General features: G+C 46.3%; 42 protein-coding genes and 2 pseudogenes. 24 read left to right on the top strand and 20 right to left on the bottom strand.

The window, feature by feature from the left end:
* Positions 1 to 456: 456 nt before the first annotated feature.
* From ACTQ53_RS00220 to miaA, 12 genes are all read left to right on the top strand, one after another.
* Positions 457 to 1,443 (top strand): PhoH family protein, encoded by a 987-nt coding sequence (locus ACTQ53_RS00220; protein ID WP_294968583.1) that lies wholly within the window; start codon positions 457 to 459, stop codon positions 1,441 to 1,443.
* Between the two features lie 78 nt (positions 1,444 to 1,521).
* A complete protein-coding gene (locus ACTQ53_RS00215) occupies positions 1,522 to 2,472 on the top strand; it encodes a phosphoribosylaminoimidazolesuccinocarboxamide synthase (RefSeq protein WP_153122031.1) in 951 nt (316 codons plus the stop codon).
* 6 nt (positions 2,473 to 2,478) lie between these two features.
* On the top strand, positions 2,479 to 3,213 hold the full coding sequence (gene ubiE, locus ACTQ53_RS00210) for a bifunctional demethylmenaquinone methyltransferase/2-methoxy-6-polyprenyl-1,4-benzoquinol methylase UbiE (RefSeq protein ID WP_441931607.1): 735 nt from the start codon (positions 2,479 to 2,481) through the stop codon (positions 3,211 to 3,213).
* Positions 3,214 to 3,241: 28 nt separating this feature from the next.
* Positions 3,242 to 3,988, top strand: a complete 747-nt coding sequence (locus tag ACTQ53_RS00205; protein WP_441931606.1) for a shikimate dehydrogenase family protein — start codon at positions 3,242 to 3,244, stop codon at positions 3,986 to 3,988.
* A gap of 134 nt (positions 3,989 to 4,122) precedes the next feature.
* Positions 4,123 to 5,271: an AIR synthase-related protein gene (locus tag ACTQ53_RS00200; RefSeq protein ID WP_089543523.1), complete on the top strand. Its 1,149-nt coding sequence runs from the start codon at positions 4,123 to 4,125 to the stop codon at positions 5,269 to 5,271.
* Between the two features lie 61 nt (positions 5,272 to 5,332).
* Entirely contained in the window at positions 5,333 to 5,734 is a 402-nt protein-coding gene (locus ACTQ53_RS00195) for a GxxExxY protein (RefSeq protein ID WP_295346117.1), read from the top strand.
* Positions 5,735 to 5,764: 30 nt separating this feature from the next.
* Entirely contained in the window at positions 5,765 to 6,874 is a 1,110-nt protein-coding gene (prfA, locus tag ACTQ53_RS00190) for a peptide chain release factor 1 (RefSeq protein WP_153122034.1), read from the top strand.
* A 54-nt stretch (positions 6,875 to 6,928) separates the two neighbouring features.
* On the top strand, positions 6,929 to 7,774 hold the full coding sequence (gene pyrF / locus ACTQ53_RS00185; RefSeq protein WP_441931605.1) for an orotidine-5'-phosphate decarboxylase: 846 nt from the start codon (positions 6,929 to 6,931) through the stop codon (positions 7,772 to 7,774).
* A 291-nt stretch (positions 7,775 to 8,065) separates the two neighbouring features.
* A complete protein-coding gene (gene lpxD, locus ACTQ53_RS00180) occupies positions 8,066 to 9,100 on the top strand; it encodes a UDP-3-O-(3-hydroxymyristoyl)glucosamine N-acyltransferase (RefSeq protein ID WP_441931604.1) in 1,035 nt (344 codons plus the stop codon).
* A gap of 104 nt (positions 9,101 to 9,204) precedes the next feature.
* Positions 9,205 to 10,587 (top strand): bifunctional UDP-3-O-[3-hydroxymyristoyl] N-acetylglucosamine deacetylase/3-hydroxyacyl-ACP dehydratase, encoded by a 1,383-nt coding sequence (locus ACTQ53_RS00175; RefSeq protein WP_153097943.1) that lies wholly within the window; start codon positions 9,205 to 9,207, stop codon positions 10,585 to 10,587.
* 15 nt (positions 10,588 to 10,602) lie between these two features.
* On the top strand, positions 10,603 to 11,373 hold the full coding sequence (lpxA, locus tag ACTQ53_RS00170; RefSeq protein ID WP_295346113.1) for an acyl-ACP--UDP-N-acetylglucosamine O-acyltransferase: 771 nt from the start codon (positions 10,603 to 10,605) through the stop codon (positions 11,371 to 11,373).
* A gap of 99 nt (positions 11,374 to 11,472) precedes the next feature.
* A complete protein-coding gene (miaA, locus tag ACTQ53_RS00165; protein ID WP_295346112.1) occupies positions 11,473 to 12,372 on the top strand; it encodes a tRNA (adenosine(37)-N6)-dimethylallyltransferase MiaA in 900 nt (299 codons plus the stop codon).
* Here the strand turns inward: miaA and ACTQ53_RS00160 are convergent.
* The 14 genes and pseudogenes from ACTQ53_RS00160 to ACTQ53_RS00095 all read right to left on the bottom strand — a co-directional run.
* Positions 12,321 to 12,506 (bottom strand): annotated as a pseudogene (locus ACTQ53_RS00160) (hypothetical protein); the annotation flags it as partial. The gene miaA and the pseudogene ACTQ53_RS00160 sit on opposite strands and share 52 nt — an antisense overlap.
* Positions 12,507 to 12,564: 58 nt before the next feature.
* Positions 12,565 to 13,524 (bottom strand): Rpn family recombination-promoting nuclease/putative transposase, encoded by a 960-nt coding sequence (locus ACTQ53_RS00155; RefSeq protein WP_441931602.1) that lies wholly within the window; start codon positions 13,522 to 13,524, stop codon positions 12,565 to 12,567.
* Between the two features lie 166 nt (positions 13,525 to 13,690).
* Positions 13,691 to 14,353 (bottom strand): DUF4391 domain-containing protein, encoded by a 663-nt coding sequence (locus tag ACTQ53_RS00150; protein ID WP_441931601.1) that lies wholly within the window; start codon positions 14,351 to 14,353, stop codon positions 13,691 to 13,693.
* Positions 14,354 to 14,408: 55 nt separating this feature from the next.
* On the bottom strand, positions 14,409 to 17,645 hold the full coding sequence (locus tag ACTQ53_RS00145) for a helicase-related protein (protein ID WP_441931600.1): 3,237 nt from the start codon (positions 17,643 to 17,645) through the stop codon (positions 14,409 to 14,411).
* Positions 17,646 to 17,696: 51 nt separating this feature from the next.
* Positions 17,697 to 20,831, bottom strand: a complete 3,135-nt coding sequence (locus ACTQ53_RS00140) for a type III restriction-modification system endonuclease (protein WP_441931599.1) — start codon at positions 20,829 to 20,831, stop codon at positions 17,697 to 17,699.
* A gap of 110 nt (positions 20,832 to 20,941) precedes the next feature.
* Positions 20,942 to 22,825: a site-specific DNA-methyltransferase gene (locus ACTQ53_RS00135; RefSeq protein WP_441931598.1), complete on the bottom strand. Its 1,884-nt coding sequence runs from the start codon at positions 22,823 to 22,825 to the stop codon at positions 20,942 to 20,944.
* Positions 22,826 to 23,295: 470 nt separating this feature from the next.
* A complete protein-coding gene (locus ACTQ53_RS00130) occupies positions 23,296 to 23,586 on the bottom strand; it encodes a Txe/YoeB family addiction module toxin (RefSeq protein WP_233544528.1) in 291 nt (96 codons plus the stop codon).
* Entirely contained in the window at positions 23,568 to 23,846 is a 279-nt protein-coding gene (locus ACTQ53_RS00125; protein ID WP_256621104.1) for an Arc family DNA-binding protein, read from the bottom strand. The genes ACTQ53_RS00130 and ACTQ53_RS00125 overlap by 19 nt, the downstream gene beginning before the upstream one ends.
* A gap of 900 nt (positions 23,847 to 24,746) precedes the next feature.
* Entirely contained in the window at positions 24,747 to 25,574 is an 828-nt protein-coding gene (locus ACTQ53_RS00120) for a helix-turn-helix domain-containing protein (protein ID WP_441931597.1), read from the bottom strand.
* 122 nt (positions 25,575 to 25,696) lie between these two features.
* A complete protein-coding gene (locus ACTQ53_RS00115) occupies positions 25,697 to 27,391 on the bottom strand; it encodes an MFS transporter (protein ID WP_441931596.1) in 1,695 nt (564 codons plus the stop codon).
* Between the two features lie 6 nt (positions 27,392 to 27,397).
* Positions 27,398 to 28,468: an HlyD family secretion protein gene (locus tag ACTQ53_RS00110; protein ID WP_441200155.1), complete on the bottom strand. Its 1,071-nt coding sequence runs from the start codon at positions 28,466 to 28,468 to the stop codon at positions 27,398 to 27,400.
* A gap of 135 nt (positions 28,469 to 28,603) precedes the next feature.
* Entirely contained in the window at positions 28,604 to 29,923 is a 1,320-nt protein-coding gene (locus ACTQ53_RS00105) for a TolC family protein (RefSeq protein ID WP_441931595.1), read from the bottom strand.
* A 282-nt stretch (positions 29,924 to 30,205) separates the two neighbouring features.
* Positions 30,206 to 30,640: a GNAT family N-acetyltransferase gene (locus tag ACTQ53_RS00100; protein ID WP_441931594.1), complete on the bottom strand. Its 435-nt coding sequence runs from the start codon at positions 30,638 to 30,640 to the stop codon at positions 30,206 to 30,208.
* A gap of 146 nt (positions 30,641 to 30,786) precedes the next feature.
* Complete coding sequence (locus tag ACTQ53_RS00095) at positions 30,787 to 32,265, bottom strand: L-fucose/L-arabinose isomerase family protein (RefSeq protein ID WP_294968637.1); 1,479 nt, start codon at positions 32,263 to 32,265, stop codon at positions 30,787 to 30,789.
* 275 nt (positions 32,266 to 32,540) lie between these two features.
* Here ACTQ53_RS00095 and ACTQ53_RS00090 point away from each other — a divergent pair, with 275 nt between their 5' ends.
* Together ACTQ53_RS00090 and ACTQ53_RS00085 are read left to right on the top strand one after the other, a co-directional pair.
* Entirely contained in the window at positions 32,541 to 35,105 is a 2,565-nt protein-coding gene (locus tag ACTQ53_RS00090) for a transglycosylase domain-containing protein (RefSeq protein ID WP_441931593.1), read from the top strand.
* Positions 35,106 to 35,114: 9 nt separating this feature from the next.
* On the top strand, positions 35,115 to 36,851 hold the full coding sequence (locus ACTQ53_RS00085) for an AAA family ATPase (protein ID WP_441931592.1): 1,737 nt from the start codon (positions 35,115 to 35,117) through the stop codon (positions 36,849 to 36,851).
* A gap of 62 nt (positions 36,852 to 36,913) precedes the next feature.
* Here ACTQ53_RS00085 and ACTQ53_RS00080 read toward each other — a convergent pair whose 3' ends face one another.
* The 4 genes from ACTQ53_RS00080 to ACTQ53_RS00065 form a co-directional block, all read right to left on the bottom strand.
* Positions 36,914 to 39,334 carry a glycoside hydrolase family 95 protein gene (locus ACTQ53_RS00080; protein ID WP_441931686.1) on the bottom strand — a complete coding sequence of 807 codons (2,421 nt, stop codon included), beginning with the start codon at positions 39,332 to 39,334 and terminating at the stop codon, positions 36,914 to 36,916.
* Between the two features lie 238 nt (positions 39,335 to 39,572).
* Positions 39,573 to 42,425, bottom strand: a complete 2,853-nt coding sequence (locus ACTQ53_RS00075) for a putative LPS assembly protein LptD (protein ID WP_441931591.1) — start codon at positions 42,423 to 42,425, stop codon at positions 39,573 to 39,575.
* Between the two features lie 37 nt (positions 42,426 to 42,462).
* A complete protein-coding gene (locus ACTQ53_RS00070) occupies positions 42,463 to 43,005 on the bottom strand; it encodes an HDIG domain-containing metalloprotein (protein WP_441931590.1) in 543 nt (180 codons plus the stop codon).
* Between the two features lie 66 nt (positions 43,006 to 43,071).
* Positions 43,072 to 44,847, bottom strand: coding sequence for an oxaloacetate decarboxylase (locus ACTQ53_RS00065; RefSeq protein WP_294968650.1), 1,776 nt, complete (start codon positions 44,845 to 44,847; stop codon positions 43,072 to 43,074).
* A 351-nt stretch (positions 44,848 to 45,198) separates the two neighbouring features.
* Between ACTQ53_RS00065 and ACTQ53_RS00060 the strand changes: the two genes are divergently transcribed.
* The gene (locus ACTQ53_RS00060; RefSeq protein WP_441931589.1) at positions 45,199 to 46,488 is read left to right on the top strand and encodes a hypothetical protein; all 1,290 of its coding nucleotides are present in this window, start codon (positions 45,199 to 45,201) and stop codon (positions 46,486 to 46,488) included.
* A 19-nt stretch (positions 46,489 to 46,507) separates the two neighbouring features.
* On the opposite strand, the gene ACTQ53_RS00055 is transcribed toward ACTQ53_RS00060, so the two are convergent.
* A complete protein-coding gene (locus ACTQ53_RS00055) occupies positions 46,508 to 47,206 on the bottom strand; it encodes an HAD family hydrolase (protein WP_217760956.1) in 699 nt (232 codons plus the stop codon).
* A 126-nt stretch (positions 47,207 to 47,332) separates the two neighbouring features.
* On the opposite strand from ACTQ53_RS00055, the gene ACTQ53_RS00050 reads away from it, so the two are divergent.
* From ACTQ53_RS00050 to ACTQ53_RS00010, 9 genes and pseudogenes are all read left to right on the top strand, one after another.
* Positions 47,333 to 47,464: a hypothetical protein gene (locus tag ACTQ53_RS00050; protein ID WP_441931588.1), complete on the top strand. Its 132-nt coding sequence runs from the start codon at positions 47,333 to 47,335 to the stop codon at positions 47,462 to 47,464.
* Positions 47,465 to 48,474: 1,010 nt separating this feature from the next.
* A complete protein-coding gene (locus ACTQ53_RS00045; protein ID WP_441931587.1) occupies positions 48,475 to 50,718 on the top strand; it encodes an anion permease in 2,244 nt (747 codons plus the stop codon).
* A gap of 277 nt (positions 50,719 to 50,995) precedes the next feature.
* Positions 50,996 to 51,403: an Hsp20/alpha crystallin family protein gene (locus ACTQ53_RS00040; protein WP_295346038.1), complete on the top strand. Its 408-nt coding sequence runs from the start codon at positions 50,996 to 50,998 to the stop codon at positions 51,401 to 51,403.
* A 404-nt stretch (positions 51,404 to 51,807) separates the two neighbouring features.
* Positions 51,808 to 52,500, top strand: coding sequence for a queuosine precursor transporter (locus ACTQ53_RS00035; protein WP_153125355.1), 693 nt, complete (start codon positions 51,808 to 51,810; stop codon positions 52,498 to 52,500).
* A gap of 54 nt (positions 52,501 to 52,554) precedes the next feature.
* Positions 52,555 to 53,013 (top strand): preQ(1) synthase, encoded by a 459-nt coding sequence (gene queF, locus ACTQ53_RS00030; protein ID WP_441931586.1) that lies wholly within the window; start codon positions 52,555 to 52,557, stop codon positions 53,011 to 53,013.
* Between the two features lie 350 nt (positions 53,014 to 53,363).
* Complete coding sequence (locus tag ACTQ53_RS00025) at positions 53,364 to 53,879, top strand: TlpA family protein disulfide reductase (RefSeq protein ID WP_153090304.1); 516 nt, start codon at positions 53,364 to 53,366, stop codon at positions 53,877 to 53,879.
* 890 nt (positions 53,880 to 54,769) lie between these two features.
* Entirely contained in the window at positions 54,770 to 55,303 is a 534-nt protein-coding gene (locus ACTQ53_RS00020; protein WP_441931584.1) for a methylated-DNA--[protein]-cysteine S-methyltransferase, read from the top strand.
* 30 nt (positions 55,304 to 55,333) lie between these two features.
* Positions 55,334 to 56,581 (top strand): annotated as a pseudogene (locus ACTQ53_RS00015) (MFS transporter).
* A gap of 2 nt (positions 56,582 to 56,583) precedes the next feature.
* Positions 56,584 to 57,063: a DUF4186 domain-containing protein gene (locus ACTQ53_RS00010; RefSeq protein ID WP_441931583.1), complete on the top strand. Its 480-nt coding sequence runs from the start codon at positions 56,584 to 56,586 to the stop codon at positions 57,061 to 57,063.
* Positions 57,064 to 57,345: 282 nt separating this feature from the next.
* On the opposite strand, the gene ACTQ53_RS00005 is transcribed toward ACTQ53_RS00010, so the two are convergent.
* Positions 57,346 to 57,671 (bottom strand): IS66 family transposase (locus ACTQ53_RS00005; protein WP_441931582.1); only part of this gene is annotated, 326 nt, incomplete at its 5' end.

Below are 57,671 nucleotides of genomic sequence, written 5' to 3'. Positions count from 1 at the left end.
GCCTCTATGTACCTACGAAAAAGCATATTTATGCTAAATTTCGTTAACTGTATTCGTTTTTTTATTATAGTTCATAGTTTTTTATGAAGAAACAAATAGACTTCTTCTTGAATCACAGCCTTTATCATCGACAAACAGCAGAAACAGGCATGTTTTAAACTAAAAAAACACGGACAAATTGAATTTGTCCGGGCAAATTACCAGAAGGCTTATAAAGAACTATCTATCAAGATGTTACAAGCGACCAGACGAAAGAGACGGACAAATTCAATTTGTCCGTGTTATTTTTTTAACAGCAATATAAACAAGTTCCCTCTGTCTCACAGACGGTTTACCAGAACAGTTTGCCCGATAATCTCAAAAAAAGCATAAGAAATTTGCTTATTTCGAGGAAAAGTTGTAATTTTGCAGCGTTATATAACATATAAAGGTTTAAACGATTTAAGATTAGAAATTTTGATAGAGAAACATATAGTACTCGAAGATGTAGATCCAGTGATGTTCTACGGAGTGAATAATGCTCATCTACAGATGATAAAATCACTGTATCCTAAGTTGCGTATCGTGGCACGTGACAACGTGCTTCGTGTGCTTGGCGACGAGGAAGAAATGGCGAAAGCAGAAGAAGACATTGAGCTGATGCGCAAGCACTTAGCTAAATATAACATGCTCAATGAAGAAGATATCCTTGATATTGTGAAAGGCAAACAGACCAAAGCTGACTCCGTAAAAGGCGTGCTGGTTTACAGCATCAGCGGAAGACCTATCAAGAGCCGCAGCGAGAATCAGCAGCAACTCATTGAAGCTTACGAAAAGAACGACATGGTATTTGCCGTGGGGCCTGCCGGAACCGGTAAGACCTACCTCAGCATCGCCCTTGCCGTAAAAGCACTCAAGGAGAAAGCCATTAAAAAGATCATCCTCTCACGACCTGCCGTAGAAGCGGGCGAAAAGCTCGGTTTCCTGCCAGGCGACATGAAAGATAAAATTGACCCTTACCTGCAGCCACTGTATGATGCACTGGAAGACATGATTCCTGCCGTCAAGCTGCAAGACATGATGGAAAAGCACATTATCCAGATTGCGCCACTTGCCTTCATGCGTGGACGCACACTCAGCGACGCCGTCGTCATCCTCGACGAGGCGCAGAACACAACCTCCCAGCAGATCAGAATGTTCCTTACCCGTATGGGCATGAACACCAAGATGATCATCACCGGCGACCTGACCCAGATAGACCTGCCTAGAGAGCAGCGAAGCGGACTGAAGGAAGCACTCAAGATTCTTGACGGGGTGGAAGGCATCGGAGTGGTGAAGCTGGGGCAGAAGGATATTGTGCGACACAAGCTCGTAACCCGCATCGTCAATGCATATGACAAGTATGACAAGGAGAGAGCGGAAGCACGAGAAGCGCTGAAAGCAGAAAAAGATAATTCAAAATAATCAGAATTAAGAATGAACAGAAGATTATTCAAAGCATATCATCAAGTTCAAAGTTCAAAATTCAAAGTTCAAAGTAAAATGAAAGCATTAACAAAGACAGATTTCCATTTCGATGGACAGAAGAGTGTTTACCACGGTAAAGTACGTGATGTGTATGACATTAACGACGACATCCTCGTGATGGTCGCTACCGACAGAATCTCAGCGTTCGACGTTGTTCTGCCTAAGGGTATCCCATTCAAGGGACAGGTGCTCAACCAGATTGCAGCTAAGTTCTTGGACACAACTACAGACATCTGTCCAAACTGGAAGTTGGCTACTCCAGACCCTATGGTAACTATTGGTTTGAAGTGCGAGGGTTTCCGCGTAGAAATGATCATCCGCTCAATCCTCACCGGTAGCGCATGGCGCGACTATCAGAAGGGATGCCGTGAGATCTGCGGTGTGAAGTTGCCTGACGGAATGCGCGAGAACGAGCGTTTCCCAGAGCCAATCATTACTCCTACTACCAAGGCTGACGAGGGTCACGACATGAACATCTCTAAGGAAGAGATCATTGCCCAGGGTATTGTTAGTGCAGAGGACTACGCTGTAATGGAAGACTATACACGCAAGATCTTCGCTCGTGGTCAGGAAATCGCTGCTAAGCAGGGCTTGATTCTCGTTGATACCAAGTATGAGTTTGGCAAGCGCGACGGTAAGGTTTACCTCATCGACGAGATCCACACTCCAGACTCTAGCCGCTACTTCTATGCTGACGGCTACGAGGAGAAGTTTGAGAAGGGTGAGCCTCAGCGCCAGCTTTCCAAGGAGTTCGTTCGCCAGTGGCTCATCGAGCACAACTTCATGAACGAGCCAGGTCAGACCATGCCAGAGATTACCGACGAGTATGCAGAGAGCGTATCTGATCGCTATATCGAGCTTTACGAGCACATCACAGGCGAGAAGTTCGACAAGGCTGCTGAGGAAGGTGACATCGCTGCACGTATCGAGAAGAACGTAAGTGAATGGCTTGCTACACGTAAATAATTAATAATGTATAAGCAAGAACAGATTAAGCCCTATGAGGGCACAGGAGATAAGGGCAAGCTGGTAGAGGAGATGTTTGACAACATCGCCCCTACCTACGACACCCTGAACCACCGACTCTCGTGGGATATCGACAAGGGATGGCGCAAGAAGGCTATCAAGCGACTTGCGCCCTTCTCTCCAAAGAAAATACTCGACATCGCCACCGGCACCGGCGACTTCGCCATCCTTGCCGCCCGGATGCTGCATCCCGACAAACTCATCGGAGCAGACATCTCGCAGGGAATGATGGAGATAGGAAGACAGAAGGTAAAGCAGCTGGGACTTGACGGAGTGATCCGCTTCGACAAGGAAGATTGTCTCCACCTCTCATACGAAGACAATACATTTGATGCAGTAACTGCCGCCTTCGGCATCCGCAACTTCCAGAACCTGGACCAGGGCCTGCGCGAAATGTGCCGAGTACTGAAGAAGGGAGGACATCTCTGCATCGTAGAGCTCACCTCTCCGGTCAGTTTCCCGATGAAGCAGCTGTTCCACATCTATTCGCATACAGTATTGCCTATCTACGGCAAACTGATTTCGAAAGACCAGAGTGCCTACAGCTACCTCACCAAGACTATTGAGGCATTCCCTCAGGGAGAGACGATGATGGAGGTATTCAAGAAGGCAGGTTTCGAGAAAGCAGAGTTCACCCGACTCACCTTCGGCATCTGCACACTCTATTTTGCAACCAAATAAATTATGAATTTTAAATAAGAATATCAGTATGGACAAGTATGGACTCATAGGTTTCCCTTTGGGCCACTCCTTCTCAAAAAGCTATTTCAACGAGAAGTTTGAGAACGAAGGAATCAATGCCAAGTACATCAACTTCGAGCTGCCTAGCATCGAAGGTTTAGCTGAGGTACTCGACACCAATCCCGAACTGAAGGGTTTCAACGTAACCATTCCTTACAAGGAGAAAGTAATCAGCTATCTCGACAGCGTAAGCCCTGAGGCCAACGCCATCGGAGCCGTCAATGTGGTGAAGGTTGACCACAAGGGCAATGAAACTGTGCTCACCGGCTATAATAGCGACGTCATTGGTTTTACAAAGAGCATCGAGCCATTCCTGGAGAAGTGTCATAAGAAAGCACTTATCCTGGGTACCGGAGGTGCGTCTAAAGCCATCAACTACGGTTTGAAATCACTAGGTTTGGAAACCTTGTTTGTGAGTCGATACCAACGTCCAGGTACTATTCAATACGATAAGATTACTCCTGAGGTAATCAAGGAATACAATGTCATCGTCAACTGTACTCCAGTGGGCATGTATCCTCATGTAGATGAGTGCCCTCCGCTGCCTTACGAGGCGATGGACACCCACACGCTGCTCTACGATCTCATCTACAATCCTGACGAAACCCTTTTCATGAAGAAGGGAAAAGAACATGGAGCCACTGTAAAGAATGGTTTGGAGATGCTGCTCCTCCAGGCATTCGCCAGCTGGGATTTCTGGCATGAAGAAAAATAAATACTTCATAAACGTAGATGTTTACAAGTACAGATTCAGCATAGTAAACTTGAACATCTACATTTATAAGAACGACAAGGAAATTATAAGAATCATAATTGGAGATCAATTTAGATATGAGTAACAATAGATATATGATGCGCGGTGTAAGCGCAGCAAAGGAAGATGTTCACAACGCTATCAAGAACATCGACAAGGGTATCTTCCCACAGGCTTTCTGCAAGATTATACCTGATATCCTGGGCGGTGACCCAGAGTATTGCAACATTATGCACGCCGACGGTGCAGGTACCAAGTCTAGCTTGGCTTACATGTACTGGAAGGAGACTGGCGACCTCTCTGTATGGAAGGGTATCGCTCAGGATGCTATCGTGATGAATACCGACGACCTGCTCTGCGTGGGCGCCGTAGACAACATCCTCGTTAGCTCTACCATCGGCCGCAACAAGATGCTCATCCCTGGCGAGGTCATCTCGGCTATCATCAACGGTACCGACGACCTGCTCCACGAGATGCGCGAGATGGGTATCGGAATCTATCCTACCGGCGGTGAGACTGCCGACGTAGGCGATCTGGTTCGTACCATCATCGTTGACTCTACCGTAACCTGCCGCATGAAGCGCAGCGACGTCATCGACAATGCCAACATCCGTCCAGGCGATGTTATCGTAGGTCTCTCTTCTACAGGTCAGGCTACATACGAGAAGAAGTACAACGGCGGCATGGGTAGCAACGGTTTGACTTCTGCCCGCCACGATGTATTCGCCAAGTATCTCGCAGAGAACTATCCTGAGAGCTACGACCACGCCGTGCCAGATGAGTTGGTTTACAGCGGCAAGTATAAGTTGACCGATGAGGTTGAGGGTTCTCCTATCAACGCCGGTGAGCTGGTACTCTCTCCTACCCGTACCTATGCTCCGGTTATCAAGAAGATCCTGGATGAGCTTCGCCCAGAGGTTCACGGTATGGTTCACTGTACAGGTGGTGCCCAGACCAAGGTTCTGCACTTCGTAGGCGAGAACTGCAAGGTAGTGAAGGACAACATGTTCCCAGTACCTCCACTCTTCAAGGCAATCCACGACTGCTCAGAGACAGACTGGAAGGAGATGTACCAGGTATTCAACATGGGTCACCGCATGGAGATCTACGTACGTCCTGAGGTTGCCGAGAAGGTTATCGCCATCAGCAAGAGCTTCAACATCGATGCCCAGATTGTGGGTCACATCGAGGAAGGCAAGCGCAGCCTGACCATCAAGAGCGAATTCGGAACATTCGAATACTAAATGTTTTAGGCACGGATTACACGGATTTTTATTCTTTTATTTCTTAATTTATAGTATTGTTATGCTAGAAGAAGATTTAACTAAACAGATAATTGGTGCAGCTCAAGAAGTACACAAAGTCTTAGGAGTTGGTTTTCTAGAGGCTGTATATGGAAATGCTCTGTATAAAGAATTGAAATCACGTGGTTTGAAGTGTGAGTGCCAAAAACACTTAGATGTTTTTTACAAAGGTGAATGCGTTGGTCACTACATTCCCGACATGGTCGTAGAAGATAAGGTGATCATTGAATTGAAAGCCGTTAAAGATTTGCATCCCGAACATGAATGGCAGTTAGTAAACTATCTCTCAGCCTGCCAGGCAGAAGTAGGATTGCTCATCAATTTCGGTCTATCCTTACAAGTAAAAAGAAAGATATTTACAAACGAGCGCAAGGGAACACAGCACAGGGAAAAATCCGTGTAATCCGTGTAATCCGTGCAAAAAAATAATTCGATGGATAATAACAACATATTACAGAAGCTTGAAGGCTTAGAGAGCCGATACGAGGAAGTAAGCACCCTCATTACCGACCCTGATGTCATCGCCGACCAGCCACGCTACGTGAAGCTGACCAAGGAGTGGAAAGACCTTGGCGACATCATGGACGCACGCAAGCGATACATCAACTGTCTGAACAGCATCAAGGAAGCTAAGGATATTCTCGCCAACGAAAGCGACCCTGAAATGAAGGAGATGGCGCGCGAGGAACTCAACGAGAATGAGGCGCTGCAGCCTAAGCTCGAAGAGGAAATCAAGATCGCCCTGGTTCCTAAGGATCCAGAGGATGCCAAGAATGTACAGATGGAGATTCGTGGCGGTGCCGGTGGCGACGAGGCTGCCCTCTTCGCCGGTGACCTCTTCTCTATGTATAAGAAATATTGTGAGTCTAAGGGATGGACAGTCAGCGTGACTTCTGTCTCTGAGGGCGCTGTGGGTGGATACAAGGAAATCGACTTCGCTGTAAGCGGAACAGATGTGTACGGTACATTGAAGTATGAGTCTGGTGTTCACCGTGTTCAGCGTGTACCTGCCACTGAGACTCAGGGCCGTATGCACACCTCAGCTGCTACCGTGGCTGTATTGCCAGAAGCAGATAAGTTTGAGGTGAACATCAACGAAGGTGACATCAAGTGGGATACCTTCCGAAGCTCTGGTGCCGGTGGTCAGAACGTGAACAAGGTAGAGTCTGGAGTTCGCCTCCGCTATCCTTGGAAGAACCCTAACACTGGCGAGGTAGAGGAAATCCTTATCGAGTGTACCGAGACCCGTGACCAGCCAAAGAACAAGGAGCGTGCCTTGAGCCGCCTCTATACCTTCATCCACGACCGTGAGCATCAGAAGTATGTTGACGATATCGCCAGCCGCCGCAAGAGCCTCGTCTCTACCGGTGACCGCAGTGCGAAGATTCGTACCTACAACTTCCCACAGGGCCGTGTTACCGACCACCGTATCGGTTACACCACCCACGACCTCAATGGTTTCCTGGCTGGTAACATCCAGGATATGATTGATGCCCTGACCGTGGCTGAGAATGCAGAGAAACTGAAAGAAACAGAATTGTAGAACCCTTACATCGTTCCGAGAACCGGAGCGATGAATCATCATAAATACCATATTATGAACAGAAAAGAACTTGTAGAGCAGATTTTCGCCAAGAAGAGCTTCTTGTGCGTAGGTCTTGACACAGATATCAATAAGTTGCCTAAGTGCATCACAGAGGATGAAGAAATCCAGGGCGCTGAAGCCGAGATGATGTTTAAGTTCAACCAGGCTATCATCGACGCTACCGCTCCTTACTGCGTGGCTTACAAGCCAAACCTGGCTTTCTATGAGAGCCATGGCATTGACGGAATGATTGCCTTCGAGAACACCATCAAGTATCTCAAGAGCCACTATCCAAACCACTTCATCATCGCTGATGCAAAGCGTGGCGACATCGGCAACACCTCAAAGATGTACGCCCAGACTTTCTTTGAGGAGTACAACCTCGATTCAGTAACCGTAGCTCCTTACATGGGCGAGGATTCTGTCAAGCCATTCCTCGAGTATGAGGGCAAGTGGGTCATCCTTCTGGCTTTGACCAGCAACAAGGGTAGCCACGACTTCCAGCTCACAGAGGACAAGGAAGGCGAGCGCCTCTTCGAGAAGGTTCTGAAGAAGAGCCAGGAATGGGGCAACGACGAGAACATGATGTACGTAGTAGGTGCTACCCAGGGGCAGATGTTCGAGGACATCCGCAAGGTGGCTCCTAACCACTTCCTCCTCGTACCAGGTGTAGGTGCCCAGGGTGGTAGCCTCCAGGAGGTTTGCAAGTATGGTATCATCAAGGATTGCGGTCTGCTCGTCAACTCATCTCGCGGCATCATCTATGCTAGCAACGGTGAGGACTTCGCAGAGGTAGCAGGCCAGAAAGCAAAGGAATTGCAGGAAGAAATGGCAGCAGAGCTTGCCAAGCTGGGCTAAGCCTCCCGCTAGGCGTCCCGGCGGATTTGAAATCCGCCGTAAAAAAAGGTTCGACCTATTAAACCGGGGGATTTGCAATCCCTACCAAAAATAAGATTTTAGGCGCAAAGTATCTTGAAAAAGACGCTTTGCGCCTTAAAAATACCTATTTGTTGGCGAAAAAAGCAAAATATTACGAAAGAATGACGAGAATCTAAATTTATTTTGTTATTTTTGCAAACAAAATGTGTTTACCTAAAGGTATTTATACCTTGGGTGACCAATTAAAACAAACTAGAAGACAGATAAATTATGGAATTTACCGCTCAACAAATAGCCCAGTTCGTTCAGGGCCGTGTGGAAGGTGATGAGAATGCAACAGTCAACACCTTCGCAAAAATCGAAGAAGGCAAGGAAGGTGCAATCTCGTTCCTTTCTAACCCTAAATACACTCACTTCGTGTACGACACGAAGTCTAGCATCGTGCTCATTGATGAGACCGTAGAACTGGAACATCCAGTCAGCGCTACCCTCATCCGTGTGAAGAACGCCTACGAATGTGTGGCTAAGCTGCTTCAGATGTACGAGTCTATGAAACCAAAGAAGACAGGCATCGACCCATTGGCATTTGTTTCTCCAAAGGCTAAGGTGGCAGAGAACGTCTATATTGGCGCTTTCGCTTATATCAGCGATGGTGCCGAGGTGGGCGAAGGTAGCCAGATTTATCCTCACGCCTACATCGGCGAGGGTGTGAAGATTGGCAAGAATGCCCTCATCTACCCTAACGTAACCGTTTATCACGGCTGTAAGCTCGGCGATAACGTAACTCTCCATGCAGGTTGTGTCATCGGTGCTGATGGCTTCGGCTTCGCTCCAGGACCTGATGGATACGACAAGATTCCTCAGATTGGTATCGTAACCATCGAGGATGATGTGGAGATTGGTGCCAACACTTGCGTTGACCGCTCTACCATGGGCTCTACCTACGTTCGCAAGGGCGTGAAGCTCGACAACCTGGTTCAGATTGCCCACAACACCGACATCGGTGCCAACACCGTGATGTCTTCTCAGGTGGGTGTAGCCGGCAGTACCAAGGTTGGCGAATGGTGTATGTTTGGCGGACAGGTGGGTCTCGCAGGTCACATCACCATCGGCGACAAGGTGTTCCTCGGAGCACAGAGCGGTGTGCCAGGCAGCCTCAAGAGCGGCCAGCAGCTCATCGGTACTCCTCCTATGGAGCAGCGTGCTTACTTCAAGTCACAGGCCATCTTCCGTCGCCTGCCTGACATGTACAAGGAGCTCAACGACCTGAAGAAGCAGATTGAAGAATTAAAGAAAAACAATTAAAAATAATAAGGTACGGATGACGCGGAGGCTAATGCCACTAAGGATTCCGAAGAAAACGCAGAGAAAAAATCCGTGTAATCCGTGCCTAAAAAATGAATATAATTATGTCAAAACAGAAAACACTGAAAGGTAGTTTCTCTCTTTGTGGAAAAGGATTGCACACAGGCTTGAGCCTCACCGTGACTTTCAATCCTGCACCAGAGAACACCGGTTATAAGATACAGCGCATCGACCTCGAAGGCGAGCCTATCATCCAGGCTGTAGCTGAGAACGTCGTTGAAACCCAGCGTGGCACCGTACTCGGTAAGGGCGATATCCGCATCTCTACCATCGAGCACGGTATGTCAGCACTCTATGCCCTCGGCATCGACAACTGTTTCATCCAGGTTAACGGTCCTGAATTCCCTATCCTCGACGGCTCTGCATCCATGTATGTAGAGAAGATTCAGAGCGTGGGCATCCAGGAGCAGAATGCAGAGAAGGACTATTACATCATCCGTCATAAGATTGAGGTGAAGGACGACAACGGTTCTGTCATCACCATTCTTCCAGATGAGGAGTTCAGCATCACGGCGATGTGTTCTTTCGAGAGCAAGTTCATCAACAGCCAGTTTGCTACCCTCGACAAGATGGAGACCTACGTTGACGAGATTGCTTCGGCACGTACCTTCGTTTTCGTTCGCGATATCATGCCATTGCTCCAGGCTAACCTCATCAAGGGTGGCGACTTGGACAATGCCATCGTTATCTACGAGCGCCAGGTAGAGCAGGCGCAGCTCGATCAGCTCGCCGACCATCTCAAGGTGCCTCACATGGATGCCAGCAAGTTGGGTTACATCCAGCACCGTCCTTTGCAGTGGGAGAACGAGTGTACTCGCCATAAGCTGCTCGACATCATCGGCGATATGGCGCTCATCGGTAAGCCTATCAAGGGTCGCATCATCGCTACCCGACCAGGCCACACCGTGAACAACAAGTTCGCCCGTCTCATGCGCAAGGAGATTCGCAAGCACGAAATTCAGGCTCCTATCTACGATCCAAACGAGGAGCCAATCATGGATAACATCCGCATCCGCCAGCTCCTGCCTCATCGCTATCCAATGCAGTTGGTAGATAAGGTCATCGCCATGGGTCCTACCAGCATCGTGGGCGTTAAGAACGTAACCAGCAACGAGCCATTCTTCACCGGTCACTTCCCAGAGGAGCCAGTAATGCCAGGCGTTCTCCAGGTAGAGGCGATGGCACAGTGTGGCGGTCTGCTCGTATTGAACCAGCTGGAAGAGCCTGAGCGCTGGAGCACTTACTTCATGAAGCTCGACGACGTGAAGTTCCGCAAGAAGGTGGTTCCAGGCGATACCCTCCTCTTCCGTGTGGAGTTGCTCGCACCCGTACGTCATGGCATCAGCTCTATGAAGGGCTATATGTTCGTAGGCGACCAGGTGGTGGCTGAGGCTACTTTCACAGCACAGATTGTTAAGAACAAGTAATAATAAGATAGAAATATGAATCAGATTAGTCCATTAGCGTTTGTTCATCCAGAGGCAAAACTCGGTGACAACAACATTATCGGTCCTTTCTGCTATATCGACAAGGACACCGTTTTGGGCGATAACAACGTATTGCAGAACAGCGTTACCATCCACTTGGGCGCTCGTATCGGCAATAATAATGAATTCTTCCCAGGCGCCAGCATCTCTACCAAGCCTCAGGACTTGAAGTTCAAGGGTGAGCAGACAACCTGCGAGGTGGGCGACAACAACAGCATCCGTGAGAACGTTACTATCTCTCGTGGTACAGCCTCTAAGGGCAAGACAGTGGTAGGCAGCAACAACCTCCTGATGGAGACTGTTCACGTGGCTCACGACTGTGAACTGGGCAGCGGCTTGATTATCGGTAACTCTACCAAGTTTGCCGGCGAGGTGGTTGTAGATGACAACGCCATCGTAAGCGCCAACGTTCTCGTTCATCAGTTCTGCCACATCGCAGGCTACGTGATGATCCAGGGCGGTTGCCGTTTCTCTCAGGATATTCCTCCTTATATCATTGCCGGCAAGGAGCCAACCCGCTATTGCAGCATCAACCTCATCGGTTTGCGTCGCCGTGGTTTCAGCAACGAGACCATCCAGAACATCCACGAGGCTTATCGCCTGCTCTACAGCAAGGGTATCCTGAAGGAAGGTATCGAGGAAATCAAGAAGAATCTTGAGGTGACTAAGGAAATCCAGTACATCATCGACTTCGTAGAGAGTTCTCAGCGCGGCATTATCCGATAAAAGTAAAAGGGTAAAAAAGTAAAAAGGTAAAAAGAGCATTCTTGCATAGGTTTATGAAACGAGCAAGGATGCTTTTTTCTTGAATATAAAGAATGATATATGAAAACATTGATTGTGGTTTTAGGTCCTACCGGTGTAGGTAAAACGGAGCTTTGCCTTTCACTGGCAGAACATCTCTCTATACCTATTATCAATGCCGACTCCCGCCAGATCTTCGCAGAACTCCCTATCGGAACCGCAGCGCCTACTGCCGAACAGCAGCAGCGGGTGAAGCATTATTTCGTAGGCAACCATCACATCAAAGATTATTACAGCGCAGCCCAATACGAGACCGATGTGATGAATCTCCTGAAAGAAGAAATCTTCAAGAATCATGATGTGGCGCTGCTTACAGGCGGCAGCATGATGTATATCGATGCCGTATGCAAGGGTATCGACGATATTCCTACCGTGCGGGACGACATCCGTACCTGGATGAAACAGCGCCTGGAAGAAGAAGGCTTGGAAGCGCTGGTAGAAGAACTCCATAAGATGGATCCGGAGCATTGGGCGATAGTAGATAAGAAGAATCCACGCCGCGTGGTGCATGCCTTGGAAATCTGCCACCAAACTGGCAAGACCTATACTTCTTTCCGTGTAGCCGAGAAGAAGCAGCGTCCTTTCCGCATCATCAAGATAGGTCTGAACCGCGACCGTGCCGAATTGTACGACCGAATCAACCAGCGTGTGTTGCTGATGATGGAGGAAGGCCTGGAGGCAGAAGCCCGCAGCGTATATCCGCACAAGGGTCTCACCGCCTTGAGAACCGTGGGGTACAAAGAGATGTTTGCCTATTTCGATGGCGAGATAGATAAGGATGAAGCCATCCGCCAGATACAGTCGCATAGCCGTGAATACATGCGCAAGCAGCTCACCTGGTTTAAGCGAGATACCGAAATCCACTGGTATCATCCCGACCAGCAGGATGAAATCATCCGATTCATTGATGAAGAGATATAGACATAATTGGCATCATGCAACGAGTGGGGTGCCATTACGATGGTGGTGCCCTCCTTGTGCAGCTCAGAAAGCAGTTCCATCACCTCCTTGCCATTTTTGGAATCCAGATTTCCAGTAGGCTCATCGGCAAGAAAAAAGGGTGTATCAGAAATCATAAAGTTTTTCTGATACACCTTTTTTATTCACTTGTATTTATTTGATATTGCTGATTTGCTCGAGTGAAAGACCTGTATATTTCATGACAAGCTCTTTCGACATACCATCAGCAAGCATACGCTGTGCAGCATTTATATTTGCCTCATTAGAGCCTTCAGCTCTTCCTTCAGCTCTTCCTTCAGCTCTTCCTTCAGCTCTTCCTTCAGCTCTTCCTTCAGCTCTTCCTTCAGCCATACCTTTTGCCATGCCTTTTGCCATGCCTTCAGCTCTGGCTTCTGATTCTGCGGCCGCCATACATGCCAAATTATCGCGAGCAATCCAAAGACTGTTCTCGTAGGCTTCCCATTCTTTCTTCGAGAGTCTATGACTGTCGGCATATTCCTCAAGCTTCTCGAAAATCTTCTTTTGTGCCGTCCAAGGCATTCTTGTTAATGCTTCCATATGAGTCAATACATAAATCCATTTATCAAAATCACTCTCACATTCCGCTGGCTCTTTTTTGAAAAGAGGCAGGGCCAAGTAGATGAAGCGAAGCTTGTTGGAAGCTTGCTCCTTGCTCTCCTTATCTGCCAATATGATGTCTGTTCTGAACTTGTTTACTTCGCCTGCCTTTGGCATATAGTTCATGAAACAAACTGTGTATATCGGCAGAAACTTATAGGCATCCTGATTCTCTGCTTTGCCCTTATCTACCTGTTCCAGAATACTTCTGCAGGCATAGCAGATGGAGCGATCCAGAAAATTGGGTTGCCACTTGTTCTGCATTTCCAGGATGAATCGCTCGCCTGTGTCGGTTTCGCAGAAAACATCGTAGATAATGCCTCGTTGATCTTTGGTCTGTGGCAATTGCTCTTTGTCTTTGAACACTACATCCTTGACGTGGAGCTCGCCCTCCAACAGATCGTTGAGAAAGCTTATCAGCAAATCCTTACTGAATTCTTGACCGAAAAGACGTTTGAAGCCCCAATCGGTAAAGGGGTTGATGTACTTTGCCATCTTGTTAGATTTTAATTATTTTTAAATCTGATGACAAAGATACGTTGTTTTTTTGTAAACTCCAAATATTTAATCGATTTTTGCATAAATAACTGGAAAAATAAGTAATATGCAGTTGTAGACTTAGGAACCCTTCGCGACCATCATAGCTACATTTTGCATATCACTAAATATGTTCCTCCAGCTTCTTTTTTAGCTGCATGTATTTTTGATGCAAGGCAAATTTCTTTTGCGGTTGCTGCTCTTTCAGTTCTTTCTTTCTGATAGCAGCCATTTCCTTTTTTATTGCTTCTATTTGAATGGTCTGGAAAACAGCTTGATGCAGATTCTGCTGAGAAGAAGTAATCTGGGTTGATGCAATCTGCCGAACCAAGGATTCATAGAGTGTATCCATATTAGAAGAACTATCCAGACGGAGAGATAGCATTTCTTCTGATAACCAGTCTGTAGAAAATGACTTGATGATCTCGAATGTGCCAGCAGAAGCATCCTTCCATTGCTTGTAGTTTACCAATAACTGATATCGGTTATCCTGTTGAATGATGAAAATCGTATGTCGGGGTAACTTGCTATCAATATAGCGGAAGATGTCTGAACAGTCTGAAATTCCTTTCTTAAGCTTAATAAGAAAGATGGTGAGTTCGTGAACATCCTTTCCATCTGTCACATGCAGATTACTGGGTGCCAACTTATAGAGCCAAACTACCTGCTCTACATTCTCAATAAATGCAGATTTCATGCGAGCCGTTACCTCAAGATGGCTGTAAAAAGCCACCTTGGGTACTACTCGGTTTACCAACGTAAAGTCGGGGAAATTTAATATATTCATAAGTTCTTTTTTACTTTGCACATTGAACTTGGAACTTTATGATTAAAGAGATTGCTTATCTGATAACCAGGAAGGTGATGAGTTCGAAATCATCCAATCCCTTGATCTCATTGGTCAAAGCCGTGGTTTCACCCAGCGAGAAAAGACTGTCTATGTCGCTCTCTTCCTTGATGCGTACCATACTGTCGATGGCCTTCTGCAACAGGTCGCTATAATGTTCCATGTGTCTGCCGTCGCTGGTTTCCTTACTTAGCAGGGCACAAAGGTTTCTGTCGTATTCCTTCTTGTCCTTGCAGAGCAATCGCAGGGTATCCAGCAGCTTCTTGGGATGAAGATGGTCACAGATTACCTCGCCGTCATCCGACAGATACACCATATAGAAAGGATGAAGTAGGTTTTTCTTGTCGATGTTCACGGCATTATTGCGATTCTTCAACACATAGATAACGCCAGGCTTAATGTCGCCCTTTGCACCTGCCACGGCATTCATTCCGAAAGGAGCATGCTCTATGTCGGGATGTTCCTTGATATATGATAGGAGGTCGAGACGAAACTCGTTCAGTCCCAGGTCCATGATATTGATACCGGTGTCCATATCCTCAATGTCAACCACTTCTTCCTGAAGATTCTTCAACTGCTTTCTGCGATATTCCAGGTCTCCCTTTTCGTTGTCACTCAGCAGGTTATCATCTCCTGTAGAAGTCAGAACAGTGGCTTTCATACGGCTCTCCACTCTGCCTTTCAACTGGATATATTCGTCCAGTTCCATATCAGGCCAGTAGTTTACCAACTGTATTTCCTTGTTCCGGCTGCCAATACGGTCAATACGTCCAAAACGCTGGATGATGCGTACGGGGTTCCAATGGATATCGTAGTTAATCAGATAGTCGCAGTCTTGCAGGTTCTGACCTTCCGATATACAGTCTGTAGCGATGAGTACATCGATGTTTTCATGAATCCACGGTTTCTTGGCTGCGTCCTTTTCATCAAAGATGTCACCTTTGTCTTTGGAGATGGGCGAGAAGAAGGTGAGAACATTATTAAATGTACACTCAAACTTTGGAATGGTGCATTTGCCCTCAGTACTACCCGTGATGAGGGCAGCGTTCAGTCCGCAATCTGCCTTGATTCTTTCGGCAAGTTCCTGATAGAGATAGTCTGCCGTATCGGCAAAGGCTGTGAAGATGAGCACCTTCCGGTTATCCTTGTTGATAGGATGGGCAAACTTCTCCTTCAAGTCTTCTATCAGCATTTGCAACTTGCTGTCATGAGCTGGCGTAATATCTTCCAGCATCAGGAGCAGCATCCTGAGTACTTCCTGATCTGCTGCCAGATCTCTTCGCCAACTGATATAATCCATATCCCTGAGTCTGAAACCTCTTATCTCTTCAGCTTCCTGGTCGATGAGCGAGATGGTTTCATTGATGTAAGCCGTGATGCGCTCCAAGGTGAGGCGGAAGGAGTTGACCGAACTTTCCAGTCGTTTCAGTAGATTGGTTGCCATCAGATTTCGCAATCCCTTCTCTCGTCCGTCAATAGACAAGCCGCTTCCCTCATAGTCGATGGTATAGCTGTTTCTGGCGCTATCGTGCAGATAGAGCGATGGGGTGTAGATAGACAGGTTCAGATTGTCCAGTTCTGTGGCAATGTCCCTGAAGTTGATGGCATTGCTGATGTCGGTGAGTTTCGGACGACGGGAGATAGGAGGCAGACGATGTGGAAATTCACCGATGGCACTTGTATCATAATACTTCATGATGTGGCTGCGCGAACGGGCGATGGTCACGGCATCCAGCAACTGGAAGAAATCGTAGCTCAGGTCGTTGAGCAGCCTTTCCGTTGTGCGTTCTTCCGCCTTCAGTTTTGCCCAGTGGTTATATACCTTCTGGGCATTCGTAAAGATGTCATCTACGTTCTTGCCTAGTCCCAATGCTTCGTCAAACGAGCAGCTTCTGCCTTCGTAAGCCAGCTGCAACTGGTTCTTCAAATCGCCAAATCTATTGTTCACAGGGGTAGCACTCAGCATCAGTACCTTCGTCTTCACACCGGTACGAATCACCCGGTTCATCAGTTTCTGATATCTGTTTTCCTTTCTATCCTCCTGCTGCTCATCATCATCTTCCTCTTCATCCACGTTTCCTCCATTGCGGAAGTTATGACTTTCGTCGATGACCACGAGGTCGTAGTTGCCCCAGTTGATGTGGTCCAGATCCAAGCCGTTGGAACTTCCATGTTCTCGTGAAAGGTCGGTGTGGAAGAGGATGTCGTAGCGCAGACGGTCGCCAGCTATCGGATTGTTCTTGTAATTGGAACGGAAGGTAATCCAGTTCTCATTCAGCTTTTTCGGACAAAGCACCAGTACACTCTTGTTGCGGTTTTCGTAATACTTGATGACGGCAAGCGCCGTAAAGGTCTTTCCCAATCCCACACTGTCGGCAAGAATACAACCGTTGTATTTCTCCAGCTTGTTGATGATGGCGAGTGCCGCATCCTTCTGGAAGTTGTATAGCTTGTTCCAGATGAGGCTGTTCTTAAAACCGGTACGCTCATTGGGAAGAACATCTTCAGAAATATCTTCCAGAAATTCATGGAAGATGTTGTAGAGAGCGATGAAGTAGATGTATTCGGGCGCATTCTCCTGATAAACCGTCTCGATGTATTCCAAAACCCTGGCAGTTACGTCCTTGAATTTCTCATCGTTCTCCCATTGCTGGTTGAATATCTGCAGATAAGCCTCGGCAGAAGGAGAAGGCAGCACATTGACCATCGTATAGACATTGTTGCCCTTTTCGCATCCCAGTTGGGTGGTGCTGAAATCATCAAAAGGAAGATAAACATGCTGCTTGCTGGGCGCATTCATATCAAAGACAGGTAAGGCAGAAGGTTCACCATCACAGAGATGCAGAAATCCGCCCATTCCTTCCTGTGAAGAATTGGACTTGAATTTCACTTTCTTCCGGATCCATGCTGCACACTCCTTGGCGATGGCTTTCTGCGACAGCTGGTTGCGGAGCTTGATTTCAAACTCCGTACCATAGAGGTTGCGTTCACGGTTCAACTTCGGTATGTAGAACTCCCGTTTCTCTTTCTTCGTCTTGTCTGCCACAAAGGTTGGCGAGGTGAAGATAAAGCGCACTTCCTCCACCTTCTCCAGTTCCGCCTTCATGGCTTCGAAGGCGTAGATGGAGAAAGAGGCAGCGGCGATGGATATGCGACTTTGGGTGGACAACCTCGATTTCAGGTCGTCCACCAATCGTTCGCTGGTATTGTTTATCTGTTTCGGCTGTTCCATGTCCTATTGCTTAACATTCAACATTCAACACTTAACATTTAACATTAAGAATTATTTCACCCATTCCATCAAGTCGTCGTAGTTGGTTACCTTATGATAGTAGATGCCCGAACCTGAGAGTTGTTCGAATAGCCTGTCGGCACAGGCTATCTTGCCATCTTCTATACCTCGCAAGTCGAGGGTTGACATGCTGCCCTTGGTTTCGGCTACGAAATAGACATGCTTCACGGCACCTTCCTTGAAGGCTATCGCCCAGTCGGGAGAATAATTGCCCACAGGGGTAGGAATGTGGAAACCCTTTGGCAACTTGGCATATACGGCAACATCGGTGCTCGTATCGAGGTCTTCCACGAACTTGCGCTCCACACTCTGCTTTGCCGTTCCATCGGTAAACACATAATCCACAATGCTCTTCCTTCCCTGGTAAGCCTTGTCGAGCGAGGTATGTTTCTCCTCCGTAAAGATGGCGGAATCGTAGCTCCCCTCTATCTCGTTGTAACTGATATGATCTACGATGATGGTGGCTTTCTGCTCCAGTATCAGGCGGCTTACCCTACGGATAAACTCTTCAGGATTCATCTTGTACATATCAAACTTTTCTGGCTTAATCTGACTCAGAATCCCGGCGATGGTCTTACGGGTCAATCGGGTGTTGGTGGCTATCTTGCCTAGCAGGTCGTACTTCACGGTGCTTACTACATCCGTTCTCAGGTCATCATGCTGCATTTCTTCCTGCACCATCATGCTGCCCGCCTTCATGTCGTCATGTTTCAGTTCCGTCTTCTGCACTCCTCGGGTTACCACGTAGCTCAGTTTTGAAACCACCAGTTCCTTGTTGATGGCAGCAATGGCTTTCTCTATCAGTTCCTTGCTTTCGAAGTTCACCGTATAGGCGTATTTGTGGTTGATGCGATTCCAGAGTTCCTGGAACTCCTTCTTCGTGAAGTTCTCGTTCAGTCTGTTCTCCGGAGTCTGCGGCGTACTTCCGTTTTCTATCATACCGTCAAGGGCTGAAGGATTCCATACGCCTTCTATCAGTTTGTGAATCCATTTGCCGTATGGCTTTACTTCGTCTGGCAATGTTGCGAGTGTTCCCGATGTTGCGGCAGAGCGGTAAGCATCGGTTACATGACTTTCATCATCCACATAACTGTTCTTCACCAGATAGAAATAAATCTTCTTGGCTTCCGATGTCGTGATACTATGCTTGCTGCCATCCTCAATCGTGAAGGTCTTTCCATCGAAGTAATCGATGTCGGCAACCTTCGGACGGTCGTAGAGATCTTCCGAAATATTCTTCTGCAGGTCGTTTACGAAATCAGCATAGCCCTCAGAGGCAATCACGGTAAGGCGGTTAATCTGCTGCACCTGCCCCTGCAGGGTATCGGCATCCTGTCGCACTCCCTTGTTGTCAACGCAGAGTCGCAATCCTCGTCCCACTTCCTGACGCTTCTGCGAGATGCTGTTTGCCTGTCGGAGCGAACAGATCTGGAAGATGTTCGGATTGTCCCAACCTTCTCTCAAGGCAGAGTGGGAGAAGATGAAGCGAACTGGCGAGTAAGTTGGGTCGAGACTCAGCAGTCGTTCTTTATCTTTCATAATCAGGTCGTAAGCCGATACGTCGTCGCTTCCAGCTCCCTTCTTCTCATCGCTGTCCTTAAAACGCTTGGTCTTGGGGTCGATGGAGAAATAACCCTCATGGGTCTTGTTGACAGGGATGCAGCTGAGATACTGCATATACTCCGGGTCGTACATATTCTGATTTTCGTTCAGCTCTGCCCGGTATTCCTGTTCGAATATCTCTCCATAGCGGCCCAGTATTTTCTTGCCGGCTTCATCATACTGGCGATACTTGGCAACCTCGTCGATGAAGAAAAGGGAGAGGCACTTGATGCCACGATGGAAGAGCGCACTCTCTTTGCGGAAGTGCGCCTTGATGGTTTCCCTTATCTGGATGCGAGCCTTGTGGTCGGCAGTTACGTTGCCGATTACCTCCTTCAGCATCAGACTCTCGCCGTTGCTGAACTTCACCTGGCTGCGACTTGGCTGGTGGGCATCCACCACGATGTCGGTAATCATGAACCCCTTGTATTGCAGCATATTTCCGGAGGCACTATAGAGATCGTCGCCTTCGCCCAACTTCTTGTAGATTCGCTTGATGGCTCCCGTAGTGCTCTGCTGTTCTATCTCCAGCCTTACCTGTGGTGCCTTGTCTTTCGAGAGCAGCAGCTCTGCAAAATAGATATAGCTGTCGGTACCTTTCAGGTTCTTCAGTTCGAAGCCTACTACCTCTATCTTCTTCACCAGTTTGTGGTTGTAGGCATCGAGAGCATCGAGTACATACACCGTGTTGTGGTGCTCCTTGTGGGTAGCTGAGTAGTTCAGGGTGAAGAGCGGATTGAAGGCTTTGAGTGCCGTCTGTGTTGCGGCACCTCCCATCTTCTGCGGTTCATCCAGGATGATGATAGGGTTGTTGGCAGCAAGAACGGCGATAGGCTTTCGGGAACCGAACTCATCTCGTTCGGAGTTGATGATGCGTGCCGCCTTGTTCTTGGCTCCCTCCTTCATGGTGTTGAAGGCTTGGGTGTTGATGATCATCACGCTGATGTCGTTGCTCTGCGAGAAGGTGTCGATGTCGTTGAGGCTGCTGCTGTCGTAGATGAAGTAGCGGGCCTTCTTGCCGTATTGCTCCATGAAGTGATCTACCGTGATGTCGAAGCTCTTCTTCACACCCTCTCGGATAGCTATGCTTGGAACCACCACGATAAACTTGGTCCAGCCATACTGCTTGTTCAGTTCGAACATGGTCTTGATATAGACGTATGTCTTTCCCGTACCGGTTTCCATCTCCACATCGAGCTGGCAGGCTCCGAGTTTCTGACAGAGTTCTTCATCCTGATGGATGTTGTTCTCGGTCTGAATCTGTCGGATGTTGTCAAAGAGAGCCACCTTATCCATGGCGAGGCGGTTGTTCTTATAGCCCAGGCTATTGCCGGCATCATCGCTATCGGCAAAGACATCTGTTTGAACGAATTTGATGTCATGCTTCTTGCTGTCAACCACATACAGTTTTCCCTTATCCATCCTGTATTCCAGGTTGGCTTGGTTGGGCTGCCCCTTGAAGACGTTGATGACGCTCTCCACGGCATCGGTCTGATATTGTTGTATCTTAAACTTCAGTTTCATAATCGTAATCAGTAAAGCTCTTTTTACTTTTACAAGTTTCAAGTAAACACAGCAAAAATGCTCTTTTTACTTTTTTACCTTTTTACTTTTTTACCTTTCAAAATCCCTTTCTAAAGAATTTTGGTGACCGTGTCAGGAGAATATGTTTTAAAAATCTGCTCGAAGTTGGTGGCGGTGGAATCGTCCTTCATGCTGGTGTCACGGAGCACGGCGTAGGCTGGCTGCATCTGGGCGATGGCCTTTACCACATCGTCGGTTACATCCGGATCGAAGCAAGCCACGAGGTATCCTTCGGCAACGTTATAGATGGTCTTGCCAGCTACCGTTGTCGTTTCTATCTTCGAATCCAGGGTTGCGCCGAGTTCAAGCATCACTTGGAAGAGCAAGTCTTCGCCAGTTCTATCCGGCTTCACATTATCAACCTGCGAGAAGAGGTCAGCTTGCGAAATATCCTTTGGAGAATAGTAAATGTCCTGCATATTGGTGGAATCGAGTTTCAACACACGGAAGCCTGTATCGAGGTCCTGGGTGGTTAAAGGAGATTCCTCCTTGATTTTCTTGCCGGCACGGCGGATTCGTTCCTTGCCTATTTCACAGATGTTCTTATAGCCTGCCTTGAAAGCTTCGCTCTTCTCATCGGTCTTTTCTGGGAGCTGCACCATAATGAACTTGCGGTTGCCGCCATCTTCAGAGTTGAGCTGCATGACAGCATGGGCTGTGGTGGCGGAGCCACTGAAGAAGTCGAGGATGATAGCTTCTTTGTTATTTGATATTTGTAAAAGACGATTTATTAGAGAAATTGGTTTGGGAGTATCAAAACAAGCGATGCTATCAAACAAGCTAACCAAGTTTTTCTTCGCGATATCGTTGGTTCCTACTTCATTTGCAAGCCATAATGTATGTGGTGTTACACCTTGTTCAATTTCACACAGATATAGTTTTAGACGAGGAACGTTATTGCCCTCTTTACCAAAGTAAATTCTTCCATCGTCAATAAGTTCCTTTAGTTTTTTCTCTGTATAGCGCCAGCATAATCCTGATGGTAATTTTATCGTTCTTCCATTAGGAGTAATTATGTCGTAAAATTGAGAAGGTGTTCCATGTCCTCCTTGAACAGTTAGTGCTACTGATTGCCATTTCCCTCTATGATCATTATCTGGATTTGTATATCTTTTTAAAATATCTTCTGTATAAGGAAGGCTTCCTCTAGTTGGTTCAAAAATGTTTTTCTTTTTTGCAAAGCACAAAATATATTCATGGTTTGTAGAAAAAACTTTTCTGTTTTCTCTTGATGTGCGTTTTTCCCAAACAAAAGTTGCAAGAAAGTTTTGTTCTCCAAACACTTCATCGCAAACTTTTCGAAGGTTCTCAATTTCATTATCGTCAATAGAGATAAATATCACACCATCATCAGTCAGCAAGTCTCTTGCAACTTTCAATCTCGGATAAATCATATTGAGCCAATCAGTATGGAATCTACCATTGCTTTCGGCATTGGTAAACATACGATTGCCCTGCTCGTCAAACTGTCCTGAGTTGGCGAGGTATTCTTCTGAAGACTGAGCGAAATCATCTTCATAAACAAAATCGTTTCCGGTGTTGTAAGGTGGGTCTATATAGATCATTTTCACCTTGTGGAGGTAAGTCTCCTTCAGACATTTGAGAACATCGAGGTTGTCGCCCTCGATATAAAGGTTCTGGGTGTTGTCGAAATCAACGCTGTCTTCACGGCAAGGACGAAGTGTGGCATTGATTGGAGAATTGGCAAGGAGAATCGCCTTGCTCTTGTCGGGCCAGGTAAACTGGTAGCGTTCTGCTCTTTCTGATATCACACTATCAGAAAGATTCTGCTTGAGTTTCTCGAAATCTATGAGGTGCTTTGGCTGACCGCTTCTTTCATCTACAGTCTCCGTAACGCAGTCGGGAAACAGCTGCGCAATTTTCGTAATGTTGTCCTCGACACCATTACTGCTCTGCATTCTTAATTTGTCCATTCGTAGCTCTTTTCATTGTTGGTTACTATATATAATAAGGTATAGCAACAAACATTGAAGCGAACTCCAACGTCTTTTGCTATAGCTGATGGGTGCGTTTGGAACTAAATCATTATCGGAGTAAAACGGGCAGCGGACAGAAGGATTGGCTGGAAAGCCATCCAAAGAAAGCCTTGATGAAGTGAAGACAAAGAAGAAGCGTGAGCTTCCCTTATCAACACTTAGGCTTTTGCCGGGCCCATCCACACGATAAGTTCCGCCCACGCTATAGCGTAGGCGTTTACAGAACTTACTCTTTGTGTGGAATATAACTTTAATTCTGGCAAAATTTAAGTGTTTCCGAACAAATTAGTAAACGCAAATTTATAATCTTACTATGTTATATCTTTCTTTTCTGTTTCTTATATATCTTATTTTTTTTATTGTTATACATTCTATAAGCTACCGATTCCACAGAAATATGGACTCGGTTATTTGTCATTGTAATGTCCTTCTAGCTCAATAATGGACACAAGAATTTCTTCATCGAGTATGTCATAGATAATCCTGTCCTGGGCAGTAATATGTCTAGAATACGTGATGTCGTTTCCACCTTTCAAAGGTTCTGGATGTCCTTTACCTGTTCTAGGGTGCTCAGAAAGTTCTGGAATCAACTTCTCTAGTTTTTTGAATAGAGGTAGATTTGATTTCTTCCATTTCTTAATGACCTTCTGTGCATCCTTAGAGAATTCTATTCGATATATCATAAAGCTTCCATCCATGCGATTGCATCTTGTGCTGTGTCAAAGCACAGAGTTTCTCCGTTTTTATGTTCTTCTCTCGCCTTGTCAAGCTTCGCTTGCAAATCGGGAGTAATCGCATTTTCCTCCATGGTCTTGTTCTTACTCATAAAATCCATAAGAATGGATTCTACGTAATTGTTAAGGCTACGATTGGTAGCCTTAGCACACTCCTTGAGCTCCTCAAGAAGCTCTGCTGGTAACCTAAATGAAGTAGGTACACGTAATGGTGATGTGCTCATATTCTTTGTTTTTAATTGTTATTTGGGGCAAAGATAATAAAAAATAATGAGAAACGAAGTAATTCTTGGGTTTTTAACACAGATAATAGCGATAATAATTATTTCTCTTACTAAGAAACGGATGGAAAGTCTGTAAGTTTCATGTGCAATCCTGTAGATTTCAAATGCGAATGGGGGCATTTCACTTATTGTCTTACTAAGGCACAATATTGCCCCTAGGCGGGCAATATTGTGCCGTCGAAGGATAAAAAATACTACGTCGGGATAGAGATTTCTATATACCTATTAAACGCTTCACCAAAAGCATAATGGCAGACGGAATTCTTCTGCGTGTAACCCCTACTTTCAAATCCACTCTTCACTCTTCACACATATGGCATAAACATCTGAATACAAATTACTTACTACGGTGAAGAGTTACGCCGACTCTTCACAACTCTTCACCACTCTTCACCATTTGGGCTTCTATTGTGACCAGCATCAGGCTTCTATTGTGACCAGCATCAAGCCTCTATTGTGACCAGCATCAAGCCTCTATTGTGACCAGCATCAAGCCTCTATTGTGACCAGCATCAAGCCTCTATTGTGACCAGCATCAGGCTTCTATTAAGCTTGGTTTAAGCCTCCTTTAAGTTTGGTTTAAGCCTTCTTTAAATTTGGTTTAAGCCTCAGATAAAATTTACGTAAGGCTTTGTTAAAGTTTACTTGAGCCTTATTCCGATTTCTTGGACCTCTAATTTCCCTTATAAACAGCAGAAAAATCAATCGTGTGAAGAGTGGTGAAGAGTGGTGAAGAGTCGGCGTAACTCTTCACAGCCATAAATATCTTATACTCAACGCTTTACACTATATACGTGAAGAGTGAAGAGTGGAATTGAGAGTAGAGTTTTTCTCTTGGCGCTACTCCGCCCCCATCCGGTAATTCTTAGGCGACAAACCGGTATGCTTCTTGAAGAAGGTGCCGAAGGCTGAGGCATTCGGGAAGCTGAGATCACTGGCTATCTGCTGAATCGTCTTGTTCGTATTCTTCATCAGATAAATGCTGCGACGGATAATCGCCTTGAAAAGTAATTGCTGGACCGTCTTGCCACATACTGACTTCACGATAACGGAAAGATATTTGGGAGTGATGCAGAGCTGATCGGCATAGAAAGCCACACTGCGCTCACGCATGAAATGTTCCTCTATCAATTTGACCAGCGACTCAAAGACCTCTACCTTGCGCTCCATCTCCTTACCCGCCGCCTTGAACGTAGAAGAGAAGATGCTGCAAAGGCGATAGGTTACCGCCATGAGAAGCAGCTTCTGCTCATGCTGGCTGTAGGTATCCGGCTCCTCCTTCTGCTCCAACTTGAGAAGCATCTGGGCATAAGACGACAGCATCTCCTCATAACCCGTATGCGCCACGGTACAAGCCGAAGGATAGAGCGTAGAATAAAGGCGCATGCTCACAACGGTATTGCCCAGCATGTGGCGAATCTGCTCTACACGGTAGAAAAGCAAGGTAAACCGGAAATCTGGAGAGGTTTCCTGAACCTGCAACAGAGTGCCGGGAGAGAGAAAAACCGACTCCCCCATAGACGCAACAAAGGATGTTCCGTCTACACAGAAACGGAACATCCCTTGATGACAAATGACTATTCCGACATAATCAGAATAGAAAGGCTGCATCAGAAAATGAGGAATTTCCTGAGCCTCATATATGATGATATTATCTGTTATCTCCATTTTTTCTAATTGCTTGAAATGCGAAGATAACAAAAATATCAATCCCCTCGAATGATAACCTTGATTATTTATGATATTTTAGCAGAATCCAGCCGCTTCCGGCAGAATCTGCATCCTCTTTCCTACCTTCTTCCCAGGGATTTCACATCTACATTCTTCAACAGATACTCGCGGGTCAATTCCTTGATGTTGCGCTTGCGCCAAGGTATTACGAGCATCAAGCCGGCACATACCAGACAGCCATAGAAGGTCCAGCCTGCCATCTCCTTGATGGATACCAGCGTGGCTTGCACCTGCACCTTGCCCTTCGCACTCATGGCAGCCATATTCTGCGCCTCAGTTACACTCTTACCCTGATACTGCATGCCCATCACCGTCTGGTCATAGGTCTTTGCCGTCTCCAAGCTGGTACGGTCATAATCCTGTGCAAAGCGGGTAACGTAATACTGCTGGCGATGCTGAAACACATTGGTGTAGAGCGCCGAACCGATGCATGGGGCGATGACCATACGGACGGTGAGCATGATGCAGACCCAGGTGGACATGAAGCGGTAAGGCATGCGCTGATTGGCTATCGTGGAGATGAGCGAATAGAGCAGCATCATTCCCGTAGAACGGATGATGATAGGCCATTTCATGCGCTCATACATGCCGTCGTTCTGTACCTCGAAATACATAAAGAGGGCGTAGCCTCCGATAAAGAGGAAGCCCAGACAGTACATCCACTTCAGATGAATATTCTTGGCTCTGGCGATGATCGCAAAAATCAAACCCACGGTATATCCCACCATCACCCAGTTGCCCAGAGTGGCATTCTGCCAGTTGTCTATCTTCATTCCCACATTGGTGAATACGTTCACAAACATGGCGCTGGAGTTGCAGACCATCAGAAGGAAGAACAGCATGATGCCGTAATTGACAACCCTGAGCTGGAACACCTCCATGATAAAATAAGGTGAACGGCGGGTCTTCTCCAGATAGATAAACAGGGCGGTGAAGATGAGACAGACCACTGTAGAGATACGGATGGTAGGATCATCAAACCAGTCCAGCGTCTTGCCGAACACCATCACATAGGCAAACGAACAGAGCATGATGCTGAACACCGTGACATTGCCAAACTTCGACATCGTAATCGGGAACTTCGGCATCGGATACTTATGATAAGGCATGGTGAAGAACACGATGATGATGCCCGCCAACATGAATGCCATCATGAAATGATATACATACTGCCACTCGTAGGCATAGGCAAGCCAAGCCGTGAGCCAGGTGCCCAACTGTCCGATAATCATGAAGAAAAGATAGATAACCGGCTGGGAAACCATTTTTTCTGAATCCATCGCATCCCAAGCCTCCTCGGTGGTAGGCTCGCAACCCGGCGTGAGATTCTTCGTTGCCTCAATACCGAAACCATATCGGATGAGTACAAAGAGATGCGCCATCAGAAGCGTCTGTCGGACAAAGCCCATCAGCAAGCTACACAAGCCTAGGATGAACAGCGAATCGGTCTGGGCGCAGACAAAACTGAGCAGAAAGAGAATGGAGAATCCCACGATACACATCATCTTCTCTCTTCGGATGCACACCAGTTCGTAGAAGAATGGCGAGAAAGCAGCCATTCCTATCGACGTACAGAAGCCCGCAAAGGCGATGTATTCCGACTGGATGCCCAGTCCGCTCATCATCTCACCGCTATTGGCGGAATAGACACCACTCATCGTAATCATCGGCACGAAGAGGATGATCATGAAGATAATGCCCAGCGGTTTCGGCACCCAGCTATAGAACGGATAATTCTTATATTCTTCTTCCATATTCCATTACTTTGATTTTCTCTCCGCCTTCACAATCACCATCATACCTGCTGCCAGGCGGGCATTGTCTTCCTTGCTGAGGTTAGTGAAGTCGATTCTTACAGGCACACGCTGCTGAATCTTCACGAAGTTACCAGCCGAATTATCGGTAGGAACAAGAGAATACTTGGAACCGGTTGCTCCGGAGATAGCGGTAACGGTGCCCTCAAACTCCTTGTTGCTGATGGCATCTACCGTCATGCGTACCTTTTGACCCACATAGAGATTCTCAACCTGAGTTTCCTTATAGTTGGCGATAACCCACTTCTGGGCATTAGGCAGGATATAGGTGATGGTGGTTCCAGCGTTCACCATCTGTCCCTCTTCGATAGAGCGGCGACCCAACTTACCATCGCATGGCGCTACAACCACACAATAAGAGAGGTTCAGCTTCGCCATCTCCACCGCAGCCTCAGCACGTTCGATGGCAGCTGTCACATTCTGCTTGCGGGTAACCACCTCGTTCACGCCCTTATAGGCAGCAGCCTGCTGTCGCTTTACCGACTCCAGTTTCTTCTTGGTAGCCGCATATTCCACTTCGAGCTGCTCCAACTGGATTGGTGTAGCAGCCTTCTTCTCTACCAGGTTACGATAGCGCTCGCAGTCTTTGGCAAGTTTGGCAAGGCGCACCTCAATTTCATCGATGGATGCAGAATAGACGGTAGCCGAAGTCTGGGTGGTCTGCTGGGTAGCATCAATGACATTGGCTCCAGCCTTGGCATCCTTCAGAGCCGCCTCAGCCTCCATCAGGCGGATGCGATACTCACGGTCGTCAAGGATAAGAAGGGTATCACCCTTATGAACCTCCTCGTGCTCCTTGAAACAAACCTTGGCAATATAGCCCGATGCGCGGAGGTTGACAGGAGAGATATACTGCTCTACCTGGGCATCGTTGCTGGTTTCGTTGGCATTATAATCCAGGAAGAGGCAGACAATCTTCCAGAGTCCGAAGACGAGGATGGCTACGCCGATGAGACTGGCGATGATCTGGCGGATGCGCTGCTTCTTCAATTTCTTCTGCATTTCTTCGTGAGACATCTGAGTGGTTTCTGCATTATCCTCGTGAGACATCTGAGTAGCTTCTGCATTTTCCTCACGAGCTGTTTCCATCTTGTTATTTTCGTTCTGTTCCATTGTTTTATTCTGATTATTTGTTTCTTTATGATTCCTTTGTTATTTTACCAGTTCCAATTGTCCTGTGAGTTTCAGGAGCGAGAGGTTTGCCACCTTATATTTATAATAGGCGGTAAGATAATTGTTCATTGCCTCGCTCATGCGCATCTCATCCTGGAGAACGGCGGTCATGGAACCTACCCCCTCCTTGTATTGGTCGGCAGTCACATTATATACATCCTGCGCCAGGGTATAGTTGTCAAACTGCTTCTTGTAGTTGCGCTGGCTGTTGTTCACCTCGCTCACGGCGTTCATATAGTCTGCCTGCATTCCCTTGAGTGCATCCTCATATCCGATGCGGGCATTCTCCTCCTCCACTTTGGCACGTCTTATCTTGGAACGCTTCTCGAAGCCATCGAAGACAGGCACTCTCAGCTGGATGCCGATGCCGTTGGAACCATACCAGTGGTTTGATTCGCCCGAATGAATCCAATGTTCTATCTTATCGGTGAAGGCAGAATACATCAGGCTACCGGTAAGGCTCACCGAAGGCAGATAGCCATCCTTGGCTAACTTGGTCTGCTTCTGGGCAAGTTCCTTTCTCTTCTCCAGGAGCTGGAGTTCGTAGAGATTGGTGTTCAATCCGTTGGCATTCACCGTCTCTATCTCTCCCGGATTCACCTCCGTTACCTTGATTTGCTTTTCTGCAGGATAATCTATCACATATTTGAGCATGGTATATTGCTGGTCGAGCATGGCGATGGCGTTATCGCGCTGCACGGTGAGATTCTCGATGTTGAGTTTCACTCGCTTCACATCCACTTCCAGGGTCATCTGATTGTCGTAGAAAGCCTGGGTGATGCCATAGAGTTCTTCCAGGCGCTTGATGTTGTCATTCACCAGTCGGATCTGCTCAGCCGTATTCTGCGCCATGTAATACATCTTGGCAGTCTGCACGATGAGGTCTTCGCGCGCCTTCTCGTAAGAGAGCTGGTTGAGATGGTCTGCTATCTTGGCAATGTCGATGGCAGTATTCACCATCTGGTTGTAAAGCGGCATCTGGAGTTGCAAGCCTGCTGAAGCATTATACTGCAGGGTTTTGGTAACATTGTAAGGCTTGCCGTAGGCAGAACCGTCAGTCACGGAAACGGGAGGGGTGAAGTTGTCGTTCAACTGTGCCACGGCGTTGATCTGCGGCAGCAGCTTCGCCTGGTTCTCGCTGATGGAATACTTTCCCTTTGCAATCTCATTGCGACTTTTCTGCAGCGACAGGTTATTGTCTACTGCCATCTGCAAGCACTGGCTCAGCGATAAAGTCTCCTGAGCCATCATCGTAGAAAATGCCCCAAGAGTCAAACAAAAACATATGATTTTTCTCATGTTCATTTTTAATATATTTCTTCTGGTATACAATACTATTGAATTCTGGTGCAAAGGTACTAATTTTCTGCAAATAATCACTATTCACAAAATATCACAATATGTTCAAAAATGCCGTTTCTTTTAGTGGCGGAGTTCTTAGAAACAAAAAGAGTGGCTCTTTGCAGTTTTAGGCACGGATTACACGGATTCTTTATAAGAAGAAAAATCGCTTCAATTGCATTAGCGCCATAAATCCGTGTAATCCTTGCCTTATTTATACTCTCCTCGCTATATGGTATTTCAGAATTTCATTTTATAGACATTGGTTTCCCGTTTTTCAAAGCCCAGGCTCTGATAGAGCTGGTTGGCAACAATGCGAGAAGGGCGCGAAGTAAGCATCAGGGTTACATTCCCCCTGTTCTGACATTCTTCCATCGCCTTTCTAAACATCAGTTTTCCATATCCCTTGCCGCGATGGTTCTGGTCAACCACTACATCTTCTATCCATGCCTTCCTTCCTGTAGGACATTGATAGATACAGAGGGTTACCATTCCGATGATTTTCTCATCATATTCCAAAGCATAGAGATGGCTTTGAGGTGAGGCGATAAGACTGTTCAATTCTGCCTCAGTAAAGGTATGCGAACTGGTACTCAGCTGCGCAATCAGTCTGTTAATCGCTTCCAGATAATCAGGCTTCAAATCTTCTATTTCTATAAATCTTGGTTCATTCATGGTGCAAACTTAGCACATATTTCGGAGATTGCCAAGAAGAGCATCTATTATTTTATCTTTTTTAATAATCACATCAATAGAAAAGGCGATTGCCATTCCTATTGCAGGAAAAGCAATCGCCTTTTTTATTTCATACGAATCTTATCTTACTTCCAAGGATTCTCGGTTGGGTAAGGCAAGCTAGCTGGCTGGTTGTAAGCGATATCCTTGATGCCAAGATACTTGAATACCTCGAACAAGGTCTTGCCTACATGAGAGAATGCTACGGCTCCGTGGTGTGGATAACCCTTCTGAATCAATACGTGACGATAGAAGCGGCCCATCTCGTTGATGGCGAAGATACCGATACCACCGAATGAACGGGTAGGAACATCGAGAACCTCACCCTCTGCGATGTAGCTGCGGAGGTTGCCCTCTGAATCGCACTGCAGACGGTAGAATGTGATGTCAGAAGCTGCGATATCACCCTCCAAAGTACCACGGGTGAAGTCTGGTGTACAACCATTCTCCAACAAACGGTTCTGGATGAGCTGATACTTAATCTTACGGCTTGAGCACATCTTGCACTGTGGAGTGTTACCGCAGTGGAAGCCCATGAAGGTATCAGTCAACTTGTAATCGTACTTGCCCTTGATGTCCTCATCATAGATATACCGAGGAACTGAGTTGTTGATATCGAGCAATGTAACGGTATCGTCAGAAGCACACATACCGATGTACTCAGACAATGCACCATAGACATCAACCTCGCAAGCTACAGGAATACCGCGGCTAACGAGACGGCTGTTTACATAGCAAGGCTCGAAACCGAACTGGCTTGGGAATGCAGGCCAGCACTTGTCAGCGAATGCTACATACTGGCGAGAACCCTTGTGAGCCTCAGCCCAATCGAGCAATGTCAACTCAAACTGTGCCATTCTGCGGCTGAGATCAGGATAGTAGCAGCCTTCGCCCATCTCCTTGGCCATATCAGCGCAAACCTCGTCGATACGTGGATCGTTCGCGTGCTCCTTATAAGCTACAAGGAGGTCGAGCTCTGAGTTCTCCTCAATCTCTACACCCAGTTCGTACAAGCCCTTGATTGGAGCGTTGCAAGCGAAGAAATCCTGAGGACGTGGACCGAATGTGATAATCTTCAAGCCCTTCAAACCGAGGATGACGCGAGCTACTGGTACGAAGTCTGCAATCATCTTAGCTACTTCCTCTGCTGTACCAACAGGGTACTCAGGGATGTAACCCTTCAAATGACGCATACCGAGGTTGTAAGAGCAGTTGAGCATACCGCAGTATGCATCACCACGACCATTGATCATATCGCCGTCACCTTCAGCAGCTGCTACGAACATAACAGGACCGTCGAAGTTCTTTGCAATCAAAGTTTCAGGGGTCTCAGGACCGAAGTTACCAAGGAATACAACCAAGGCGTTGCAGCCCTGCTCCTTTACTTCGGCCACAGCCTTGAGCATATCTTTCTCGTTCTCAACTGTAGTCTGACAGTTGAAAATTTCACCCTTGTACTCTTTTACGATGTTCTCACGGCGCTGAGTAGAAAGCGCGATTGGAAAACAGTCACGGCTAACGGCAATAATACCGAGCTTTACTTGTGGAATGTTGTTGCTTACCATAATTATTATGTTTTTATTTAAGTTTTTGTATATATGCTTGTTTTTTGCTGAGGGCAAAGGTACAAATATTTTTGATTTCTGCAAGCAAATTCTGAGTTTTTTTTCCGTTCAAAATGTAAAAAAACGTTTATTTATACCCGAATGTTACATTTGATAAACTTCCTGAAACATTTTATACCCGCTAATGGATATCCAAAACAAATAAAAAACTGAATGAATGATGATATTTCGAATAAAAGTTGTATCTTTGCACCGATAAAAACAGATAAGTTAATATGAATAAAATCAAAACAGTCTTTGCCGGAATATGGCATAAGCTATGTGCTTTCTGGGCTTGGTACAAGAGTTTGTATCAAGGTAGGTCTTGGTATACCAAGACCATTGTCGCATTCGTCAGTTGTATCATCGCCTTCATTATTTATCTGGGCGCAGTAGACATCAACTTCCTGTGGCTTTTCGGTAAGTCACCAGGCTATTTCTCCGGTATTCTGAATCCGCAGACTTCAGAGGCATCAGAGATATATAGTGCCGATGGCAAGCTGATTGGCAAATACTTCAACGAGAACCGTACACCTGTAAAATATGAAGAGGTGAATCCAGCCTTCTTCAAGGCTTTGATTGATACGGAAGATGAGCGCTTCTACAAGCACATCGGTATCGACCCTATCGGTGTATTCGGTGCTGCCAAAGACGCCCTCCTGCATCATGATGCCCGTGGTGCGTCTACCATCACACAGCAGTTGGCTAAGAACATGTTCCGCGTACGCTCGCAGTATTCTACCGGTTTGCTGGGCAAGGTGCCTTTGCTCCGACTGCTCATCATCAAGAGCAAGGAGTGGATTATTGCCGTAAAGCTGGAGACCGCTTTCTCCAAGAAGGAAATCATCACCATGTATGCCAACACGGTAGATTTCGGAAATAATTCATACGGTATCAAGACTGCAGCCAAGACCTACTTCAATACGAATCCAAAAGACCTGACTGCAGATCAGGCTGCTATTCTGGTAGGTATGCTCAAGGCAACTACCTATTATAATCCGCGCACCAATCCAGAGAACAGTCGGGTGCGCAGAAACACCGTATTATATAACATGTTGACTCATGGCGATCTGTCTCGTACCGAGTATGAAGAGCTGAAAGAGCTTCCTATCAAACTCGACTTCAAGGTAGAGGAGAACTATGACGGACAGGCAAAATACTTCCGCGTAGCCGTAGCCGATTATCTGAAAGACTGGTGCCAGGAGGAAGGTTATGACCTCTACTCAAGCGGTCTGAAGATTTATACAACCATCGATACTCGCATGCAGAAGTATGCCGAGGATGCTGCCCGCAAACAGATGAAGCAGGTACAGCAGAACTTCAACAATCACTGGAGCATCCGACGTACTCAGGCTGGTAAAGGAAAATGGCTGGGCGAAGAACCTTGGCAGGACGAGAACCACAAGGTGATACCAAACTTTATCCAAGGCATTGCTGAAAAGCAGCCTTTCTATAAGAATCTGCTGGCCAAATTCCCAAACAATCCAGATTCTGTCACCTATTATTATAAGGAGTGGGTTCACCCTGTCAAAGTGTTCGATTACGACAAGGGAAGCATCACTATCAACATGACTTCTGAAGATAGTATCAAGTATATGACTACCTTCATGCACAGTGCTTTCGTAGCCATGGAGCCACAGACAGGAGCCGTGAAGGCATGGGTGGGCGACATCGACTTCGACCACTGGAAGTATGACAAGGTAACAGCCGAGCGCCAGCCGGGTTCTACCTTCAAGCTCTTCGTTTATACAGAAGCCATGAACCAGGGATTGACTCCTTGCGACAAGCGCCGCGATGAATATATCTCTATGCAGGTATACGATAAGAAGAAGCACGAGATGACAACCTGGACTCCTGGCAATGCCAACGGTTCATTCTCTGGCGATAGCATCCCACTGAAGAATGCATTTGCCAAGAGTATCAACTCCATTGCCGTAAGACTGGGTCAGGAAATGGGCATCAAGCGCATCATCGAAACCGCCAAGAAAATGGGTATCGACAGTCCGCTCGATGATACTCCATCACTCGCCTTGGGTTCCAGCGATGTCAACCTGCTGGAGATGGCTTGCGCATACAGCACCATCTCTAACAACGGTAAGCATCACGACCCTGTATTGGTGACCAAGATTGTTGACCATGACGGCAAGGTGGTTTATGAAGGACCAAGTACAGAGGAACAGGTTATTCCGTACAAGAGTGCCTTCCTGATGCAACAGCTCCTGCAGGGTGGTATGAGAGAACCGGGTGGTACCTCACAGAGTCTCTGGGGCTATGTAGGTAATTACCGTGACACAGAATTTGGCGGTAAGACCGGTACAACCAATAATCACTCTGACGCATGGTTCATGTGTGTCAGTCCTAAACTGGTAGTTGGTGCCTGGGTAGGAGGAGAATACCGATGCCTCCACTTCCGAACAGGAGCCTTGGGACAGGGTGCCAGAACAGCATTGCCTATCTGCGGTTACTTCCTGCAGACGCTCTTCGCTGATCCTGCATTCAAGGAATATCATGCCAAGTTCGATAAGCCAAAGGACGATGACATCACAAGAGACATGTATATCTGTGCCAGCTATGCACCAAAGCCAAAGGTTGATACAACACAGGTGGACAGTACTGCCTTCACAGAAGAAATTCTCCTTGATGAAAACGGAAACCCTATTAAGAAGGAAATTCCGACAGTGAAGACGGATGGAGAGGCTACAACAACCACCCCAACTACCACTCCTGCTGCTACAGAAGAAAAGAAAGAGAAGAAGAAGGCTAAGCCAACAGAACAGCCTATCAACTTCGATGACCTCTAATAGAATAATATGATTGATCTCGACAATGCGGAGTTGCAGAATGCACTCCAAATCATACAGTTTACCCGTCGTTCGCTTTTCCTCACCGGAAAGGCGGGGACGGGTAAATCTACTTTTCTACGTTATATCGCTGCCAATACCAAGAAAAAACATATCGTCCTGGCACCTACAGGCATCGCAGCCATCAATGCCGGTGGAAGCACCTTGCACAGTTTCTTCAAGTTACCTTTCCACCCATTGCTGCCCAACGACAGTATGTATTCGGTGCGCAATATCCGAAACACACTGAAGTATAATTCTGAGAAAATCAAGATTATCCGTGAAGTAGAGCTCATCATCATAGATGAGATCAGTATGGTACGTGCCGACATCATTGATTTCATCGACAAGGTATTGCGAGTATATTGCCGGAACATGAGAGAACCGTTCGGTGGAAAACAGCTTCTGCTGGTGGGCGACATCTATCAGCTGGAACCCGTTGTCAGAGAAGACGACCGCAAACTGCTCAATCCTTTCTACCGCAGCAGTTTCTTCTTCGATGCCAAGATTTTCCAACAGTTCCAACTGGTCAGCATCGAACTCAAGAAAGTATACCGCCAAAGCGACCCTGTCTTTATCGGTATCCTCGACAACATCCGGACCAGTCAGGCAAGAATGCAGGACCTGAAGTTGCTAAACCAGCGTGTTGGCGCCCAATTGGATGAAGGCGACTCCAAGCTTGCCATCACCCTGTCCACCCGTCGCGATACAGTAGATTACATCAATGACAGTCAGCTCAAGCTTTTGCCTGGCGAACCTTGCCTCTTCCGGGGACGTATACAAGGAGAATTCCCAGAAAGCAGTCTGCCAACCCCTATCGAGCTTTACCTGAAAACGGGTGCTCAGATTATCTTTATCAAGAACGACATCGAGCACCAATGGGTAAACGGTACGCTGGGCACCATTATCGGCTTTGACGAAGACGAGAATGCCAAAATTTATGTACGCACAGAAGAGGGAAAAGATGTGATGGTTGAACCTGCAGCCTGGAGCAACATGCGATACCATTTCAATGAGGTGGAAAAGAAGATTGAGGAAGAGGAGATTGGAAGATATGAGCAATACCCTATCCGACTTGCCTGGGCGATTACTGTTCATAAGAGTCAGGGACTGACCTTCAATCAGGTAAAGATAGATTTTACCGGCGGTGTTTTCGCTGGCGGTCAGACCTACGTAGCCTTATCACGTTGCACCAGTCTGGAAGGAATCAGCCTGCAGGAACCTATTCGCCAAAGCGAGATATTCGTCCGCAACGAAGTCAAGCAGTTTGCCCGTCATTACAACGACCAGAGCACCATCCATACGGCTCTTACACAGAGTAAGGCAGACAAACAATATCATGATGCTGTCAAGGCATACGACAAGGGAGACATGCAAGCAGCTCTGGATAACTTCTTCCTAGCCATCCATAGCCGTTACGACATCGAGCACCCTCTTGCCAAACGTTTCATCCGTAAGAAACTCAACAAGATGAATGAACTGCAAGCGGAGAACGAGCGTCTAAAGGAAGTAATCAGGCAGAAGGATGAAGAGAAAAAGAAACAGGAGAAATTCCTCAAGCGCCTTGCCACGGAATATGTCATCATGGGTAAGGAATGCGAGAGAGCCGGAATGAAAGAAGCGGCCATCACCAATTACCAGAAGGCTCTAACCCTCTATCCAGGACATCCAGAGGCTAAGAGAAGATTGAAGCATCTCAAGGAATAATCATAAAAAAGTGGTTGAAAAAACGGAAAGTACATCCGTTTTTTCAACCACTTTTTTATTGATTAAAACTTAACCTCATAGGTCTTGCCCTTCTGGGTCTTCATCTTCTTCACCTTATCTCCATATCTTACCTGGCAAGGTTCACCGGAACCGGAGAGGATAACTGCCTTGGTAAGGCGGCCGTTGTCCCAATAGATATCCACCGTGAAATTACCCTTGGCACAGAGCCCCTTGATGGAACCCTTCTGCCATGCATCAGGCAGGGCTGGCAGGAGATGGATAAAGCCCATATGGCTCTGCATCAACATTTCGGTGATACCCGCAGTACCGCCAAAGTTACCGTCTATCTGGAATGGAGCATGCGTATCCCAGAGGTTGTCCAATGTACCATTCTTCAACAGGTTGCCATAAAGCTTGTAAGCATGGTTGCCATCGTGCAGACGAGCCCACTGGTTCAACTTCCAGCCCATAGACCATCCGGTAGCACCATCACCACGATGTTCCAATACCACCTTGGAAGCCTTTGCTAATGTAGGAGTAGTAATAGGCGAAATGGTACGGCCAGGATGCAGACCGAAGAGATGGTTCACATGGCGATGCTCATCCTTAGGATCATCAATATCCTTCGACCATTCCATCAACTGTCCATAGCGACCAATCTGGTAAGGAGCAATATGCTTCAGGGCATCTTCCCACAATTTGCGATCCTTGGCATCCTTGCCCAGAATCTTACTGGCCTCTACAGCATCAAGCAGAATCTCACGAATCACGGCATGAGCAAAGGTTGCACCTTCGTCTATCGGTCCGTGCTCTGGAGATGTGGAAGGAGCTGCTGTATAAACACCATCCTTGCGATGCCACAGATAATCTGTTGCGAAGTTGGCACTTCCCTTGATGATATCGTATGCTGTCTCGCTCAGGAACTTCTTATCGCGGGTATAGTCGTAATAATCCCAGAGATGGGTAGCCAACCATGGACCGGCGAATGGAGAGAAGTTCCACGACATATCCTCGCTTGACAGCGGAGAGGTGAAACCGAAGATGTTGCTGGATACAGATGTAGTCCAGCCACGGGTACCGTAATATGACTTGGCAGTCTTCTCACCTGGCTTCACCTGTGTCTGGATGAAGTCGAAGAGCGGAAGCTCACACTCGCTCAGGTTGGTGGTGCAGGCTGGCCAGTAGTTCATCTGCAGATTGATGTTGTTATGATAGTCTACACGCCAAGGACCATCCACGTTGTTGTGCCATACACCCTGCAGGTTGGCAGGCATGTTGCCTGGACGCGAAGAGGCGATGAGCAGATAGCGGCCAAACTGATAGTAGAGCTGCTCCAGATAGAAATCCTTTGCCCCCTTGCGGTAGTTAGCCAATCGCTCATCGATTGGCATATCGTTGGCGTTATCCACATCATTCAGATTCAGGCTTACACGATTGAAGAGACGGCTATAATCCTTGTAATGCTCCTCCAGCAACTGTGCGTAACCCTTGCCTTCTGCCTTGCTCACCCAGCCCAGAGTAGTAGCCAGCGGATCCACGCCCACATAGGTTTTAGGATCATTGTAATCCGGATTATCGTTTGCCTTGTAATCGGTATCGGCAGAAATGAGGAATACCACCTCGTCAGCACCCTTCACGGTCAGCTTTCCACCTTCGTTCGACAGGTTACCACCCTTGTTGATGGCACGGATGCGGACAGCATACTGCATATCGTTGTTATCGAGACGTGCATCCCAAAGCAGCCCATTCTTGCCATCAGCCACCATCTTGCCTGTAGATACAGGGTTAGGCGCATAAGAGAATACGAGATTCTGCCTGCCCGGACGGGAAGCCTTGTAGCGGATAGCCATCACATTGGCTGGATAAGAAATGAAATACTCACGCTCATAGTTTACACCATCCTTGACGAAAGAAACGGTAGCCAATGCCGAATCGAGCGACAAGGCACGGCGATATTTGGACATACCCACAGTGCTCAATCCTGTCTCGATATACGCCTCACCCATCGTGGTAAAGCTACCGAAACGGAATGGATCTTCTGCATAAGACTCGTATGGCACAGGACTGTTGAAGTTCTTGCGGGTGAGCTGGGATGCCTTTTCCCAATCGTTGGTAGCGAAGGCATCTCTGATTTCCTGCATCACATGGGCAGAATTCTTGTTCACATTCCAATAATAGGCAGCGCCCTTCTTGGTGTTCGGACCGCCACGCCAGAGCGTCTTCTCATTCAGCGTGATGCGCTCAGCCTCCACGGACCCCAGAATATTGGCTCCGATACTACCATTACCGATAGGCAATGACTTTGACTCCCAATCAGGATCGGGATTGCGGGCGGTATCACCAGCAGAGATAGGTTTCTTGTTTGTCCATTTCTCGGGATGACCACCATACCAGATTTGCTGTCCCTTCAAGGTGACAGGCGTGTCAAACCAGTAAGACAATGGAGTCTTCTGCTGTGCAGAAGCCTGAAGTGCTCCCAGCATAGCCAAGGTAAAGATTGTTACGGTTTTCTTGTTCATGATGCGTATAAATTTAAATTTTCAATTATTATTTTCAATTGCTATTTTGGGAATTATCCAAAATATGATTTTCCATATCCGGTACAAATTTACGATTAATATCTGAAATAACAAAGATATATCATAAAAAAACGAGAATAACCGGTGTTTTTTTCAAATACCCATTATCCTCGTTTGATTTCTATTTGATTCCCTAGCCAAATCAATACCACTTGACGGCGTTAGAATAACCACTACGCTTATCATACTTCAGCGCATCCGTCAATGTAGCTGCATTGCATCGGAAGGTGAAGTTATAACTGGTATATGGCGCAAGTACTACTGAACAACTCATATTGAAGCAGTGGAGATCTCGAGCCAGACTGGCTGTAGTCATACTAATCTTGGAATTCTCGAAGTCGTAACCGGAAGAGAAACTGATGTTCCATCCATCACTCAAGCGAACATTACCACTCATGTTAAGCGTCTGTGTAAACTTGTATGGATAGCGCATGGACTTCTCGTTGAATTTCTCTCGTCGAGTATCCTCACGCATCGTAACACCATATCCAAAGGTCAAAGACCAAGGCATCTTGAATGCCATATAACCGTCGGTGTCGGTCTTTGCTTTACCACCGCCACTCTTCTTGGCTGCCGTCTTACCCTTCTCGATATTATCATCCACGTTGCTTTCTATGTCGGTATCCATACCTTCATCGTCATCATCGCTCTTCCTGTTCTTGTCCTTATCATCATCATCATCGCCACCACCGAAGAGTTTCTTCAACTTTTCCGGATTCAGCGTGAATGAGAAGTTCTGAGACATTCCCTGGAATCGTCCGAATCGACCCTTGCCCCACTCTGTGTGGTTGCCAACAAACACATTACCCTGATCATCCAGTTCATATGCGTATGTAGCAAAGACAGCATTCATATTGAATGTGTAGTTCTTCCACCACTTGAGACGGAGGTTGATATTCATATCGCTCCAAGGGCGAACCTTGGCTGCGGTGTTGTAACTCATATTGATATCGAACGCATCAATGAGACTCACCTTCTTGAGACTGTCGTTCTTATCTCTCCATTTCATCTCCAGGTTATTGCCCAGAGTGAAGGAAATGTTACCACTCTTGCCCTTACCCGGCACACCGTAAAGTGCATTCTGATATGGTGAATAACTGACGAGCGATACGTTACCGTCAGCATCAGTCTTCTGATAAGTATCCCAGAATCCATATCGGCTAGCACCGAAGTCTGGCGCATAACTGAAGTTGACCGTCGGAGTGAAAACGTGGCGAATCCTGTCAATCCTATTGCCGAAGAGCTTACGGTTAGGAATCCAGAATCCATACAGCTTGGTAGAGAGACCTACACTCATGTTCCAGTTATAAACATTGTTGAAACCATATATGGTATCACTCTTCTCAACCTGCTTTTCGCTATCCCATGATTTCTCCACCTTATTGGTATACATACGGTCGGTGAAGTTGAACGAAGGACTCACATTGAGATATTTGAAGAGAGTGAACGATGCACTCACTGGTATCTGATGCTGCCATCCGTTGCGCCAGTCCTTGATAAGCGAACTGTGCATCAGCTTATCCTCCTTGGTATTGATACTGTTAGAGATATGTCCTGTATAACTCATGGCGATTTTCTCGTACCATTTCTCATCACCCACCATCTTCTTTCTTCTGAACGGATAGAATCGGGAGATAGAGATGTTGAGGTCTGGCAAGGTCATCGCTATCGAAGAGTCACGCATGTTCTGCGAAAGATTGGCTGTAGAACTGAGCGACATACCGATGCTGGAGAACGTTGTACTCCAGTTGACAGAAGAGGTTCGAGTACTCTGCGTCATCGTCTGCGGATTATAGAGTGAACTCAGATTATTCCGCTCATAGCTGGATGTGGCAAAATTGACACTTGCCGACAACGAACTGAACGGATTAGCCTTTGAGTCTTGTCTATGACTCCACTGCAACTTGAAGCTCTCCTGCTCTGTGAAATCAGGCATACCCTTGTCTCCATTCTTCGTATCCTGGTAACTGAAGAAGAAGGAACCGGAATACTTATATCGCTTGCGATAGTTGCTTGCCGCCGAAAGTCCCCAAGATCCCTTGGTATAGATTTCTCCGAGGAGTTTCAAGTCCCACTTGTCACTCATGGCAAAATAATAGCCACCATCCCTGAGATAGAATCCGCGCGCACTCTCATCACCGTATGTCGGCATGATGAAACCGCTGCTGTAACTCTTGGAGAACGGGAAGAAACCGTATGGTATGGCTATAGGAACCGGCACATCGCACACCACGAGATGAGCAGGTCCGAAGACCACATCCTTATTCGGTCGCATCTTGGCACGTGAGAGTGAGATATAGAAATCCGGATGCGGATCATCACAGGTGGTATAGGTGGCATGTTTCAGATAAACCGTACCAGAAGAATCTCGCTTCGATTTCATACCTCGCAAGAAACCATCTTCCTGCGCTGTATATACATTATTAATAAGAGCCTTCTTGCTCTTGAAATTAAACTTAATCGTGTCGGTATCGTAGGTATCACCTCCTATCTTGAAGATTGGCTTTCCCTTGACACCTTCCTTAGTAGAAGAATCGGGAGTACCCATTGCCTTCACATTGCTCTTGTCGAGATCCATGGATATACGATCAGAAGAAAGATCCATGTTCTGGTACTTCACATTCGAATTACCAAAGAGATGCGCTACCTTGTTATGAGCATCATAGACCAGCGAGTCGTCGGCCTGATAACTGACCGGCGCATCAATACCACCCGACTTCTTACGGTTGATACTATCCTGATGGATACTGTCATCCACTACCTTATTATGTTTCCATATAGCCTTCTGCAGCGAGTCCATCTGGGTGGTATCGGCCTCCGTACTGATGATTTCATTGCCGAGAGAATCGACAAAGACGGAGTCGCCCACAGCCACGGCAGTAGAATCCACCTGAGCCTTCTTGTCTTTCTTTTTAGAAGGCATACCCGGGTTTGCCACCATCATGCATGAGATGGCAGCAAACATCAGTGCAGCTATAGTTGATTGTTTTCTCATTCAGAAATTATTGTTAAGAAGTCACCCAACAGAACTTCTATCCTATTTCAAACATCCGCTCCCATTCATGGAAGCGCTTTACTCCTTCCTCGCCAAACTTAGCGAGACTTTTCTCTGCCTTTTCAATACTCTTTTCCTTGTCGAGATGAGTCTTGCTGAAGAACTTATCAGCATAGCAGATTACCTTTTCCTCCATTGTTTCGGGCAGAAAATCCTGGTGAGGCAGAGGCAGTTGCTGCTTCTCAATCTGCTCTTTTGTGATGCCGGCACCTGTATGGCGCTCACATACCCGAGCATGGCGCTCATAGCCTTCCTTGCGCAAGAGTTCGGCACCCAATCTACCATGACAGATATATGGTTGCGAGCCAAAACACATGATGCCGGGAGCATCGGTCATGAAGATTCCTATATCGTGAAGCATCGCTGCTTCCTCGATAAACTGGGCATCCAAACGCAATTCAGGATGAGACGAAACAATCTGTAGCGCTTTTTGCGCTACAGATTGACTATGTGTAATGAGGATATGACGAAGCTCATTATCCTCAGGATAATACTTATCAATTAATAATTTATAATTCATAATTAATAATTATTCGTAGCCGTCCACAACGGCGCAGCCTAATTGTTAATTCTTAATTATCAATTCTTAATTATTCTCGCGCTCAATGTAAGCGATGACATCACCCTTGCGGATCTTGCTGCCCTGCTTAGCATTGATTTCTACGAGCTTGCCACCCAATGCAGCAGGAACTGTCTCAAACTCACCCCATGGAGCGAGGATGTAGCAGAAGGCATCACCTTCCTTATACTCCTTACCGATGAATGGCTCTACAGCTGGCTGGCACTCGCCTTCGCCCTGGAACTCCCAGAAAATCTGACCTGCAACTGGTGCTACGATAGCATCTGCCTTGGCGTGCTTGAATTCTGCGAGCTGAGCTGGTGTCAAGGTGCTGCCGAGCTTGGCATCCTTTGCCTTCTGGAGGTCAGCCAGGAAGTTCTTCTTAGCCTGACCGCTCTTGTAATTGCGATACTGCTCTGGGTGCATGGCGAGCTCAAAGAGTTCCTCATCGTCCTGACCATACTCCCAACCGTTCTCGTCCATCTCCTTCTTGAAGTCGTCGAGTGCATTAGTAAGCAATGTGTGGGCATCAACATCTGTAAACTCACGACCCTGCTTCTTGGCAAGCTCCACGAGTTCCGGATCAATCTCTCCAGGAATCTTACCACTCTTACCGAGAATCATACCCCACATAGAATCGTCCATCATCACGAAGCGGCCCTTGCCCTGCTCCATGGTGAGGAGGTTCATCAATGAGATGTTCTTTACATACTGGCTGAATGGTGTTACCAATGGAGGATAACCCACGCGTGGCCATACATACTCTACCTCGTCGAAGAGCTTGATCAGGAGGTCGTCCATAGACAACTCTTCTTCACCCTTCTTCTTGCGGATATTGTTGATAGTCTGACGCATACCGCCGAGGTCTGCCATCATTGAGCCCATCATACCGCCAGGGAGACCGCAACCGAGCAACAATGAAGACATAATCTTGTTACCTGGGTTGATGAAGTAGCCCAACCACTCGTCGATGAACTCCTGAGTCATGGCACGAGCCTTCATGTAAGCGCTCATATTGATCTCAGGAACCTCAAAGCCCTCGTTCTTCAGCATGCTGATGACAGAGATTACGTCTGGATGAACCTTACCCCATGACAATGGCTCGATGGCTGTATCGATGATGTCGGCACCATTGTTGCAGACCTCGAGGATAGAAGCCATAGAGAGACCAGGACCAGAGTGACCGTGGTACTGGATGATGATCTCAGGATACTTGTCCTTGATCATCTTGGTAAGCTTACCGAGGAATGCAGGCTGACCGATACCGGCCATATCCTTCAAGCAGATTTCCTCTGCACCTGCAGCGATGAGCTGGTCGGCGATGTTCATATAATATTCGAGAGTATGAACAGGAGAATTGGTAATACAGAGTGCACACTGTGGAGTCATACCACCCTCCTTAGCCCACTTGATAGAAGGAATGATGTTACGAACATCGTTCAAACCATCAAAGATACGGGTGATGTTGGTACCCTGCTTAGCCTTTACCTTGTACATCAAGGCACGTACATCGTCTGGCACAGGATACATGCGAAGAGCGTTCAATCCACGATCGAGCATGTGAGTCTTGATGCCCACCTCGTTGAATGGCTTACAGAATGCACGAACTGCATCATTAGGATTCTCACCTGCGAGGAGGTTAACCTGCTCGAAAGCACCACCATTGGTCTCTACACGGCTAAAGCAACCCATTTCAATGATAACTGGGGCAATCTTAGCCAACTGATCCTTGCGTGGCTGGAACTTACCAGAACTCTGCCACATGTCTCGGTATACGAGACTGAACTGAATTTTCTTCTTCATTCTTATTATTAAATTTCTTTTTTTCTATTATATATAATTAATGTGTATCCGATGCTCTCAAGCTCGCAAAAGCCAAGGCATTCCATACCAAGGTGCAAAATTAGACAAAAAATTCGAGAAATCAGACTTTTCCCCTCATTTATTACATTTTCTGCACCGAAATTATTAATTATTAATTATTAATTGCCAAACTGAGAGAACAAAAATGAGAAATATAGGGGAATAAATACAAAAAATGGTTGCGAAATTTTGTTTTGTCTGCTTTTCTCAGTACCTTTGCATCCGTTTTTGGAATAACAGAGAAAAAGACAAAAATCTAGTTACAAAATTTATAGACTATTCAAGCAGAATATGGCGAACAATACGAAAAATCATCAATTACCTATCTGGACAGAGGTAGAGTATACAGCATTATGTAAGAATCCGTTCATTGACACTCCTTTCTTCATTCCAAAGGAATCGAAGGTCTTCCTATGTCGTGAAGACGGCAGCAGAGAGGAACAGCGAATGATTTTCCTGGTCTTTAAGTCTACCGCTGCTGCAAAAGATGCAGAATGGGAAGACGACCCTATTCCTGGCGAATTGTGGGTAAAGCCTTTGGAGGATGACGACACAGAGGAATATGAACCTGCAAAAATCATCTATCTCGGACAGGATATTGATGACTTTATCAATGTGGTTAGCGAAGATGACAATACTATTACATTCGACTTCTACTGGCGTCACGGTGAGGTAAAAGTAGAGAAAGCAGAAAAAACCGACGAAGGATTCGTATGCAAGAAGGAAGACTTCGGCGAGGAGGGTCTGCGCCTGACTCTCATTCCAGAGGAGGACGGCAATCCGTTCTCTCTCACCCTGCAGATTCCATACATCGGATTCTCTCTGTATGACGCTGAAGACCACAAAGTACATGGAGAGATAGAAGTGGCACACGACCAGATAGACAACTACCGCTACGAGTTCGTAGGCAACGATACCAACGACCGTTTCTCATTGCATCTCGACAATGACAAACTGATTTATATCTGCGTATTGCGCCCTGAGACTGCACAGCTGGTGGTACGCGACCAGCGCGAACGCCTTTCCGTGGTAGACCAGATTCCGTCAGAAGGTAAGCTGAGCCAGCTGATGATGAATGCCCATTCTGCACTCATCAAGAACAAGAACTACCGTTGGCGCGTGAACATCTCTGGCAGTTCTATCGCTCAGGAGGTTGAATTGGAAATCAATCCAGAGAGTCTCGTTGCATTCATCAAGGAGCAGATGGCTAAAGGAACCGACATGGATACCCTCGGACAGCAGCTCATCGCCATGGAACAGAAGTATGCCTTCCAGTGGTTCTGGTTGAAGGACAGCGACTGGAGCCATGACGACCCGATGTTCGACATGTTCATGAACCAGCTTGTAGCATTCTCGTTCGTCACCCAGAAGCCAATCCAGGGCGACCAGCTGCAGGCACGCAACAACAAGCGCAAGATCAAGCGTTGCGCCAAGCTCATCAAGGCTCATCAGAAGGGAGAAATCAGCCTTTGGGAAGAGGAAGAGGAACAGCGTAAGGAGATTCTCCATCTCTTCAGCACCTTCCACGGTCCTTTCACAGAAATGCTGGAATCATTGAATGATGAGTCTGGAGAAGATTAAAATATATCCTCGGATTATTTTATAATATATCGAGGAGTTCCTCGAATCTTGAGATACGTCGGAGCTTCGGATGTTCAAATTCCTCTATTTTTTCATGTGCCCATGTGGTATGAAAAGGAATATGGACAGCCGAAGCTCCGATTTTTAATGCAGGAGCAATATCACTCTTGAAACTGTTTCCCACCATCACCAGCTCGTCGGGAGTTACATCCAGTTCCCTGCAGAGACGATGATAAGCCTTGGGCGTCTTGTCGCTCACGATAGTCACCACATCAAAATACCGCTGCAGTCCCGAACGCCACAACTTATTCTCCTGATCCATCAACTCACCCTTGGTGAAGACTGCCAGCTTATATTTCTTCATCTCACGGAAACAAGCCAAGGTTTTCTCTACCCCTTCCAAAGGCTTGGCATCAAGATGCAGGAGGCTCTTACCCAAGTCCACAATTTGGGCGATGACATTCGCCTCCACCTTACCATGACTCACCTTCACCGCATTCTCTACCAGGGATATGGTGAAAGCCTTGCAGCCATATCCCAAATCAGCCATATTTTTACTCTCCGTCTCGAAGAGAGCAGCAGAAATATCCTTTTCCTTTCCATATTCCGCAAGCAGCTCGCAATACTCATGCTCCACGTCCTCGAAATAGTTTTGTAATGCCCAGAGCGTATCATCGGCATCGAAGGCTATCGCCTTGATATTCTTCAGTTTTTCCATATTTTTCATTTCTTTTTGTTGCAAAGTTAATGTTTTTATCCGAAAAGGAAAACAATTTATTCTGCTTTCTTATGCATATACCAATATTTTTCGTAACTTTGCCAAAAATTCAATAAAAGCAACAATATGAAATACCCTATAGGATATGCTCGTGAGTATGCAGCTGACAAAAGAAAGACATACCAGATAGGCTGCAACTTCTCATCTGAGACAGGTACAATTGATGGCTGGAAGCTGCAGATTTCTTCAGAGGCTTAAGAACAAATAAAACACCGTTTGAAATTTTCTTGTTTAATGAAGATTCCAAACGGTGTTTCATTTTATTTTTTACATATCATTTCTCTTCATACCCTTCAAGCAAGAATAGCGATAATTATAATTTTTCTTACTAAAGAACGGATGGAAATTCTGTAAATTTCATGTGCCATCCTGTAGATTTCAAATGCGAATGGGGACATTTCACTTATTGTCTTACTAGGGCACAACATTGCCCCTAGGCGGGCAACTTTTTGCCGTCTAAAGATAAATATTACTACGTCGGGATAGAGATTTCTACATGCCTATAAAACGTTTCGCCAAAAGCATAAAGGCTGACGGAATTTTTCTGTACGTAAGCCCTGCTTTCAAATCCACTCTTCACTCTTCACTCTTCACATATATGGCATAAGCATCTGAATACAAACCACTTACTGCGGTGAAGAGTTATGCCGACTCTTCACAACTCTTCACCAGTCTTCACCTTTTGGGATTCTATAGAGACCCGTTCCAGACTTCTATTGTGACCATCATCAGGCTTCTATTGTGGCTTGCATCAGGCTTCTATTAAGCTTAGCTTAAGCCTCCTTTAAGCTTGGTTTAAGCCTCCTTTGAACTTGGTTTAAGCCTTAGATAAAGTTTACGTAAGGCTTTGTTAAAGTTTACTTGAGCCACTTTCCGATTTTTAGAGCCTCCAATTTCCCTTATAAACAGCAGAAAAATCAATCGGGTGAAGAGTGGTGAAGAGTGGTGAAGAGTCAGCGTAACTCTTCACAGACACAAATACCTCATATTCAATAATTTACACCACATCTGTGAAGAGTGAAGAGTAGAATTAAGAGTAGAGTTTTTTCTTTCGTTTCAGAACATCTTAACAATATTGTAACACCTGTTTAAATCACCTGTAACATCGTACTCGTACCTTTGCACCCGGAAAAGCAAGGGGAGAAATGTATCTAGCTATGTTGAGACAAGCCCCTATATAATAAGGTATATAAACATTAATAAAATATATGAGTACGATTTATCTTTGTATTGTGATCTTCCTGCTCTGTCTGGCAGTGTTTGATCTCTTCGTGGGAGTCAGCAACGATGCTGTCAACTTCCTGCAATCTGCCATCGGAGCTAAGGTGGCTAAGTTTCGCACGGTGCTCATCATCGCATCCTGCGGTGTAGTACTAGGAGCCATCATGTCATCGGGAATGATGGACATTGCCCGACACGGCATCATGAGTCCAGACCACTTCACCTTCGAGGAAGTGATGACGCTCTTCCTAGCCGTCATGGTGACGGATATCATCATCCTGGATGTGTTCAACACGCTGGGAATGCCTACTTCAACCACCGTCTCCTTGGTGTTCGAGCTCCTGGGAGGTGCCTTCATCCTCGCAACTCTGAAGATGTATGGTGACGACAGCCTCAACTACGGTGTCTTGCTGAACAGTAACAAGGCATTGGAGGTAATCATGGGTATTTTCTCATCTGTCATCATCGCCTTCGTATTCGGTGCCTTTGTAATGTGGCTTTCACGTATCGTCTTCACCTTCAACTATCGCAAGCATTCACGCTACAGCATCGCCATCTTCGGTGGTATCGCCTTCACGGCCCTCTCTTACTTCATCTTCATGAAGGGATTGGGCAAGAGTCCTTACCTGCCAGCAGAATGGCGCGATTATATCGACCAGAACCTTGGCTTGCTGCTCTGCATCACCTTCGTGAGTTCTGCCATCGTGATGGAGTTCCTGCATCTCTGCCGCATCAACATCTTCAAGTTTACCGTGTTGATGGGTACATTCGCTCTGGCGATGGCTTTCGCCGGTAACGACCTGGTGAACTTCATCGGTGTGCCTCTCGCGGGTCTTTCTTCTTATCAGGACTATATGGCGAATGGAAATGGTGCTGCTCCAGACCAGTTTATGATGACTTCTCTGATAGACAGCGCCAAGACCACTCCAGTATATCTTCTTACAGCCGGTGCCGTGATGATCATCGCCATGGCAACTTCCAAAAAGGCTCAGAACGTAATCAAGACTTCTGTGGATTTGAGCCGTCAGGACGAGGGTGACGAGATGTTCGGCAGCTCTTCTGCAGCCCGTGTCATCGTCCGCAACTGCCAGGCTACAGATTCATGGTTGAAGCAGTTTATGCCAAAGGCTCTGATGAACTGGATCAACAGCCGTTTCGACAAGAAAGATGTAGAGCTGGAAGAGAGCGCTGCCTTCGACGTGGTTCGTGCAGCCGTAAACCTGGTATTGGCAAGTATGCTCATCACCATCGGTACCAACCTGAAGTTGCCACTCTCTACTACATACGTAACCTTTATGGTGGCTATGGGTTCTTCACTGGCAGATAGAGCTTGGAGCCGTGAGAGTGCCGTGTTCCGTGTAACCGGTGTATTGAGTGTAATTGGAGGTTGGTTTATCACTGCCGGTGTAGCTTTCGCAGCCTGTGCCATTATCTGCCTCATCATGCACTTCGGAGGTGTAGGTATCCAGAGCTGCTTCATGGCATTGGTTATCTTCCTGCTCATCCGCAGCAATATCCAGTATAACAAGAAGGCTAAGGAAGAGAGCAAGGGCAGTACCTTCCAGTTGATGATGCGCTCACACGATCCAGAAATAGTATGGGATCTGCTTCGTCGCCAGGTATCCCGCACCCAGAGCTTCGTCTGCCACTTTGCACTCAACGAGTTCAACCAGATTATGGATGGTCTTGCCAACGAGAATCCTAAGTATCTCCGTCATGCCAACAAGGACTTGAAGAAGGAGCAGGATATGCTGAAGAAGTTCCGTCGCCAGGAGATGCTCGGTTTGAAGAAATCGCCAATGGAGATTGCCATCGAGCGCAACACCTGGTTCCATCTGGGAGCCAACAGCAACCAGCAGTTCATCTACTCTCTGCGCCGTATGCTCGACCCAATCAAGGAGCACGTGGACAACAACTTCAATCCACTCCCAGCAGAATACACCAAGGAGTTTGCTCCTGTACGCCAGAAGATCAACGACCTGATGCGTATGAGCTGCGAACAGATTGAAACCAACCGCTACGAGAACTACCGCGAGATTCTCGCCGAAGCAGATGCCTGCAAGGATGAGCTCAGCGTACTTCGCAAGAAGCATATTGACCGCATCCAGCATCTTTCAGATAATTCTCTGATGCAGATTTCACTGGTTTACCTGAATGTACTTCAGGAGAGCCAGGAGTTCCTGAGCGTGATGAGACACCAGCTCAGAGCTGCCAAGAAGTTCATGGAGTAATAAAGAACCGAGGGGACTCTCGGTGAAACCGAGAAGAACGGCGGCTCTCTTGTTAAAAATTAGAAGCCCGGCATTCGTGACAGAATGTCGGGTTTTTTATTTTGTTTGGAGGGTTTTTATTTGCTTTTCTTCAGCTTTTCTGCCGAAATGACAGAAATTTCCACTTTGGTATAAGGATTGCAAAAAGAGAGAATGTAAGCGGATAAATAATTCGCTACACAACATTAAATAATAACGAATAATAATAATTAAAATATAATCGGAGGTTAAGATTATGATGTACAGAAATTCTTGGATACCAGAGGTATTTAACGGACTCTTCAACGAGGGTAATATGCAGAAGGCTAATACTACAGCCCCAGCCATCAACGTAAAGGAGTCTTTGACAAAATATACAGTAGAACTTGCAGCCCCAGGAATGCGCAAGGACGACTTTGAGGTAAATCTCAATGAGAACGGTGATCTCCATATCAAGATGGAGAACAAGCGCCAGCCAGAGCAGGAGGAGCACGTATATTTGCGTCGCGAGTTCTCTTACGCTAAGTTTGAGCAGACCCTGATTCTCCCAGACGATGTCAACAAGGAGAAGATTTCTGCCAGCGTAGCTGACGGTGTGCTCACCATCCAGTTGCCTAAGATGCAGAAGGAAGAGCAGAAGGTAGCTCGACAGATTACTGTGGGCTAACACTCTCAGATAGGTTTCAGTTTAGGCTTAGATTTCCATCTAAGCCAAACTCCATTAGTTTGTTTTAGGTTTAGATTAAGTTTATATAAGTTGTTAGTTAGTTAAGACAAAACAGATTGTTAGTTTGTTCAGATAAAATAGGTTGTTAGTTGATAAAAAGATTGTTAGATTAGGTTTTTAGGTTGATAAATTTTGGTTTAACAATAAATTTCGTCCCAAGTGCTAGTGATAGTACTTGGGATTTTTTTGCAGATATTATCATCATTTATTGAAGATATTTTCATAAATATTTGGCAGATAGGAAGAAAAGTTGTAATTTTGCAGCCGTTTTCGCACCAATGGGTAGTTCCCATACGTGCAATTATTAACTCGAGTGCTTGGTAAACCTCGTAAAAAACAAGAAAATGAACAAGAAAAAAACTCAAGTGAGTGTGCTGTTTATGCTTTTCAGCATTCTCTTCTGCGTTTGTCTCATTGCAGCAAACGTACTCGAAACAAAGCAAATCGCCTTCGGGCCTGTTTCCCTAACCGGTGGTCTCATCGTATTCCCAGTGAGCTACATCATCAATGATGTGGTATGCGAAGTATGGGGTTATCAAAAGGCACGTCTGCTGATATGGACAGGCTTCGCCATGAACTTCTTCTTCGTAGCACTCGGAGCCATCTGCGATGTCATCCCTGCCGCACCTTACTGGACCAACGATGCCGGCTTCCATGCCATTTTCGGTTTGGCTCCCCGCATTGCAGCAGCATCATTCGTTGCCTTCATCATCGGTTCGTTTGCCAATGCATACGTCATGAGTGTGATGAAGATTCGCGATGGTGGCAAGCATTTCTCGGCACGTGCCATTCTGAGTACCATTGCCGGTGAAAGCTGCGACAGCCTCATCTTCTTCCCATTGGCTTTGGGAGGTGTGGTTCCTACATCGGAGTTGCCTTGGCTGATGCTCTGGCAGGTCATCCTGAAGACGGCTTACGAGATTGTGGTATTACCTATCACCATCCGTGTAGTAAAAGCCATCAAAAAGCATGAGGGAGAAGACGTCTACGACGAAAACATCTCCTACAACGTATTCAAAGTGTTTAGCCTCGGCTAAGCACTTTCATTTTTTAAGTAGAATAGAACATAGAAGCATTTAACAGAAAACAATATGACAGACAGAAAAGAAGATGGTTTGCAGGCTCTCGGAGCCAAGACCGAATACAGAATGGATTATGCACCAGAGGTATTGGAAACCTTTGTCAACAAGCACCCTGGCAACGATTACTGGGTACGTTTCAACTGCCCTGAGTTCACTTCCCTCTGCCCTATCACAGGTCAGCCTGACTTTGCAGAGATTCGCATCAGCTATATTCCTGATGTAAAGATGGTAGAGAGCAAGAGTTTGAAACTTTATCTCTTCAGCTTCCGCAATCATGGCGATTTCCACGAAGACTGCGTGAACATAATCATGAAGGACCTCATTAATCTGATGGATCCTAAGTATATCGAAGTAACCGGTATCTTTACCCCACGCGGCGGCATCAGCATCTGGCCATACGCCAACTACGGCAAGCCGGGAACCAAATATGAAAAGCTGGCTGAGCAGCGCTTTGCTACCCATGAATAAATATGATTAAGACCAATAATAAATTCATGTAGTTTACATCAGCTAAACAGAAAAGTCCGTGACAGGTTTTATCCCCGTCATGGACTTTTCTGTTTTACCTTCTATATCTCCGATACTCCCTTTATCCCTGCTCCAAAAATTCGCCAGGCTTCATGCCAAACTGCTTTTGGACGGGTGCAAAGATAAAAAAACGGGGACTGCCTAGAAAGTTGCCTACGCGAGCAAGTCTGCTCCCCCAAAAACATGCCGGGCCATCTTTTTGAAGATGCGCCCGGCATTTTTTCTTTCATCCGATAGCGATTTCAAAAAAATATCCGTATCTTTGCAGCAGTTTTTAAAAACAAAGAAAAATGAAAAAAGCAATATTCTCTTTGCTCCTCATGGCAGCATCTGTCATCGGAGCCAACGCTCAGGGCAGCGCAACAACAGCCCAAAACCCACAGGATGTGGACGTACTCTATGCCAAGAATCTCCTGGCTGTAGGAACAGAGGCCCCAGCCTTCCCTGCTCTCAAGAAGGGAACATGGACAGTATTGGATTTCTGGGCTACCTGGTGCCCTGATTGCCGCAGAGAGATTCCTACCGTCAAGGAGATGTTCCAGAAGTACGGCACCCGTGCCAAGTTCATCGGCGTATCCATGGATACCGACAAGCAGAAACTCGACAACTACACTCAGGCAAACGGTGTGGAATGGGAGCAGTACAGCGAGTTCAAGAAGTGGAAGGAAACCCAGATTTCCAAGGATTACAAGATTTCCTGGCTTCCTACCATGTACCTCATCAACCCGGAGGGCAAGGTTGTTTATACCACCGTACTCGCTGAGCGCATGGCAAAGAAGCTGGCAGAAATCTTCCCAGAGAAGTAAAGGCATCAGAATCGGGATATCCCAAAAGTTTGACGCACAAGAACTGTGCCTCAAACTTTTTTTATAGACTGATAATAAGTTTGTTTGGCTGTGGCAATACCTACTGCCTGCCGGGATGAGACTTTATCATGTCATATAGCCTGAAAGCATGCCATTTTGCCATTTTTTCTATGACAAGAATTGACAGAAATCAAGAAATGAAGCCTTTTTTGTGATTTCTTCCAAAAACATTGTGTGCGTACACAAAAAGGCATTACCTTTGCACTCGAAAAGATAAAATAAAGAATAATAAAGTAAAGAAAGGATAACAATTATGATGATGGTATTAGGAATGACATTGGCAGTTGTAGCTGCCCTTTTTGCTGAGGTTGTAAATGTCAACAAGAAGATTAGCCTCGGTAAGTAAGCTGGCTTTGAGAAGCATCTCAGGATGCTTTCAATAAAGCTTCAGCTAAAAGGTAAAAATTTGGTTAACAGTTTTTTGAGAGAAAGGGAAAAATTATGATAGTATTAGGAATTGTATTTGCAATGGTAGTTGCAGCTTGCGCTGAGTATGGTGCAAGAACAAACATGAAGGACTTCGCTTAAAAGCGATGTTTCTTCTCATTTGAGAGAATTTAAACAGTAGTTTCCATATATTATAAAAAGGAAAGGCAGTTGTAAGCATCTTCTAGAATGCTAACAATTGCCTTTTTCTTTTTTGATACATGCCTATGACAGCTTTAATTTATATAATGTCCCTTAGAGTTTTCAAACTGTTGAGTTAAAAAGAATATTCCATCCTACTTTTTTGCCAAATCCAATATTTTTTGTTACTTTTGCAGCAAAGTACAATATGGCTCAGTCGTAAGTATGAAAATTCAAGAAGTAATGAAATAGTATTTAATACAATGCAGCAAGTAAACATTCAATATTACAATTCGCCTTGTGGAGAAATCATCTTGGCATCGGTGGGTGATGAATTGTGCCTATGTGATTGGAATGAAATGCCATGTGCTGAGCGCAATAAACTTCGACTTTTGAGGTATATAAAGGCTGAGTTCAAGACAGAAACATCTTATATCCAGGAACAGACCAAAAAGCAACTGGATGAATATTTTACCGGCAATCGCAAGACATTCGATATTCCGTTGCATCCTGTAGGAACTGATTTTCAGAAAAAAGTATGGAACGCATTGCTCGATATACCATACGGTGAAACCAGAAGCTATAAGGAAATAGCCATAAGTATGGGTACCCCCAATAGCACAAGAGCCGTGGCAGGAGCAATCGGATCCAATGGCATCAGCATTCTCATACCCTGCCACCGGGTTATCGGCAGCAACCATTCCCTGACGGGCTTTGCCGGAGGATTGGCCACAAAGAGATTTTTATTGGAGCTTGAAGCAGAACAAAAACAACATAAAATGTTGATTTTCAAATAAGATTGGTAAGAAAAATAAACAACAAAAGAGATGAATATTAAGTCAATAGGTAACAAAATCAAGGGTAATCCCAGGATGATAGAGGGCACAGTATATTCCATGCTCATCATCTGCAGCATTTCCCATTTTCTGAATGATATGATTCAGTCGATTATCCCTTCCATCTATCCGATTATGAAGGATAAGTTCGACTTCTCGTTTGCACAGATAGGTATCATCACGCTGTTCTTCCAGATGACATCTTCCATCCTGCAACCTTTCACAGGACTGTATGCCGACAAGCATCCCCGTCCCTATGCGCTCTCCATCGGCATGTGCTTCACATTGGTGGGCCTGCTCCTGCTGGCCTTCGCCGAGAATTATTTTCTGATTCTCCTGGCGGTAAGCGTTGTAGGTCTGGGTTCGTCTGTGTTTCATCCCACAGCTTCGAGAGTGGCACAGATGGCATCGGGAGGCAAGAAGAGTCTGGCTCAATCCATCTTCCAGGTGGGTGGCAATGGCGGTTCTGCTGTAGGACCGCTGCTTGCCGCCATCATCATCCTGCCTTTCGGATAGCATGCCATCTCCTGGTTTGCCCTTGCTGCCCTGCTCGCCGCCATCATCATGGTAAGATTGGGAGTCTGGTACAAGGCACGACTGGCTTACGTAGTGAACCATCCGCAGAAACAACCGCTTCTCAATACCCATATTTCTAAAAGGGTGAAATATTGGGCACTGTTCATCCTCATCATGCTCGTGTTCTCCAAGTATTTCTATACAGCTTGCATCACAAGCTACTTCACCTTCTTCCTGATAGATAAGTTCGGTGTATCTGTACAGACTTCACAGTTGTGCCTCTTCGTATTCCTTGCCGCCTTTGCCATAGGAACAGTGGCAGGTGGCATGCTGGGCGATAAATTTGGCAGAAAGTATGTCATCTGGTTCTCCATTCTGGGTGCTGCACCTTTCGCCATCGCCATGCCTTTCGTCAACTTCACGTGGGCCATCATCTGTACATTCCTGTCAGGACTGATTATCGCTTCGGCATTCTCTTCCATCGTGGTATATGCCACCGACCTGATGCCCGATAAAGTGGGATTGATAGCTGGCATCTTCTTCGGACTGATGTTCGGTTTGGGAGGTTTGGGCTCCGCTTTCTTCGGCTGGCTGGCCGACAAGACAAGCATTGAATTCATCTTCCAGGTGAGTGCCTTCCTGCCATTGCTCGGCATCATAGCAGGCTTCTTGCCGAATACGCAGAAGAGAAGCGTTGAAAAAACGGATGAAAAAAGAGAATAATTATGAGAAAAGATTCAGCAGTAAGCCAACCAAAATATATTGAACTGGATTTGTTTTCTGCAGAGGAAGAGAATCATCAGAAAGACTCTATCTCTTCAGAAAGCAAGGTAAACCATACTTCTCCCGACAAAGAGTACGACTTGACAGAGCTGTTTGCAAGACTTTCCAAATCAACTTTCCGCAGTCGATTCCATCTATCGAAGAGGGATAAGGATTATATTGCAGAAAAGGGCTTGGCTACCATCCGTAAACATGCGGAGGATTTCGTAGCCAAACGCCTTGCTCCTGCTGTGATTCCAAATGACGGCAAGCAGACGCCGATGAGAGGTCATCCTGTATTTATAGCCCAGCATGCTACAGGCTGCTGCTGTCGTGGATGCTTCTTCAAATGGCATCATATACCTGCCGGAAGACAGTTGACAGAAGAAGAGCAGCAATATGCGGTAACGGTACTGATGGCTTGGATAGAAAAACAGCTTTGAAAAAGCTTCTCTTTTTCTGCTGAAAGCAGGACCTGCTCCGTACCTACTCCGTACCCTCTCCGTACCAAGTCTTAGTTTCTGCAAAGTTTGCAACGTTTGCTGCAAACCTTGCAAAGAACTATTATTTTTATGTCCAAAACTCTTCTTCGCCAGTGGGCTGCATCCTGCCCAAAGTAGCCAAGACACACCATCCTCTTGAAGTCATGTATTCCTATATCAAAAATGACTGGTAGTTACAGCCTTAGTAACTACTCAGCACCCCTATGGGCATGAGTAATCGTCTTACTGTTGTACTACAGCAAGAATTGCATTGAATTTAGAATTTCCGTTCTTCATAGCAGTTTCAGCAATAGAGTGCAACTTGGCAAAATCATCGGCACCGCTGTCTGTTCGGAAGCAACCGCTGATTTTCTGCTTTATCTTGATTTTCCTAACTCCCCGCTCACTGGCATTGTTCTCGTAAGGCACACTTGGATTGGAGAGAAAGGTGAACAGGTAGTCTTTGACTTTAAGGATACCCCTCTTGAATTTCTCAAACTCGTTATCTAAATGCGTGAGGCTTTCACCCAAGAGGTTCTTCATCTTTGTCTTCAGTACCTTTATCTTTC

This window comes from Prevotella sp. Sow4_E9_plate (genome assembly GCF_052116205.1).
Classification (GTDB): domain Bacteria; phylum Bacteroidota; class Bacteroidia; order Bacteroidales; family Bacteroidaceae; genus Prevotella.
The sequence above is the reverse complement of the archived record's forward strand: the minus strand, read 5'-3'. Positions and strand labels throughout refer to the sequence as shown.

Coding starts and splice junctions, on each gene's coding strand:
- lpxA (WP_295346113.1), top strand. CDS start 10,603: ATGAATCAGATTAGTCCATTAGCGTTTGTTCATCCAGAGGCAAAACTC.
- ACTQ53_RS00060 (WP_441931589.1), top strand. CDS start 45,199: ATGGCGAACAATACGAAAAATCATCAATTACCTATCTGGACAGAGGTA.
- miaA (WP_295346112.1), top strand. CDS start 11,473: ATGAAAACATTGATTGTGGTTTTAGGTCCTACCGGTGTAGGTAAAACG.
- queF (WP_441931586.1), top strand. CDS start 52,555: ATGACAGACAGAAAAGAAGATGGTTTGCAGGCTCTCGGAGCCAAGACC.
- ACTQ53_RS00090 (WP_441931593.1), top strand. CDS start 32,541: ATGAATAAAATCAAAACAGTCTTTGCCGGAATATGGCATAAGCTATGT.
- lpxD (WP_441931604.1), top strand. CDS start 8,066: ATGGAATTTACCGCTCAACAAATAGCCCAGTTCGTTCAGGGCCGTGTG.
- ACTQ53_RS00205 (WP_441931606.1), top strand. CDS start 3,242: ATGGACAAGTATGGACTCATAGGTTTCCCTTTGGGCCACTCCTTCTCA.
- ACTQ53_RS00070 (WP_441931590.1), bottom strand. CDS start 43,005: ATGAATTATAAATTATTAATTGATAAGTATTATCCTGAGGATAATGAG.
- ACTQ53_RS00100 (WP_441931594.1), bottom strand. CDS start 30,640: ATGAATGAACCAAGATTTATAGAAATAGAAGATTTGAAGCCTGATTAT.
- ACTQ53_RS00135 (WP_441931598.1), bottom strand. CDS start 22,825: ATGGACAAATTAAGAATGCAGAGCAGTAATGGTGTCGAGGACAACATT.
- ACTQ53_RS00040 (WP_295346038.1), top strand. CDS start 50,996: ATGTACAGAAATTCTTGGATACCAGAGGTATTTAACGGACTCTTCAAC.
- ACTQ53_RS00075 (WP_441931591.1), bottom strand. CDS start 42,425: ATGAGAAAACAATCAACTATAGCTGCACTGATGTTTGCTGCCATCTCA.
- ACTQ53_RS00145 (WP_441931600.1), bottom strand. CDS start 17,645: ATGGAACAGCCGAAACAGATAAACAATACCAGCGAACGATTGGTGGAC.
- ACTQ53_RS00215 (WP_153122031.1), top strand. CDS start 1,522: ATGAAAGCATTAACAAAGACAGATTTCCATTTCGATGGACAGAAGAGT.
- ubiE (WP_441931607.1), top strand. CDS start 2,479: ATGTATAAGCAAGAACAGATTAAGCCCTATGAGGGCACAGGAGATAAG.
- ACTQ53_RS00125 (WP_256621104.1), bottom strand. CDS start 23,846: ATGAGCACATCACCATTACGTGTACCTACTTCATTTAGGTTACCAGCA.
- pyrF (WP_441931605.1), top strand. CDS start 6,929: ATGAACAGAAAAGAACTTGTAGAGCAGATTTTCGCCAAGAAGAGCTTC.
- ACTQ53_RS00155 (WP_441931602.1), bottom strand. CDS start 13,524: ATGGCAAAGTACATCAACCCCTTTACCGATTGGGGCTTCAAACGTCTT.
- ACTQ53_RS00085 (WP_441931592.1), top strand. CDS start 35,115: ATGATTGATCTCGACAATGCGGAGTTGCAGAATGCACTCCAAATCATA.
- ACTQ53_RS00175 (WP_153097943.1), top strand. CDS start 9,205: ATGTCAAAACAGAAAACACTGAAAGGTAGTTTCTCTCTTTGTGGAAAA.
- ACTQ53_RS00120 (WP_441931597.1), bottom strand. CDS start 25,574: ATGGAGATAACAGATAATATCATCATATATGAGGCTCAGGAAATTCCT.
- ACTQ53_RS00200 (WP_089543523.1), top strand. CDS start 4,123: ATGATGCGCGGTGTAAGCGCAGCAAAGGAAGATGTTCACAACGCTATC.
- ACTQ53_RS00055 (WP_217760956.1), bottom strand. CDS start 47,206: ATGGAAAAACTGAAGAATATCAAGGCGATAGCCTTCGATGCCGATGAT.
- ACTQ53_RS00025 (WP_153090304.1), top strand. CDS start 53,364: ATGAAAAAAGCAATATTCTCTTTGCTCCTCATGGCAGCATCTGTCATC.
- ACTQ53_RS00195 (WP_295346117.1), top strand. CDS start 5,333: ATGCTAGAAGAAGATTTAACTAAACAGATAATTGGTGCAGCTCAAGAA.
- ACTQ53_RS00095 (WP_294968637.1), bottom strand. CDS start 32,265: ATGGTAAGCAACAACATTCCACAAGTAAAGCTCGGTATTATTGCCGTT.
- ACTQ53_RS00045 (WP_441931587.1), top strand. CDS start 48,475: ATGAGTACGATTTATCTTTGTATTGTGATCTTCCTGCTCTGTCTGGCA.
- ACTQ53_RS00010 (WP_441931583.1), top strand. CDS start 56,584: ATGAGAAAAGATTCAGCAGTAAGCCAACCAAAATATATTGAACTGGAT.
- ACTQ53_RS00035 (WP_153125355.1), top strand. CDS start 51,808: ATGAACAAGAAAAAAACTCAAGTGAGTGTGCTGTTTATGCTTTTCAGC.
- ACTQ53_RS00130 (WP_233544528.1), bottom strand. CDS start 23,586: ATGGATGGAAGCTTTATGATATATCGAATAGAATTCTCTAAGGATGCA.
- ACTQ53_RS00050 (WP_441931588.1), top strand. CDS start 47,333: ATGAAATACCCTATAGGATATGCTCGTGAGTATGCAGCTGACAAAAGA.
- ACTQ53_RS00065 (WP_294968650.1), bottom strand. CDS start 44,847: ATGAAGAAGAAAATTCAGTTCAGTCTCGTATACCGAGACATGTGGCAG.
- ACTQ53_RS00105 (WP_441931595.1), bottom strand. CDS start 29,923: ATGAGAAAAATCATATGTTTTTGTTTGACTCTTGGGGCATTTTCTACG.
- ACTQ53_RS00140 (WP_441931599.1), bottom strand. CDS start 20,831: ATGAAACTGAAGTTTAAGATACAACAATATCAGACCGATGCCGTGGAG.
- ACTQ53_RS00150 (WP_441931601.1), bottom strand. CDS start 14,353: ATGAATATATTAAATTTCCCCGACTTTACGTTGGTAAACCGAGTAGTA.
- ACTQ53_RS00110 (WP_441200155.1), bottom strand. CDS start 28,468: ATGTCTCACGAAGAAATGCAGAAGAAATTGAAGAAGCAGCGCATCCGC.
- ACTQ53_RS00115 (WP_441931596.1), bottom strand. CDS start 27,391: ATGGAAGAAGAATATAAGAATTATCCGTTCTATAGCTGGGTGCCGAAA.
- ACTQ53_RS00020 (WP_441931584.1), top strand. CDS start 54,770: ATGCAGCAAGTAAACATTCAATATTACAATTCGCCTTGTGGAGAAATC.
- prfA (WP_153122034.1), top strand. CDS start 5,765: ATGGATAATAACAACATATTACAGAAGCTTGAAGGCTTAGAGAGCCGA.
- ACTQ53_RS00080 (WP_441931686.1), bottom strand. CDS start 39,334: ATGCTGGGAGCACTTCAGGCTTCTGCACAGCAGAAGACTCCATTGTCT.